The sequence below is a fragment of the Veillonella sp. 3_1_44 genome (genome assembly GCF_000163715.1).
Classification (GTDB): domain Bacteria; phylum Bacillota; class Negativicutes; order Veillonellales; family Veillonellaceae; genus Veillonella; species Veillonella parvula_A.
The window spans coordinates 595,545-653,215 of record NZ_GG770199.1 but is presented as its reverse complement, the minus strand read 5'-3'; the positions used below and the strand labels follow the sequence as shown (position 1 = coordinate 653,215).

Here is a 57,671-nt window from a genome sequence, read left to right as displayed (position 1 = left end):
AAACTTCCGCCATCTAGCTTGCGATAAACAAGCTGTCTATGGTGCGTGTAAAGGTCGTACTTGTGCGGCTCCAGAGCCTTGTGAAAACTTGAATACAAATCATGATGACTATATTGCTTTACTACGTAAATTACGTAAACTAAAAGGTGTAAAAAAGGTATTTGTTCGTTCTGGTTTGCGTTATGACTATGTACTGGCCGATAACAATAAAGACTTTGTGCGGGAACTTTGTGAGTTTCACGTAAGTGGGCAGCTAAAGGTAGCTCCAGAACATGTATCTAAACGGGTTACCAATATGATGGGGAAAGCTGGTAAAGAAGAATTCCTAACCTTTAAGTCTTGGTTTGAAGAGGCAAATAAAAAGCTTGGTAAGAAACAATACTTAGTACCGTACTTTATGAGCTCTCATCCCGGTTGTGCCCTAGAGGATGCTATTGAATTAGCGGAATTTTTACGAGATCACCATATGTACCCAGAGCAAGTACAGGATTTTATTCCTACGCCGGGTAGCCTTTCTACTTGTATGTATTATACGGGCATTAATCCACTAGATGGAAAACCTGTATATGTTGCTAAAAAGGGTAGAGATAAAGCAAAACAGCGCGCATTGATGCAGTTTAAAAATATTGAAAACTATGACCTTGTTAAAGAGGCTCTCATAGAAGCCAATCGACGTGATTTAATTGGCTTTGGCCCAGAATGTTTAATTCCACCCCGACCAATTGGTGGAAATTCTAAGCGTATTAGCCAATCTAGTAAATCTCGTAATGGCAAACGAGGTTGCGAATCTAGGAATCGATGCCAGACTGGAAAAAGGCGTAGTAGAGATGTGACTAAAGTTCGTACATCTAATAAAAGTTTTGGTGGTCGTTACATGTAGGGAGTAGCTCTAGCTACTCTCATTTTAAGATACTTTATGTCTTATGGGAGGCATATATGAAACGATGGATTGCTCCGAGCATCTTAGCATTATTTGTGGTAGGAATGTTGATCTATGGCATAAACTTTTACCAACAAGAACAAATAGAACAGGCCAAAGAGCCTATTCGTGGTGAAATTATAGTCTATACGGACTTACCTAATACTTTGACAGCTATGCTTGCTGAGCGTTATGAAGAGGAACAAAAGGTAAAAGTCACTGTAATGCCTCTTACAGAGGAACAAATGTCACAACGGTCGGCTTCTACAGTGGCTGATACTTCTGGTGATTTGGTGCTAACTTCTGAAGATAATCTCGTAATTGGTGCCAATGCAGGTAAATATATGCCCATCGTCAATGAACGTATTGACGAGGTACGTGATAATCTAAAGGATCCAAATGGCTATTGGGTTGGTATTTGGTATGATCCCATCGTATTTGTTCAGAATGATACCTTCCATAATGGCATTGGTAAATATATTACTACATGGGATACATTGGGAAAACAAGGTGATTGGTCTATCGTTATGACCGATTTTGTAGCATCTCAGAATGCGGCCAATTTGCTATATAATATGGTAGAGTATAAAGGGGAACCAGAGGCTCTTGAATACTTATATAGTTTGAAGCCCCATGTGGTTCAACATGCTAAATTTTTGTCTACTCCAATACGCCTAACTGCGCTAGGGGAGACAAATATTGGTATTGGTAACTTGTCTGATGCGGCGCAATATAGTCATCATGGGTATCCAATTAAGATCATTTATCCTAAAGATGGTACGTCTTATTATGTGACTGGTGCTGCCGTTTTAAAAAATTCAAAACATAAAGCAGATAGTGTAGAGTTTATTAATTGGTTACTATCTTCTAAAACGGCGAAATATATGGTAGAAAAGAATTTTACTTATATATTTACTAATCCTGAGATGGATGAGCCAAAAGATTCTATGGGGCATGATTTAGTATTATGGCCTGTGAATGGTGGCTATACTCTAGAAGGTAAAAAGTTACTATTAAATCATTGGGTTAGTCAAGTACGATTCCGTAAGGACTAAGTCAGTTGTATAAATGAAATAAATAAAAAAGAATCTAGTGACGAAAGGATATAGAATGGGGAAAAAATTAGGATATGTTAGCCTAGGTTGTGCTAAAAATTTAGTAGATACAGAGGTAATGTTAGGCTTATTGAGAGATAATGGCTATTCGATTACAGAAGACTTAAGCGAAGCAGATCTTATCGTTGTAAATACCTGTACTTTTATTGAAAAAGCTAAGGCTGAGTCTATAAATACCATCCTTGAGGTTGCCCAATATAAGGAGGATGGTACTTGTAAGGGCCTTATCGTAGCAGGTTGTCTTAGCCAACAATATCAGGATGAATTATTCCAAGAAATTCCTGAAATTGATGCATTAATCGGTACCGGTGCATGGGATCAAGTTATGGTAGCCGTTGATGCTATTGAGCACGGCAATCGCAGTTGTATCATGGAAAATATTACGAATATCTATGATGAGCGCATGCCTCGTATTCAAACAACACCTCGTTATAGTGCATATGTAAAAATTGCAGAAGGCTGTAATAACGGGTGTACATTCTGTATTATTCCTAAGGTACGCGGTGCATTCCGTAGTCGTACTATTGAGTCTATTAAGGCTGAAGTGGAACGATTGGCTGCGACCGGGGTTAAGGAAGTTGTCCTTATCGCTCAAGATACAACGAGCTATGGTATCGACCTTAATGCTGGCAAACCATTATTGACGACATTGTTAAAAGAATTAACAACTGTAGAAGGCATAGAATGGATTCGCATGCTATACCTATATCCGACATTTTTCTCTGATGAATTGTTAGATATTATTGTTAATGAGCCAAAGCTTTGTAAATATGTAGATATTCCATTGCAACATGTTAATAACGATATTTTGAAACAAATGAATCGCCGAGACGATCGCAATGATATTGAGCGCTTGCTTAAGAAGATTAGAAATGCACCGACTCATATTACATTGCGCACCTCTATCATCGTTGGATTTCCTGGTGAAACAGATGAACAATTTGAGGAACTTTGTGACTTTGTAAAAGAAATCAAATTCGATAATATGGGCGTATTTACGTATTCTCAAGAAGATGGTACACCAGCTGGTGCTCGTGAAGACCAAATACCAGAAGAGGTCAAAGAAGAGCGTTATCACGTTCTTATGTCCATCCAAGCTGCTATCTCTGAAGAGAACAATCGCAATTTAGAAGGTACCATTGATTATGCTATGGTAGAGGAAATCGAAGAAGGCGAGAATAACACATTGCTTGCAAAAGGTCGATTGAAATCTCAAGCACCTGATGTAGATGGTAATATGTACATTGAAGACTGCGGTGAAGACATTCAACCTGGTGATATTCTTAAGGTACAAGTAGAGCAAGGCTTTGCTTATGATGTAGTAGCTACGGTTGTAGAATAATACACAGTTCGATACATTCGATTGTGGAGGTGATCTGATGATTGTAGAACTTATTTCTACAGGTTCAGAATTATTGCTAGGTGATACAGTAAATACGAATGTATCTTGGCTAGCACAAGAGTTAAATAAATTAGGATATACCATTGCCCATCAATCGGTGGTAGGTGATAATCCGAAACGAATGGCTGAAGTTTTTCAGCTCGCTAGTACAAGGGCTGATATCGTTATTAGTACTGGTGGGCTAGGACCAACGCAGGGCGACATTACACGTAATGTACTTGCCGATTCAATTGGCAGACCTATTGTGTTTAATCAAGAGGCCATGAACGAGCTTGAAAGATTCTTTAAAAGTGTAAACCGTACTATACCCGATGCGAGTCGGCGAGAAGCACAATTACCAAAAGGGGCAAAGGTATTATATAACCCTGTTGGAGTTGCTCCAGGTGTAGTCGTTGAAGATGGCGACACTACGTACATACTTTTACCTGGACCTCCTGGAGAAATGAAGGGCGTGTTCCAAGAGAGCGTAGTTCCTTATTTAAATGGCCGATTTGGTTCTCAAGGTGTTGTTACATCCTATCGTTATGGCGTATATGATATTCGTGAAATTGATTTAGAAAGCACCTTGATGGATCTAATTAAGAAGCAATCTAATCCGACCATTGCTTTACTCATTAAAAAAGGCTACATTGAGGTTCGTATCACTGCTAAGGCTGAAACATTAGAAGCGGCACAAGACCTACTTAATCCTTGGGATGCAATCATACGAGAACGCTTAGGCTCTCGCATAGGGCGCAACTTAACAATTTCTATGGAGGAAACATTAGGTCGAACCTTGTTAGAGGAACATAGTACTATTAGTACTGCTGAATCATGTACATCAGGATTGGTTGGTAAGCTTCTTACTAATGTCAGTGGTAGTAGTGAGTACTATATGGGTGGTGTCATTTCGTATAGTAATGATGTGAAACATCGTGTTTTAGGTGTACCACAAGATATGTTAGATACATATGGCGCTGTTAGTGAACAAGTGGCTAAGGCTATGGCAGAGGGGGCACGAACTGTTGGCCAAACAACATATGCTGTTTCTACGACAGGCATAGCTGGTCCTGGAGGTGGTACTCGAGAAAAGCCTGTTGGTCTTGTATGGTTTGGTGTTACTGGTCCATATGGCACAGTGGCCCATAAAGCTAATTTAATTGGCAATCGAGAAGATATTAGACAAAGTGCGGCAGAACTAGCACTATACTATGTTTATACTTATATAACAGAAAAGGGGAAATAAAATAATGGCTGTAGATGGCAGACAAGCAGCGTTGGATAACGCGTTAAAACAAATTGAAAAAGATTTTGGTAAAGGTGCTATTATGCGTCTTGGTGAAGCGGCAGATCGCATGAATGTAGAGGTGATTTCCTCTGGTTCTCTTGCTATCGATATTGCTGTTGGTGTAGGTGGATTCCCTCGTGGTCGTGTAATTGAAATCTACGGTCCAGAATCTTCTGGTAAAACAACAGTCGCTCTTCACGCTGTAGCAGAAGCTCAAAAACAAGGTGGTATTGCAGCATTTATTGATGCGGAACATGCGATGGATCCTGTATATGCTCGCAACTTGGGGGTAGACATCAATAATTTGTTGATTTCTCAACCAGATAATGGAGAACAAGCTCTAGAAATTACAGAAGCTCTTGTTCGCAGTGGTGCAGTAGATATTGTTGTAGTTGACTCCGTAGCGGCTTTGGTTCCTAAAGCGGAAATCGATGGCGAAATGGGCGATGCTCACGTAGGCTTACAAGCTCGTTTGATGAGTAAAGCTTTGCGCAAATTGACTGGTATCATCAGTAAATCCAAAACAGTTGTTATCTTCATCAACCAATTGCGTGAAAAAGTAGGTGTTATGTTCGGTAATCCTGAAACAACGACTGGTGGTCGTGCGTTGAAATTCTATTCTTCCGTACGACTTGATGTTCGTAAAGGGGAATTAATTAAAGCAAACAACGAAAATGTTGGCGCTCGAACAAAAGTCAAAGTTGTCAAAAATAAGGTGGCACCTCCATTTAAGACAGCTGAATTTGATTTGATGTATGGCGAAGGTATCTCTAAAACTGGCACACTTATTGATATTGGTACAAATATGGAAATTATTAATAAATCTGGTGCTTGGTACTCCTATAATGGGGAACGTATGGGGCAAGGTAAGGAAGCGGCTAAACAATACTTGTTAGAGAATCCACAAATAGCTGATGAAATCGATCGCATTATTCGTGATACATTGGCTGTTGGCACTGAAGAAATCGATGTAATTGGTGAAGAAGTAACTGAAGAAGTATAATCATGAGTGACGAAACGATGCAAGCTGCTATGGATCAAGCGTATCGCTTCCTAGCTCAGCGCTTCCTTAGTTCTTATGAGCTGACGCAAAAAATGAGACGTAAACAATTCGAGGACCCTATCATTGAGAGGGTCCTTGAGCGCCTTAAAGATTATGATTACATTAATGATGAACGTTTATCTGAGCAGGTATTAGCGTATTTGATGAAAGAACAGAAATACGGTGCTTATATGATTAAGCAAAAAATGAAACTTCGAGGACTTGCGATTCCTCAAGAAATTTCTGCTTATGATGAGGTAAAAGCTGCTTATCGGGTGGTAGAAAAAAAATTTGGATCTATTCTCAATGAAGAGAAGACTCCTCGGGTAAAAGTTTTTAGTTTTCTCAAATACAGGGGGTTCTCAACAAGCACAATTCAAGTTGTATGCAATGATTTTTATGAATAAATTCTGCTTTTTGAGAGGCCTTGGTAGGCTTGTAAAATCTTGACAGAAAGGGCTTTGAAGTCTAAAATTAATAATAGCCTTATTTATTTATATGATGATATGGCTAATTGATAATTTAATGCATAAAGGGCATAAAAAGGAGCATGAAAGCTCAATTTTGAGAAATAAAAAGGAGGTGAAAGAAATTTTAGAGTATAGTCTAATTGCAGTGGTAATGGTACTGATTGGACTAGGGGTAGGCTATTTTTTAAGAAAAAATATTGCTGAAGGAAAACTGAATCAAGCTGAACAAGAGGCTGCTCGCATCATTGCAAATGGTGAACGCACAGCTGAGTCTAAAAAGAAAGAAGCTTTATTAGAAGCGAAAGAAGAAATTCATAAGCTCCGTTCTGATGTAGAACGAGAAAATAAAGATCGTCGTTCTGAACTTCAACGTATGGAACGTCGTATTCTTCAGAAAGAAGAATCTTTGGATAAAAAATTAGACAATATTGAGCACAAAGAGGAAGCTTTACATCGCAAAGAAGCTGACTTAGCCCAAAGCCGTGAAAAGGTAGAAGCTTTGTATGAAAAACAAATGGCAGAATTGGAACGTATTTCTGGCATGACGTTCGAAGAAGCAAAAAATATCTTGTTAACGAATGTGGAACAAGAAATCCGTCATGAAACGGCGATTATGGTTAAGGAAATGGAGCAGCAAGCTAAGGATGAAGCGGAGAAAAAAGCGAAAGAAATTATCTCCTCTGCTATCCAACGTTGTGCAGCTGACCATGTAGCGGAAACTACCGTATCCGTAGTGGCATTGCCTAATGATGAAATGAAGGGGCGCATTATCGGTCGTGAGGGCCGTAACATTCGTGCACTCGAAACATTAACAGGTATTGATTTGATTATCGATGACACACCAGAAGCAGTTATTCTTTCCGGCTTCGATCCAATTCGTCGTGAAGTGGCTCGTATTGCGCTGGAAAAATTGATTGTAGATGGTCGTATCCATCCAGCTCGTATTGAAGAAATGGTTGGTAAAGCTCGTAAAGAGGTGGACCAAACTATTAAAGAGGCTGGTGAACAAGCGACATTTGAAGCTGATGTTCATGGCTTACATCCTGAAATTGTTAAGATTTTAGGCCGTTTGAAATATCGTACTAGTTATGGTCAAAACGTATTGAAACATTCCATTGAAGTATCTCATTTAGCAGGTTTAATGGCAGCTGAACTAGGCTGTGATGTAACTTTGGCTAAACGAGGTGGTTTGATTCATGATATTGGTAAAGCATTAGACCGTGAACTTGAAGGTTCTCATGTTCAAATCGGTGTTGATGTGGCTCGTAAATATCGTGAAAGTGCAGCAGTAATTAACTGTATTGGTGCTCATCATGGTGATGAAGAGTTCCAAACTGTAGAAGCTGTATTAGTAGCTGCCGCTGATGCTATCTCCGCTGCCCGTCCAGGAGCACGTCGAGAAACATTAGAAAACTACTTAAAACGTTTATCTAAATTGGAAGAAATCGCTGAATCCTTCGAAGGCGTTGAAAAATGTTTTGCTATTCAAGCCGGTCGTGAGATTCGCGTTGTAGTAAAACCGGATAAGATTGATGAAGCTGAGTCTACATTACTTGTTCGGAATATCGTAAAACGCATCGAGTCAGAACTTGAATATCCAGGCCAAATTAAGGTCGTAATTATTCGTGAAACTCGCGTTGTGGATTACGCAAAATAATATGCTATAAGCGATAAGTATAGGCTGCAATGTTTTCATTGCAGCCTATTGTTATCAAAGTTTCGGTAATTATATATTGCTATATACGGCGTATAGGAATCATCATTTACATTGTGTTGTAGATGATGATTCCTATGATTCGTATCAAGTTATTTATACTTTTTTAATAATTTAATTGATTAAAATGCTTTACAAATAGAGGATTTTTTATTTGTATATAGAATTAATATATATATGGGGAAGGAGGCGTTGGCTATGAGCCGATATTTTGAAAATGAGTTGATTGAACAAATCAAAGATGCTAATGATATCGTGTCAGTTGTATCCGAGCATGTAGCCTTAAAGAAACGCGGCAAGAACTATTGGGGTTGTTGTCCATTTCATAATGAAAAAACGCCATCCTTTAGTGTAGCCCCTGAAAAGGGTTTTTATTATTGCTTTGGGTGCCATGCATCAGGAAATGCTATTAAATTTCTTATGGAATTAGAGCATTTAACTTTTGTAGAAGCCCTAGAGCGGCTAGCTAATCGAGCTAATATTCCATTGCCAGAGGCGAAACTTTCACCTGAGCAAAGAGCTAGAGATGAAAGACGCAAAAAACTGTATGAAGCTTCTGATTTAGCGGCTACTTTTTTCCATAACTGTCTTACTCAAACTTCTATTGGTAAAGTGGGATTAGATTATTTGAAAAAGCGAGGACTCACACAAGCGACCATAGAAACATTTAAGCTTGGTTTTGCTCCTGATGGTTGGGATAAGTTGTATCGTGCCTTTCATGACCGTGGCATTGATGATTCCATTCTCTTGGAGTTGAATCTTGTCCGAAAGAATCAAAAGGGTCAATTTTATGACTTCTTCAGAAATAGAATTATGTTCCCCATTATGGATGGTAAAGGGCGAGTAGTTGCTTTTGGTGGACGTGTTATGGATGACAGTACACCAAAATATTTAAACTCTCCAGAGTCATCAATCTTTGAAAAAGGTAAACTTCTATTTGCTTTTGATAAGGCTTATAAATCTATTCGTGAGGAAAAACAAGCTATTCTTGTAGAAGGCTATATGGATGTTATATCTGCTCATAATCATGGTGTTACTAATGTAGTCGCATCATTGGGGACTGCTTATACAAGAGATCATGGACATATCTTGATGAGGCAGGCTGAAGAAATCGTGTTAGCTTATGATATGGATGGTGCTGGTCGTCAGGCGGCTGCTAGAGCTATTGAATTATTGCAAAATACGGATTTTAAGGTGCGTGTCCTTGCCATGCCAGACGGCAAAGATCCAGATGATTATGTGCGTAATCATGGGGGACAGGCATTTAAGGAGTTAGTTGCTAAAGCTGTTAAGCCTCTTGATTATCTATTAAGTGAGTCTTTAATTAAACACGATACAAATGATACAGAAGGAAAGCAGGCTGTTATGGCAGATGTTTTCCCATATATTGCAAATATAGATAGTCAAACGCAGAGAGATGATGCTTTAAAAACATTGGCATTGCCATTATGGCTTGATAATAGTACTATTTTTAGATACTTTAGAGATTATGTGAAAAAAGGACAAATTGAATTAGTGGATACTGCATCAACACCCTTGCCAACACAGGATTTACCAAGGGGTGATGCGGAAAAATTATTGTCCTTAGCTTTCACAAATGGCGAAGTATTACAACATATGATGAGCTATTTGCCATTAGAGGACTTTGAAAAAATTGAATATCGGGGTATAATAGAAAAGCTATTCACCTTGTATAAGTCCGAAGGTCGTCTAGATGAAACTGCAATTCAGTCTGTTTTATCTTCTCAAGAATACGATATTTACTCTAGGTTGGTCGTCATGAGTGACGATGAATATAAGGTACAAGTGCCTGCATTAATTCGCAAGATAAGGCTCCATTCATTGCGTGAACAGTATAAAGCGCATTCGATTATGGCGGATCAATTAAAAAGAGCAGGAGATTCGACGTTTATTAGCGAATTACATAAGTGTCAAGAAATACAGAATTTAATTAGAGAATGGTCTAAGTAAATCATTAATGGTTAAAAAGGAGAGCGCTGTGGCTAAGAAAGTACAAAAAAGTCAAATAGAGGAGATTGTTGAGCAACTTCTTGAAAAAGGCCGTAAGAGCGGTGTGTTGACACAATCCGAGATTTCAGATGCTCTTCATGAGCAGACGGAAATTACTGCGGAACAATTAGATGATATTTATACGACTTTGGGTAAACTGAATGTTGAGATTGTGGCAGATATTGATGCAGATGATACAGATAGTCATACAATTGAAACAGATGAAGATGAAGACGAAGTTTCTAGTGAGAAGAAAATTTCTATCGATTTAAGTGTTGATTCTGGTGTTAATATCGATGACCCTGTACGAATGTACCTAAAAGAAATTGGTCGCGTACCATTGCTTTCAGCTGATGAAGAAATCGTATTAGCTAAGCAAATCGAAGCTGGTGCACAAGAGGATGCTACATATAAAGATATTCAACTTAGTAAAAAGGCTAAGAAAAAATTGGTAGATGCTAACTTGCGATTAGTTGTAAGTATCGCGAAACGTTATGTAGGTCGTGGTATGTTGTTCTTGGATCTAATCCAAGAAGGTAACCTAGGTCTGATTAAAGCGGTAGATAAATTCGATTATACTAAAGGTTATAAATTTTCTACGTATGCTACATGGTGGATTCGTCAAGCAATTACGCGTGCTATTGCAGACCAAGCTCGTACGATTCGTATTCCTGTACATATGGTAGAAACAATTAATAAATTGATTCGTATTTCTAGACAATTGTTGCAAGACAAGGGTCGTGAGCCTTTGCCAGAAGAAATTGCTGAAGGTATGGGAATTACTGTAGAGCGGGTGCGTGAAATTCAGAAAATCGCCCAAGAGCCAGTATCCTTGGAAACTCCGATTGGTGAAGAGGAAGATTCCCATTTAGGGGACTTCATCGAGGACCAAGATGCAATTGCTCCAGACGATGCAGCTAGCTACATTTTATTGCAAGAGCAGATTGAAGATGTATTTACATGCTTGACTGATCGTGAGCAACAAGTATTGATTTTACGTTTTGGTTTGAAGGATGGTAAGCCTCGCACATTGGAAGAAGTTGGTCAACATTTCAATGTTACAAGAGAACGTATTCGTCAGATTGAAGGTAAAGCGCTTACTAAATTGCGCAACCGCGGTAAACGTGATAAAATCAAAGACTTCTTATAAGAGTTTGAATCTCTTAAGGGTTGTAATGCAGTGTCGTATAGCACTGTATTACAACCCTTTTGTGTTATAATGAAAAATGGTAATATCTTACAATAAAAAGCATTTTATGATAAGACTTACGTGTTAGACAAGGTTTTCATGTAATAGCGATAAGTTTTATGTAATAGATAGGAGATATAATGTTTACAGTTACTAAACGGTTAGAGGTGAGTGCATCTCATCAATTAAAACTAGATTATCCGAGTAAATGTCAAAATCTTCATGGGCATAATTGGATTATTACAGTTCATGCACGTTCTAAAGAGTTAGATCATAATGGGATGGTCATCGACTTTACGATTGTTAAAGAAAAAATTCATGGTCGATTGGACCATCGCCATATCAACGATGTACTAGGCGATATAAATCCTACTGCGGAGAATATGGCAAAATGGATCGCTGATGAATTGGGCTCAAAATGCTTTAAAGTAGAGGTTCAAGAATCTGAAGGGAACACAGCTATTTATGAACGTGATTGAGATTTTTGCCTCTATTGATGGGGAAGGTAGTCGGCAAGGTTTGCTGACTACATTTTTACGCCTTCATGATTGCAATATTCGCTGTTCCTATTGCGACACGACTTATAGTTACGGCATTGATAGTGTTTTCACAGAGATGACTGTAGCTGAGGTGGCTGATGTTATTGAAAGCTTAGGTAATCATCGCATTACTATTACTGGTGGGGAGCCTCTATTACAAGAAGGCGCTGTTGTAAAGTTAATTGATGAATTAAATTGTCGGAAGGCTTTAAAGATACAAAATAGTCCATCAAATCAAAGTGAGTTAACTTGTATTAATGATGTAGATAAAGATTTAGATACATTTGATAAACGAGAGAGGCCTAATAATAGTCCTTATGATTTCAATATTGAAACAAATGGAACGATTGTACCGAGCTTTCAGAGAGAAAATGTGTGGTTTACCTACGATTATAAAACACCGTCCTCTTTAGCCGAAGAGTCTATGAATATAGATATATTCAAGGTGGCTACAGAACGTGATTTGATTAAGTTTGTCGTTGGTTCTCCAGAAGATTTGGATTGTATGCGTCGCATAATTAGTAAATATCCTACAGTGGCTCAAATATATGTATCGCCTGTATGGGGACAGATTGAGGCGGCATCGATTATCAATTATATGAAAACATATAATTTGCAGAATGTACGATTTCAACTACAAATCCATAAATTTGTCTGGGATCCAGATGCAAAGGGTGTATAGTATTATTAGGCTGTGTAGTATCAGTATCTTTTCTATGGTATGATATGAGGTCTGATGAAATCTTGATATAAAGGGGTAAATATGGATACAAAAAAAATAGAATCGCTTATATATCAGTTGTTAGAAGCATTAGGTGAGGATCCTAATCGGGACGGTTTGTTAGAAACACCGAAACGGGTGGCTCAAATGATGGAAGAGGTATATGAAGGTATTCAGTATACAAATGCTGAGATTGCAGACATGTATGGTAAGACCTTCGCTGTAGATACAAATCAAATGGTAGTAGTAAAGGATATTACTTGCTTCTCTCATTGTGAACATCATATGGCATTGATGTATGATATGAGTATCAGTATTGGGTACATTCCAAAAGGTCGTGTCATAGGTTTATCTAAGATTCCCCGCATAGCTGAAATGTGCTGCAAGCGTTTACAACTACAAGAAAAAATTGGTGAAGATATTGCGGAAGTAATTTCCTTAGCGACAGGGTCTGATGATGTTATTGTGCACATTACATCGTCTCACAGCTGCATGAGTGCACGAGGTATTAAATCTACAGATAGCCAAACGACTACACTAACTACTAAAGGCGTATTTAACGAAGATCATATGATTCACCGTTTTATGCTAATGAAACAGTCTTAAGATTTGAGTTGCCTTGACTAAATGATAGTCTATTCGGTATAATTAATAAGCTAGAAACTAACTGAGGGCCTATAGCTCAGGGGTAGAGCAACCGGCTCATAACCGGTCGGTCCCTGGTTCGAACCCAGGTGGGCCCACCATTATGTTGATATCTACCGTCCTTGAGATTTCAAGGACGGTTATTTTTATATGTAGCTCATTTTGAGGTAACATAATAGAGATTATTTCAGAATAGTATTGTGTTTAGAGCTATATAAACGAGAACAAATAAGTAAGAAAATAATCAAGAATTAGTAATTAAGAATAAATGATTAGTAATAGTAGAGGAAGTTATGGAACCTAGACCTATGATGGACCGCCTAGAAGCGGTATTCTCAATCGTACCTAAGGCTCATGCCATTGCCGATATCGGTACCGATCACGGCTATTTAGCGGTAGAGCTCATCAATCGTCAACGCGCTGAATATGTCATTGCCGGTGATGTGCATAAAGGCCCATTAGAATCTGCAAGAGCATATGTTGAGTCTTGTGGATTAGCCGCTAAAGTAGATTGTCGTTTAGGCGATGGTCTTAAGGTGACAGAAAAGGGCGAGTTGAACGGTGCTATTTGTTGTGGTATGGGTGGCTTCTTAATGCGAGATATTGTAGATGCAGGCCCAGAACCATTAGAGTTCTATGTACTACAACCACAGAATGGACAAAAAGAATTGCGTCAATACATGGTTCAGAAGAGATATGTTATCGTTTTAGAAATCATTGTAGAAGATGCTGGTAAGCTCTATACAGCGTTTTTAGCAGTACGCAATGATTGTGTAGAAGCTTATACAGGTATGACTGAATATATAGATGTTTATCAAGCGTTACCGGAAGATTCCTTGTTGTGGTCTGTAGGGGCTTTATTGGAACAAGATAGACCACCACTTTGGATGAAATATATAGAGTATTTAATATATCAACGACAATGTGCATTAGATGATATGACAGAGAAATTAAGTTATACTGATAAATATCAGGATTTAGAGCAGGAAGTTAATTTTCTTCGTAATCTTTTAGAGAATAAATAGAAAGAAGTGAGTTGTATGATAACAGTTCAACAAGTTATTACCTTGATGGAACAATTAGCACCGCGTTCTTATGCAGAGTCTTGGGATAATGTAGGACTCATGGTGGGCGATCGGAATGCAGTTGTTACAGGTGTTGTGACTACGTTAGACGTAACAGAAGAGACACTAGAATATGCTATTGAACAGAATTGTAATCTAATTATTAGTCATCACCCATTGATCTTTAAAGGATTAAAACAGATATCATGTGATACTGCTCAAGGGCGTACGATCAATAAGCTGATTCAACATAAAATTGCCGTATACAGTGCACATACAAATCTTGATATTGCACCAGGCGGTCTCAATGATATGTTGGCGAAACAATTGGGCCTCACAGATATTAAGGGCTTTATTAAAACTGGTGAAGAGGTGCTCTATAAGGTGACCACCTTTGTACCTGAAAGCTCGGCTGATGCGGTTCGTATGGCGATGGGTGATGCAGGGGCAGGCCGAATTGGTAATTATGAGTATTGTAGTTTCAGTATCCATGGTGAAGGGCGCTTTGTTGGTAATGAAGATTCTCATCCTGTCATTGGGTCAGCTGGTGCTTTGACAGTGGCTCCTGAGGTACAAGTAAATGCTATAGTCGATGGTACGCATTTAAGCGAAGTCGTAGCGGCTATGAAATCAGCTCATCCGTATGAAGAGGTGGCTTATGAGGTTTTAAATATAGTTGAGCCTACTAGTTCAACTCAATATCTAGGCCGGGTAGGTCGCTTGCCTAATGCATTAAACTTAGATTCTTTCCGTGAATGGGTACAAGAGGCGTTGCCTGATGCTAACATTCGTTTTGCTGGTATTGTGCCGAAAGCGATTCAATCCATTGCTCTATGCTCCGGAGCAGGTGCAGAATTTATTAAGGATGCTGCCCGATTACATATAGATGCCTATATTACAGGCGATGTGAAGTATCATGAGGCGCAAATGGCTAAGGAGTTGGGCTTACTCGTAGTTGATGCGGGGCATTTTGGAACTGAGTCTATAGTGGCACATGGTTTACGTGACTATTTAATCTCTGCAGGGCTTGCTGTTCCTGTGAAAGCTTTCACAGAACAAAATGATTTCTTCTTTGTGTAATGATGCATTTTCTTGCAACAAATTGTTAGCTATGATAAACTGAATTGAAGCAAGTATGAAAGACGGTTGCGAGTCTATAAGACTCGAGGAAAGTCCGAGCTCCATAGGGCAGGATGCCAGATAACGTCTGGCGAGGGTAACCTTAGGGAAAGTGCCATAGAAAAGGAAACCGCCACGTAAGTGGTAAGGGTGGAAAGGTGAGGTAAGAGCTCACCAGCAGTCTGGTAACAGGCTGGCTCGGTAAACCCCATCCGGAGCAAGACCGAATAGGGAAGGGTTAAGGGTGGTCCCGCCTACCTTCCGGGTTGTGTCGCTCGAGCGTGCAGGCGACTGTACGCCTAGAAAGATAATCGTCACCGCGCAAGCGGAACAGAACTCGGCTTATTGATTGCTTGCTTCTATATTTAACATATAATTGATAGTATATAAGATTGTAGATCTTTGTTAGGAGAACTTCATGGCAATTACAGCAATTACTAGTGTACAAGAATTTGATGAGAAAGTGCTTGGCGCTAAAGGTTTAGCTATTGTTGATTTTTGGGCTGGTTGGTGCGAACCATGCACTGTTATGCGCCCAGAGATTGAAGACGTAGCAGAGCGTTTAAAAGGTCAAGTAGAATTCTTTAGTGTTAATGCAGAAGATAAAAATCTTCGCGGTATTTTGTTAAAAGAAGATGTTGATGGTATTCCATCCTTAGTATTCTTCCGCGATGGCAAAATGCTCGATTCCCTTGTGGGCTATAAAAAAGCAGATATGCTTGAGTCTCTAATAAAGGAAGTTATCTGATTAATTAATAACTAGGAATTCTTAGGAAATGAATAACATGAGGCTGTATATAAGGAAAGTTAATTTCTTATATACAGCTTTTTTGTTAAATTTCATAGTTTTCAAAAATGTTAAGTGATATAATAAAATAGTAAAAATATGATTGTCATCATGTTGGTTGAACTTCTTCAAAGTGATAGAGGACGCTAATAAAATGATTTCCGTCATAAACGTTGTAGTTTATTAAGTAATATAATTATATTGCGCAAAGTTGTTGTAAGGAGGCTATATTCCATGAAGAATCGTATAAATAGTTTGTGGACACTCTTCCAAGAACGCCGTTTGAGTCGACGAACATTTATGAAATCCTGTGTAGCACTCACTGCTATTTTAGGACTACCTCCAACGATGTTAGACACCGTTGTTAAGGCTGCCGAAACAACTGAATTACCTACAGTGATTTGGTTGCATGGTCATGAATGTACTGGTTGTAGTGAATCTTTTATCCGTTCATCTTCTCCCTTTACTTCTGATGTTATTTTAAATATGATCTCTTTAGAATATGATGATACTTTGGCGGCAGCGTCTGGTGCACCATTAGAGGAACATTTAGAAAAAATCATCAAAGAAAAAGCCGGTAAATATATCTTGGCTGTTGAAGGTGGCGTACCACTTGATGAAGATGGTGTTTATTGCACAGTAGGTGGACGTACATTTAAAGAATCCCTATTAGAAGCTGCTAAAGGAGCTGCAGCAATCATAGAATATGGTTCTTGTGCTTCTTGGGGCGGTATACAGGCGGCAAAACCAAATCCAACAAATACAGTTTCTGTATCTTCCGTTGTATCTGGCAAGCCAATTATTAAGGTCCCTGGTTGTCCTCCAATTCCAGAGGTTATGACTGGCGTAATCATGCACTATGCATTATTCGGTCAAATTCCACCTCTTGATTCTCAAGGCCGTCCTAAACAATTTTATGGCAATCGCATTCACGACACATGCTACCGTCGTGCCTTCTTTGACTCTGGACTCTTTGTTGAAAAATTCGACGATGATGCATCCAAATCTGGTTGGTGCTTGTATAAGGTAGGTTGTCGTGGGCCTCAAACATATAATTCTTGCGGTAATCTGCGTTGGTGGAATGGTTTATCCTATCCAATTCAATCCGGTCACGGCTGTATTGGTTGCTCTGAAAAGGGCTTTTGGGATAATGATGTGTTCTACAAACGATTACCAGATATTCCATTGGCTAATACCATCACAACTGCTGATACAATCGGTACAGTAGTTGCCGTTGGTGCCACTGCAGCGGTTATCGTTCATGGTGCAGCAACTCTTACGCGTAATAAAATTCTTGATATGAAAGAAGAAAAACGCTTAAAAGAACAAGGCTTATGGGATGAAAAGAAACATAATAATGGAGGAGGTCACTAATGAAACGCGTAGTAGTAGATCCGATTTCCCGTATTGAAGGTCATTTACGGGTTGAAATAAAAGTTGATGAAGCGAGTGGTAAAGTAGAGGACGCATTGTCTTCTGGTACTGCTTGGCGCGGTATCGAACTTGTTGCTAAAGATCGCGATCCTCGTGACCTTTGGGCGTTCGTACAACGGATTTGTGGTGTATGTACTACAACACATGCGTTGGCAGCATTACGTGCGGTAGAGGATGCAATTGGAATTACAATTCCTAAAAATGCAAACTATATACGTAATATCATGCATAGTAGTCTAGATGTGCATGATCATATCGTGCATTTCTATCACTTACATGCGCTTGATTGGGTTAGTCCGGTAGCAGCTCTTAGTGCAGATCCTGCTAAAACCGCTCAATTACAAAATGATGTATTAGCTACATATAATGTGAGCGGTTTAGCACCTGCGGAAACGGCATCAAAAGACTCTGCCTATCCTAAAGAGTTTCCTAAGGCTACTACAGCATACTTTACGGCTGTACAACAAAAGGTTAAGAAAATAGTTGAATCAGGCCAATTGGGGATTTTCTCCGCTCAATGGTGGGATCATCCTGATTATAACTTGTTACCTCCAGAAGTTCATTTGATGGCCGTATCTCATTATTTGAACATTCTTGATCGTCAACGGGATATTGTAATTCCTCATGTTGTATTTGGTGGCAAAAACCCTCATCCTCATTACATCGTAGGTGGCATGCCATGCTCTATTTCTATGAATGATATGAATGCCCCTATTAATACGCAACGCCTTGCTGCTGTAGAGCAATCTATTGCATTGACTAAAGACTTAGTTGATAATTTCTACGTGCCAGATCTATTAGCTATCGGTAAAATATATGTAGAAAAAGGTATGATCGATGGTGGTGGCCTTGCGAAGAAACGCGTTATGTCCTATGGCGATTATCCTGATGATACGTACACCGGTATTTCTAATGGTGACTATCATAAGAAATGTATTGTTCGTTCCAATGGTGTTGTTGAGAACTTTGCATTAGGTGTAGATAAAGCAACATTCATCCCATTAGAAGGTAAAGATTTCATGGATCCTCAATACCTTAGTGAAGAGGTTGATCATTCCTGGTTTACATATCCAGATGGAACAAAAACACTTCATCCTATTGAAGGTGTTACTGATCCTAAATTTACAGGTCCTAAATCTGGTACAAAAGAAAAATGGGAATTCCTTGATGAAGATAAAAAATATTCTTGGATTAAATCTCCAACTTTCAAAGGGAAAACTGCAGAGGTTGGTCCATTAGCAAAATATATTGTTGTGTATACAAAGGTAAAACAAGGCATAATCAAAGACCCAACTTGGGCTGAATCTATGATTGTTCGTCAAATTGATACAGTATCACAAGTATTGGGTGTACCAGCTCATGTATGGATGACTACTATGGTAGGACGTACGGCATGTCGTGGCCTTGATGCACAAGTAGCGGCAAATATTAGCCAATACTTCTTTAACAAACTTGTATCTAATATTAAAAATGGTGATACTACAGTAGCGGATATGACTAAGTTTGAACCAAATACATGGGATAAAGATGCTAAAGGTGTTGGTCTTGTAGATGCGCCTCGTGGTGGTTTGGGGCACTGGATACATATTAAAGATGGACGCTCTGCAAACTATCAATGTATCGTACCATCTACATGGAATGCATGCCCTAAAACTGCAGCTAATGAACATGGTGCCTATGAAGATTCCATGATTGATACACATGTAAAAATTGCGGATAAACCACTTGAAATTTTGAAGGTAATTCACTCCTTTGATCCATGCCTGGCATGTGCAACCCATTTATACAATAAAAAAGGCGAAAAAATTGTTTCCGTCAATACAGATGCATTGTGTAAATAAAGGGTGGTGGACTTATGTTAATACATACTGACAAAAAGGCGTATGTCGTATTTAGTCTATGGCTGCGCATATTCCACTGGACTATGGTGCTAAGCGTAACTGCATTATTTTGGACAGGTCTATATATCGGTGATCCCGGATTTGCAGCTATCACAGGTAATCCAGAGCCAACTTTTGCTATTGATGGCTGGTTCTCTATGGAAACTATGCGTCGTATCCATTTCACTGCAGGGGTTATCTTAACATTCTCCTTTATTTTCCGATTTGCAGGAGCTCTTTGGAATCGAGGAGATAGATTATTACCTAAATTCCGCCAAAAACGGTATTGGTACGGTCTTAAAGAAACAACATTGCACTATTTAATGATTCCTCAAAAACATGAACATCATTGGCTTCGTAATTCTTTAGCTAGAACTGCGTATATGATGGTATACATTATGTTTTTCTTTGAAATCTTAACGGGTTTTGCAATGTATTCTATGATTGACCCTAATGGTGTTTTAGGAACTTTATTTGCACCAGTAGTCACATTATTTGGTGGTGAATATAAAGTTCATGTTATCCATCACTACATTGCGTGGGGATTCTTGTTCTTTACTATTGTTCACGTGTATATGGCATTCCGAGAAGATGTTATGGAGGAATCCGGCGAAGTATCGGCTATGGTTTCCGGTATGAAATATTACGCTCATGATCCAATTGATATTGAAGACCTCAATGGTAAACGTCGTCGTGGGGAACGTATTGATAAACCATCTGGTACTACATATCGTCCAAGTGATCCTAATGATCCTAGAGAAAGAGAATTACAAGAAAATGACTAAAACAAGTACTGATATTATTAGTGGCTTGGAACAATACGCGGACTCAAAGGGTCCGCGTATTGATTTAAACAGCCTTTATGATGATGGAGACAATGAAATTATCCTACTTGGAGTCGGCAATATTTTGCTTACCGATGAGGGATTAGGTGTTCATGTAGTAAAAGAATTGAAAGAATCTTTCACATTTACGCCTGCGATTTCCATTATTGACGGTGGCACTATGGGAATGGAATTACTTACGTATATGCGTGGTATGAAGAAAATCCTTCTTGTAGACGCTATTAATGGCGGAGATGCTCCAGGAACTATATATGAATTTCCTCATAAGGAATTAGAACAATATTTTACGGAACATATTTCTGTACATGAAGTAGGAATGCAAGATATTTTACGTATCCGTGCTATTCAAGAGGATCCATTAGAAGATGCAGTGGTTATCGGTGTAGAGCCGGAATCATTGGAAATTGGTTTTGAACCTAGCGAGCCGGTACAATGCGCCTTGCCTGAGGTTAAGAAGCGTGTTTTGAATGTACTACGAGAATGGGGCGTAGTAGCTGAGCCTAAAGCACAAAGTGAAAATTTCATATAGTATATAGATAGCTTATAGAATGTAAAGATAGTCTCTGTATAGGAGTATTTATGATTGAAAATTATGGTAATGTTCGCGCCGTTTTAAATGAGTTGCGTTTGGCTCTAAAGAATTTGCGTGAAACTGGTGAGACATATTCGATTTATATTGAAAAAACGGGTTTAACAGAGGAAGAACAAGTTGAAGTATTAGAAACACTTGGACGCGGTCATATTACGATTAACTTTAATGAAACTGATCAACCTGTAGAATGGTATGAATCACAATTTTCTGGAATCTGGATTGGGACTTATAAAAATGGTCGTGATGACTCAATTTTACATACCGTAGAGGTCGCTAAGTATCCAGTTGTAGCTGGTGCTTATATAGAGGATATGGAACTGGCGGAGGAAGATTTACAATCTTGGATTGATGCTGCTGGATTATAGTAAAGGAGACCCTTAACGGGTCTCCTTTTTTATGAAAAATAGATGAAAATAGATATTTCCGGTAAATTTGTGATAAAAATACATACAAATTTTTGATTAATAGTTAATAAAGTAAGAAATAATCATATTTATTTCCATATTATTAAAATAAATATTTTTTATAAATCGTTTTATTAATTAGTTTTACAAATGAATTGATATTATATTAATTTGCTATAGTTATATAAAAGATAAATGAAGTGTTTTGTTGGTGTTTTATAGAGAAATGGCTTATTTACTGGCTTTATAAACATTATTAGGCTTATTGTTAACCTTTAGCATTTGCCTTAATTTACTAATTAACATAAAATATGTGAGTAAAATACTTTGGAGGATTTATGTTACTTTCTATTGTAGTGCCTGTATATAACGAAGAGGAAAATATAGCGAACTTTTATAAAGCTGTAACTGATGTTATGTCAGGTCTCACATATGATTATGAACTAATCTTCGTGGATGATGGATCTAGTGATTCGTCAGCTATGATACTGCGTGAAATTGCATTCAATGACAAACATGTTAAAGTGTTATTGCTGGCTCGTAACTTTGGGCATCAAACGGCACTTACATGTGGGCTTGATTATGCTCATGGCGATGCAGTCATTACAATGGACGGTGATATGCAGCATCCACCAGCATTGATTCCTGAACTAGTTCGATTATGGGAATCAGGGTATGATGTGGTGCGTACCATACGCGATTCAACTGATGACGCTAGTTGGGCTAAATCTTTCACGTCTAAGTATTATTACAAACTAATGAACAAAATGGCCGATGTTCCTATTGTTGAAGGCGGGTCCGATTTCCGCCTCATGAATAGTAAAGCATTGGGCACGTTGAAACGATTCAGAGAACATGGTCGATTTTTACGTGGTATTGTCGGCGCCTTAGGGTACAGACAAGCAGAGTTGCACTTTGTGGCACCACCTCGATTTGCAGGTGTCTCAAAGTTTAGTGTGCGTAAAATGATTCGATTTGCTCTGGATGGTGTAACCGCTTTTTCAAGGGTGCCTTTACGGGCCGCCTTGTATGTAGGTGTACTTTGTGGTGGAATGAGCTTTTTGCTCATTTTACATCTTTTGTATGTATATCTTACAGGACAAGCTTTGAATGGGTGGACAACCTTGGGCGTATCAATCTTGTTTATTGGTGGAATTCAACTCGTCGGACTGGGAATTATTGGCGAGTATGTAGGTCGTATTTTTGAAGAGGTGAAGCAACGGCCTTTGTATTGGGTTAAGTCAGCTATAAATTTTGAAGAGCATGAAGAGGCTCCGTTACTCGGACCAAGTAGTGCAGATGTTTTTATGGCACCAGAGGCTTATACCAACAAGAGCAAAGAAGACTAGCTGTATTTGTGAATGCAAATAAATAGACGGTTAGTATATTTTGAATAAATAACTTACTTTAAAAGTTTTTTGGAAAGGAAGCATATGAAGTCAAAATATAGTAAGGTTAAAATAACGGCATTAACATTAACTTTTGTGTGTGCCACAACAGCCATGGTTGGCGCAACAACATTACAATATGGTGATAAGGGCAAAAGTGTTACAGCGGTTCAACAACAACTAATTAAACACGGCTATAATGCTACAGATAAAAATGGTGTATATGGTAAGGAAACGAAGTGGGCAGTTCGTTTGTTCCAACAAGATCGTGGCCTTCCAGTGGATGGTATCGTAGGCCCTGCTACGTATAACGCATTGATGGGTGCTCCTCGTTCTACGAAGGCAGTATTGACTCAAAATGCAGCGACTAAAGCAGTAGCAACGAAATCCGCTTTTACAAACAGCAACGCGACATCCCGTCGTATCGCTGGTCAATCCATTAATGGCAAGAACGTTAAATTAAACAATATTACGAAAAATGAAACACCTAGCAGTATTCACGCAATCTTGGCAGAAGCTGACAAATACCGCGGTGTACCATATGTATTTGGCGGTACTACTCCAAGTGGCTTTGACTGCTCTGGTTATGTTAAATATGTATTTGAAAAACAAGGTATTTCCTTACCACGTTTGGCAGATGAACAGTATAACGTAGGTGTTGAAGTTTCTCGTGCGAACTTGAAAGCAGGGGATTTGGTATTCTTCGAAACATATGAACCAGGTCCATCTCACTCCGGTATTTATATTGGCGATGGCAAGTTCATTAGCGCCACTTCCAGTCGTGGTGTTGCAGTAGCAGATCTTGATACTGGCTATTGGGGTGAACGTTACATCGGCGCAAAACGCGTTGTACGCTAATTTAATAACTAGCTATAAAAGAGGCTATACGAATCAATTTTGTTTTGTTGATTTGTATAACCTCTTTTTATGTTTATTATTTACGATTTAACTAGCATTGACTAAATTTGACCTTTACTTTTATTGTAAAAAATATGGATTAAAATTTATATCTTTCACGGTCTGATTGGATTGGTGTGAAAGTGCGTGAATTCCGCATAATCTCAATGTTTTTGATAGATTTTATATCGTTTTTGAGTTATAATGAAGAGTAAATAATTTTAGGAGGAATATACACATGAAGGGTAATGAACTGCGTCAAGCATACTTGCAGTTTTTTGAAAGTAAAGGACATTTAAAATTAGATAGTTTTTCTCTTATACCAGAAAATGATCCGTCTTTGTTATTGATCGGGGCAGGTATGGCGCCATTGAAGCCTTTCTTTACAGGTAAATTGGTACCTCCTTGTCGTCGTATTACAACATGCCAAAAAAGTATGCGTACCGGTGACCTTGAAAACGTAGGGCGCACAGCACGGCATCATACATTCTTTGAAATGTTGGGGAATTTCTCTTTCGGGGACTACTTTAAAAAAGAAGCTATTCATTGGGCGTGGGAGTTTTTAACTGAGGTTATTAAACTCGATAAAAATAGATTATATGTTACTGTATATCCAGATGACCAAGAGGCATATGATACATGGCATAATGATTGTGGTGTAGAAGAGAGCCATATCACGCGTCTCGAAGATAACTTCTGGGAAATTGGCGAAGGCCCATGTGGTCCAGATAGCGAAATCTTTTTTGATCAAGGTCCTGAACATGGTTGTGATGACCCTAATTGTGCGCCAGGCTGTGATTGCGATCGCTATCTTGAAATTTGGAACTTAGTGTTTACTCAATTCAATAAAATGCCAGATGGATCTTATGAACCATTACAACATAAAAACATCGATACAGGCGCCGGTCTTGAACGATTGGCTTCCGTATTACAAGGCTGTAAAACAAACTTTGAAACCGATTTGATTTTCCCAATCATCGAAGCCACTGCAAAACGCGCTGGTGTTACATATAACGAAGATCCAAATACAGATGTTTCTTTAAAAGTTATCGCTGACCACGCTCGTGCTGTCACTGCATTGATCTCCGATGGCGTATTGCCATCCAACGAAGGTCGCGGCTACGTATTGCGTCGTATTTTACGCCGTGCTGTACGTCATGGCCGTTTACTTGGTATTGAAGGTATCTTCTTAACACCACTTATTGATGTAGTCGTAGACATTCTTGGCCCTGGTATTACATCTATTGCTGAGAAACAAGACTTCGTTAAACGCGTGGTTCAAAACGAAGAAGAACGCTTTAACCAAACCTTGGAACAAGGTCTTGAGTTATTAAACTCCTTAATCGATACATTAGCCGCTGAAAAGGCAACTGTAGTTCCTGGTTCTGAAGTATTCAAACTATATGATACCTATGGATTCCCTTGGGAATTAACAGAGGAAATCGCTTCTGAACGTGGTTTTACAATCGACCATGAAGGCTTTGAAGCTGCTATGAAAGAACAACGCGAACGCGCTCGTGAAGCTCGTGTAAAAGAAGATGCAAAGGTAGCAACACCAGACATTACATTCTTGAAAGATGAAGAACTTGTTGAAGATGAAGCAGAAACTGCATCCTCCGTATTAATGCTTGGTAAAGGTTCTGAACGCTTGCAAACAGCAGCTGATGGCGATGAAATTACTGTTATCGTACGCACTACTCCATTCCATGCTGAAGGGGGCGGTCAATTAGGTGATACAGGTTTTATCGTGGGCCCAATGGGTAAGGTAGAGGTTCATAATACAAAACGTTTACCTGAAGGCACTGTATATCATATCGGTACTGTTATAGAAGGTTCTATCTCTGAAGGTGATGATGTCACTCTTGAAGTGGATACAAATCGTCGCGCAGCAATGGCCCGCAACCATACAGCAACCCACTTGTTACATGCAGCATTGAAAAAGGTTCTTGGCGAGCATGTTAATCAAGCTGGTTCTCTAGTAACTCCTGATTACTTGCGTTTCGACTTCACCCATTTCTCTCCTGTAACGCAAGAGGAACTTGATCAAATCGAAGCTCTTGTAAACGAAGAAATTTTAAAAGCTACGGACCTAGCTATTGCTGAAATGTCCATGGATGAAGCAAAAGCAAAAGGTGCTATGGCACTCTTTGGAGATAAATATGGCGATGTGGTTCGCGTTGTTGAGGTCCCAGGATTCTCCGTTGAATTGTGTGGTGGGTCCCACGTAGGAAATACCGCATTCATTGGCTCTTTCCGCTTAACTTCAGAAGCCGGTATCGGTTCTGGTGTACGTCGTATCGAAGCGATTACTGGTCGTGCAGCTCTTGAGGCAGCAAAACAAGATCGTTTGACTATTGAACGCATGGCAAGCGAGCTTAAAACTAAATCCCCTCAAATAGAAGAACGCTTACACCAAGTATTGACGGAAGCTAAAGAAACAGTGAAAGAATTAGAACAAATTCGTAAAGAAGTTTCTGCTGCTGGTGCAGCTGATATCATTGCTGGTAAAGTCATGGTAGGTGATGTAGAGTTTGTTGGCGCAGCTGTAAAAGCATCCTCCATTGATGAATTACGCGACTTAGCTGATATGGGCCTTGATAAATTAAATGGCTCTGGTGTGGTTCTTGTAGGCGCTGCTATGGGCGATGATAAGGTAAACTTTGTATGTAAAGTATCTAAAGATGTCGTTGCTAAAGGTGCAAAAGCAGGTAATATTGTTAAAGCAGCAGCTCAAGTAGCTGGAGGTAATGGCGGTGGCCGTCCAGATATGGCACAAGCAGGTGGTAAAGAGCCAGCTAAATTAATGGAAGCATTAAAAGCTGGTGGTGAAGCCTTAAAATCTATGTTACAATAGGCATATAATTTTATAATTATACTTGTATCTGTTATAGAAATTTTTCATAATGCATAAAAAGTTACTGACTTTGTAGCTTTAATTCAAGTATAATAGTAGGTGAGATTCCACTTTTATGGTGAAATCTGCCGATGTAATAAAAAGGAGGGATACGATGAACGTTTCAGATGAAACCATGTTATTCCGTAAAGTAGACGATGAACCGATGACTGCTGAAGAGGTGCTTACGCGTGTTTATCAATCTATTCAAGAAAAAGGTTACAATCCAATTAATCAAATCTTAGGGTATCTAATCTCTGGAGACCCTGCGTACATAACAAGTTATAATAATGCGCGTTCCGATATCCGTCGTTTAGAGCGTGATGACTTGATTGAAGAATTGTTGAAAGAATACGCAAAGGCTAAACAACTATAATGAGAATTATGTCATTAGATGTAGGCAGCCGTACTATTGGTATTGCCTGTAGCGATGCACTGCTCATGACAGCACAAGGTATTGAAACCATTCGTAGAACATCTCTAGAAAAAGACTTTAATCGCTTACAAGAACTCATTTCTGAATATGAAGTACATGAACTTGTGGTAGGTATGCCGAAAAATATGAATGGTACAAAAGGTGAACGGGCTGAAAAGACTGAAGAATTCGTTGCAAAGATGAAGGAAGTCATCGATTTACCTGTTACATATTGGGATGAGCGGTTATCTACTGTTATGGCTGAACGTCAACTCATTGCGGCTGACGTGAGCCGTAAAAAGCGTAAATCCGTTATCGATAAAATGGCAGCGGTTGTAATTTTGCAAGGATATTTAGATCGCTTGCAGTTTAATAAATAAGTATTTTCTTTAAGGAGGGTTTCCAATGGTTGACCAAAATTTTGAAGGTGAAGTGTATTATTTGGAATTCGAAGACGAACATGGTAATAAACAATACTTCACAGAAGATGTTATCTTGAGTCATGAAGGTCAAGAGTATGCCGTTCTTGTGCATGTACAAGATGAAGATGCTGATCATGAAGGTCAAGATGACACATACATGATCTTGGCTCGCATCGAAACAAACGAAGAAGGCGTAGAAGAATACGTACCTTTGGATGAAGAAGATGAAAACTTTGAAACTCTAGTAAAACTGTATGAAGACATGGATGAAGACGAATAATCGTCTTTAGCATAAATTTAGCGTGTTGTCAGTGGACAATGCGCTATTTTTATTTTGTTATATATTATCATTATTGTAAAAAGCAGAGACTTCATTCATGCTAAGAGCATAATAAATAAAATTAATATATTGCATAAAATGGAATAAGCGGAATCATTGCCCTTTTATATAGGGGAAATATAGAGTTTATGGTATAATGAATTGATATACTGTTATGTTACAGAAAGGAACTCAACAACGTGAGAAAAGCCTTAAGATATATTTTGATCCTAGTTATTGTAGGTATATTAATTATTGGTGGAGGCCTTGGTGCATTGTACTTTGTACCGAATACCTTTGCTCAAGATGATGGAACACAAGTAGTCGTTATTGAAAAAGGTCAAACGGGTACTGAAATTGCAGATATGCTTTTTGAAAGAGGACTTATTCGCTCAACTCAAGGCTTTAAGCTCTGGTTATACTTGAGCGGTACCAATGATAAGCTTCAAACTGGACATTATCAAATACCTAATAAAGTAACTGTGCGCGAACTCATTTCTTTGTTACAAGAAGGTCATGTAGAATCTATTCGTGTTACAATTCCAGAAGGATATACAGTTGGTGATATTGCTATCGTTCTTGAAAAGAATCAAATTATGAAGGCGAAGGACTTCTTAGCTGAAGCTAAGACCTATGTACCATACCCATACATGAAAGGCACAAAACCTGCTACATATCCTGTAGAAGGCTTCTTGTTCCCAAGTACGTATGAAATCCCCGTAGGTGCTACGCCTCGTGATGTTATTCAAATGATGGCTGACGAAATGAATCGTTACCTTACCCCAGCTGTGAAGAAACAAATTCAAGCTCAACATATGAGTATCCATGATTTTGTAACCTTGGCGTCTATCGTTGAACGAGAGTCTTTATTTGATGCAGACCGCCCAACTATTGCAGGGGTATTCAAAAAGCGTCTAGCTCATGGTATTCCATTGCAATCTGATGCGACTATTTCCTATGTACTTGGTTATGCAAAGGAAAATGTAACGATTGGGGATACACAATTGCAAAGCCCATATAATACATATGTATCTAAAGGTTTACCACCAGGTCCAATTTCAAATCCTGGTAAAAAAGCTCTAGATGCAGTTTTACATTCTGAAAATACAGATTATTTATACTTCGTAGCAGATAAAGAGGGGCATAATCACTTCTCTAAATCATACGAAGAACATTTAGCAGCGGTTAATAAAATTTATGGTGCTGACACAGTAAAAAATTCTTCTGCTAATACTGAAGTAGCTGCACAAGCTGGTCCTAACTATGACGTAGCAGTAGCGACTACAGAGCCTAATTATAATTATAGTTCTGCAGAAGCGGTGGAAGCAGATTCTCAATATGTTGACGTAGAACCTAGTTATAAATACACACCAACTACAGTTCCAGCAGCTGAGATTCCAGATCCTGTACCAGGTTCAACACAAAATCAATCATCGACGCAAGTCACGCCGTCTGCTCCATCCTATGGAAATAATGCAAATAACAATACGTATGTACCAACGACGACACCTGTACCTGAATCGATGCAGAATGTTATTCCTAATGCACAACAAGTACCACAAATTCAGGTAGAACCTGCAAATCCTGCTGAACGCTCTACGTTGGTAGTTCCTAGTGGTACTAACAATAGATAATGTAGGAGATTTAATCTACTTTCATGATATTAAATGATATTTTAAATGAACAGCGTATTTACGCGATAATTAATGATGTGCCGATTTTACGAGAATCTGAGGTTCATCTATTTGAAGAATTAATAGGTTTATACCGGCCCACCTCTGTGTTAGAGGTGGGCACAGCCATTGGTTACTCCGCTTTGTTGATGGCACCATTACTCGACGAAGAGGAAGGGCATATTACCTCCATTGAATTGGATGATGTGCGCTATGAAATGGCGAAATACTATATTAACCAATCCGATTATGCCGATAATATTACATTGCTAAAAGGCGATGCGTCTCAAGTCTTAACGGAACTCACAGGCGAATACGATCTAGTGTTTTTAGATGGACCAAAGGGGCAATATTTAAAACAACTTGAACTTATTCTGCCACATGTGAAAGAAGGGGGCGTCATTCTTGCAGATAATGTACTCTTTAGAGGCTATGTAAGGGGCGATAAGGAACCGCCAAAACGGTTCAAAACTATCGTAAAACGGTTACAAGAATACTTAACATATGTTGAAAATAAAGAATTGTTTAACACCACCATTTATCCCATGGGTGATGGTATGAGTGTGAGTGTGTGGAAAGGGCACAACAAATAATGGCAGAACATTTTATGGAATTGCTTTGTCCTGCAGGTAATATGGACAAGCTTAAAATGGCTATCCGCTATGGTGCGGATGCTGTATATTGCGCAGGTAAACGCTTTGGCTTGCGCGCAGGTAACTCTAATTTCTCCGATGAGGAATTAAAGGAAGCTGTAGAATTTGTACATGCGCATGGCAAAAAGATTCATGTTACATGTAATATCATTCCTCACAACGAGGACTTCGAAGGTTTAGAGGATTATTTGAAATTCCTTGAAAGCATCGGTGTTGATGCAATCATCGTTGCAGACATGGGGATTTTTAGCCTTGCTAAGCGCGTAGCTCCAGGTTTAGAGCTTCACGTAAGTACACAAGCTTCTACTACAAACTGGCATACAGTTCAAATGTGGAAAGAACTTGGTGCTACACGTGTTGTAGCGGCTCGCGAAGTGTCCTTAGCAGACCTTAAAGAAATGAAGGATCATGTAGATATTGAAATTGAGTCCTTCGTACATGGTTCTATGTGTATTTCTTACTCTGGTCGCTGCTTATTGTCTAACTATATGACAGGTAATCGCGATGCTAACCGTGGTCAATGTTCTCAATCTTGTCGATGGAAATATTCTCTTGTGGAATCTAATCGACCTGGTGAATATTACCCAATCGAAGAAGATGAACATGGCACGTATATCTTTAACTCTAAAGACTTGTGTTTAATTCACCGCATTCCAGATCTATATGAAGCTGGTATTGATAGCCTTAAAATCGAAGGTCGCATGAAATCCGTTCACTACTGTGCCACAGTGGCAAAAGTATATCGCACAGCGATTGATACATACCTTAAAGAAGGTAAAGATTGGTACGTTCGTCCAGAATGGATTGCAGAATTAGAAAAGATTTCCCATCGCCCTTATACAGACGGCTTTGCTGAAGGTCGTCCTGATGAAACAGCTCAAAACTATGGTAAATCTACGAATACTCAAAGTCATGACTTCATCGGTTTAGTTATGGGCTACAACGAAGAAGAAAAATACGTTGATCTTGAACAACGTAATAACTTCAAGGTAGGCGATAAGGTAGAATTCTGCCAGCCAAAAGGGGAACTCGTTGAAACGGTAATCGAAAAAATGACAGATGAAGATGGCAATCCTATCGATGTAGCACCGCATGCACAAATGAAAGTTCGCATTTACATGGATACACCACTTGAACCGTATTCCATGATGCGCCGTGAGTGCAAATCTAAAGAGGATGAATAGTTTATGAGTGGTGCAGCTTTAGAGCCGAGTAAATCAATCGGTGCATTTCCAGATGTACCCGATTTAGCAACCTCTGGAGAAGAAGCGTATGTGTACTTTCACATTGATCCTAAGCATACGAATTTCATCAATCGCATCATTGAAGGCTATGAATATTTAGGTGTTATGACCTCTGTAGATGCGAGTGGGCGCTGCATGTTGCGTTGCACACCATCTACAAGGCCCTTGGCGCTTGAAGTATTAAGTAGCTTATCCGACTATGTCACTATAGAAGTTTAAGTATAATTTTGATTGTAAATCGTATGAGGGAATTTTATGACTATACTAGATTTACAATTACATCAAATGTATACAAATTATAGAGAAATGAGAGTATATCTATGAAACAATCTATTTTGAAACGCGCATTATTAACAGCTTGCCTTGGAGTATCGATGGCAGGTGTAGCTATGGCGGGTCCTGTTGGTCCTGTAATCATTCCTCAAGCAGGAGATGTGGTTGTTATCAACCACGGTCCTGATATGACTTTCACAGGGAATATCAATTTTGATGTGGAAAGCCAAACTAACAACAATTTACAAATTGGCTCTACTGTGATTCCTAATGTGGTATACGGTGCGGCTTTCAATAAGTCTGGCGCACCAGATACTATCATCCCAGCTCAAACGTATGTATATGTAGGCACAAAAGACGGGGCGAATGCTTTCACAGAAGCTAGCGATGCAGACAAAAAAGGCGCAAGTTGGAATGTGGAAACATTGAAAAAAACTAAATCTGGCGATGTACAATTGGCGAGCCGTGGCGTGCCTGAAAAACCATTGGCTAACCAAGTGGCGACCATTAAAGATTCCATTATGCTTAGCGCTGTAGACCTCAGTACTACTGAGGTGGGCCGCAATAGCAAGGGCGTTTTATATATGACCGTGCCTAAGGAATTGAAATTGTCTGCTGACACAGGTATTCCTGATGATGTACGTGAAACGATGCCAGCCATGTTCCGGGGCAAAATGGGGGACTCCCTCATGGTAAACCTTATGCCTCTAAATGAGGAAGAGAAGCAACAATTAGCGGCAAATTCACATAATGCGAATACTATCGTTTTCAACCGTGGTATGAACATGGCAAAAATGATTGGTTCCTCTGCGCGTACAAGTAAGGTGTATACATACATGAAGGACCATTATTTGAACCTTGTTATTGTAGCGAAAGATTATGATGATAACGGTGCTCGTGGTAGTGGTGTTATGATGGTATCTAAACAAGATAGCTCTAATGACGTGCTCTTAACACTCTACAAAGGTCCAGACCTTTCTACTAGCAAATTGGAAAAAGTAATTGGTGCTATGCTGTCTACAAACTTCAAACGTTAATTTATAAATAATGCATATAAAATGGCTCGAGATTCTGATATGTTCTGCCTTTACTGGTTGTCTAGTAAAGGGGAGCATATCATTCGCGGGCCGTTTTCTTTAAAATATAAATGTATCAATATAAATGAAGAGAAGATTTACAATTTATGGATTTAAAAAATTACAATTTATAGTTTTCAAGAAATTTACAGTTAAACTGTATTGAATTTTTTAACTCTCTATGATACTATAATCTAGTAAAAGTGATGCAAAGGACATGATTCTTTTATCCCTGTGTACCAGAGAGAGGCAGATGCTGGAAATGCCTTACACATATATTAGAGTTACCCCCTTTAAACTGATTTGTCGAACCTAAGTAGGCAAGTACGGCCGCCACCGTTATCGGGCTTAATGAAGTGAATTAACTATACACATATATTGGTATAGGTAGTTAACTAGGGTGGAACCGCGAATGATCTTCGTCCCTTGTTTGTAGGGATAGAAGGTCTTTTTTTATTACCCAATTTCTACAAGCTAATTACTCAATGTTTATGTATTGTGTGGTAAGTAGGTATATTGGTGAAAGTAGAAAATCAAAGCTATCCTAGTTTATAAATTGGAGGAAAGAAAAATGGCAGATGTAAAAATCATTTTACCTGATGGTAGTGCAAAGGAATACGCTGCTGGCACTACTCTTGGGGAAGCAGTAAAACAACTATCTAACAGCTTGGCTAAAAAAGTACTAGCTGCAAACGTAAATGGCGAATTAACAGACCTTCGCGAAGAACTTGTAGATGGTTCTGAAGTTGCGTTCTTAACATTCGAAGATGAAGGGGGCAAACATACTTTGCGCCACTCAGCTTCTCATATCTTGGCACAAGCTGTTAAACGTTTATGGCCTGAAGCTAAATTGGCAATCGGTCCTGCTATCGATAAGGGTTTCTACTATGATATCGATATGGAACATATTTTGACTCCTGAAGATTTGGGTAAAATCGAAAAGGAAATGAGCCGTATTGTAAAAGAAAATTTACCGATTACTAAATCCGTTATGCCTCGTCAAGAAGCTATCGAATTCTTTAAAGCTAAAAATGAAGATTACAAGGTAGAATTGATTCAAGATCTTCCTGAAGATGCTGTAATCTCTTGCTACTCACAAGGCGATTTCATCGATCTTTGTGCAGGACCTCACGTGGCATCTACTGGTAAGGTGAAAGCTTTCAAATTACAAAGCATTGCAGGTGCATACTGGCGTGGCGATGAAAAAAATAAAATGTTACAACGTATTTACGGTACAGCATTCGAGAAAAAAGAAGAACTGGATGCATACCTTCACATGCTTGAAGAAGCGGCTAAACGGGATCACCGTAAGCTTGGTAAAGAACTTGGCTTGTTTGTTATCAAAGAAGAAGGTCCTGGTTTCCCATTTTTCTTGCCAAAAGGCATGGCTCTTCGCAACGAATTAGAAAATTTCTGGCGCGAAGTTCACCATGAATTTGAATACGAAGAAATTCGTACACCAATCATCTTGAATAAACAATTGTGGGAAACATCTGGTCACTGGTTCCATTACCGCGAAAATATGTACACTACAATTATCGACGAAGAAGAATATGCAATTAAACCTATGAACTGCCCAGGCGGTATCTTGGTTTATCAAAACGAAATGCATTCTTACCGTGACTTCCCATTGCGTTACGCTGAACTTGGTCTAGTTCACCGTCATGAATTATCTGGTGCATTACACGGCTTGTTCCGGGTACGTGCTTTCACACAAGACGATGCTCACGTATTTATGTTGCCATCCCAAATGCAATCTGAGTTGATGAAAGTTATCGAATTATTCGACCGCATTTATAGCCAATTTGGCTTGAAATACCATGTGGAATTATCCACTAAACCAGACAATGCAATGGGTGATGATGCGATTTGGGAAGCAGCGACAGAAGCATTGCGTAATGCTATCGAAGCAAAAGGCATTCCATACGTAATTAACCCTGGTGATGGTGCATTCTACGGTCCTAAACTTGACTACCATATTGAAGACTCCTTGGGCCGTACATGGCAATGTGGTACTATCCAATTGGATATGAACTTGCCAGAACGTTTCCAAATTGAATATGTTGGCGAAGATGGTCAAAAACATCGCCCTATTATGATTCACCGTGCATGCTTCGGCTCCATGGAACGTTTTATCGGTATCTTAACTGAACACTATGCAGGTGCATTCCCAACATGGATGGCTCCTGTACAAGTTAAAATCTTGCCTATCTCTGAAAAACACGTTGAATATGCTAAGGACTTGGCAAAACAAATGCATCGCGATTATGTACGCGTGGAAGTAGACGATCGCAGCGAAAAAATCGGTTATAAAATCCGCCAAGCACAAATGGCAAAGGTTCCATACATGCTTGTTGTGGGTGATAAAGAGGTCGAAGAAGGCACAGTTAACGTTCGTAAACACGGTGGCGATGAATTGGGTTCCGTACCATTCGAAGAATTCTTCAATTCTATTAAAACTGAAATTAAAGAACGCAACTAATTATTTACTATCCTAGTAATTATAATGTTATAAATCCCCCTCACATCTTGCACAATTTAAATTAGTCTGTATAATTTAATAGTGATGAGATTATAAGAGGGGGATTTTGTATTATATTCGCTTTAATTGTTACCTGTGAGTAGCGAAAGGAAATGACTATGAAAGAAGTAAATTCATACGGCTGGAAAGCTGTTATTGGTTCCTCTATTGGCTATGCCATGGATGGTTTTGATCTCTTGATTCTCGGCTTTATGCTGACCTTAATTTCAGGGGACTTAGGTTTGACCACAGGTCAAGCAGGTTCCCTTGTGACGTGGACCTTGGTAGGGGCTGTTATTGGTGGTTTTATCTTTGGTACCTTGTCAGATAAGTTTGGTCGTGTTCGTGTGTTGACATGGACTATTGTGTTATTTGCTGTATTCACTGGTCTATGTGCTTTTGCACAAGGTTATTGGGATCTTCTCATATATCGTACAATTGCCGGTATCGGCTTAGGCGGTGAATTCGGTATTGGTATGGCCTTAGCAGCCGAAGCATGGCCTGCACAACACCGTGCAAAAGCGACGAGCTATGTTGCCATCGGTTGGCAGTTAGGCGTATTGGCCGCAGCACTGTTAACACCCGTATTACTCCCTTATATTGGCTGGCGTGGTATGTTCATGGTTGGTATTATTCCTGCCTTTGTAGCCTGGTTCTTCCGTGCGAAATTACATGAACCAGAAATCTTTGTTCAAAGTAAAGAAATTAAAGAACACTCCCATACGAACTCATTCAAGTTATTAGTAAAAGATGTAAGAACTACAAAGACCTCTATAGGTGTTGCTATTTTAACATCTGTTCAAAACTTTGGTTACTACGGTATTATGATTTGGTTGCCTAACTTCTTGAGTAAGCAATTAGGATTTTCTCTTACAAAATCGGGGTTGTGGACTGCTGTAACTGTATGTGGTATGATGGTCGGCATTTGGTTATTCGGACGATTGGCTGATAAAATTGGTCGTAAACCAACATTTATCTTGTTCCAAGTATGTGCTGTAGCATCTATTTTGATTTACTCTCAACTATCTGATCCAACCGCTATGCTATTTGCCGGCGCTATTCTAGGGGCCTCTGTAAATGGTATGATGGGTGGGTATGGTGCCTTAATGGCAGAAGCCTATCCAACAAGTGCTCGCGCAACGGCTCAAAACGTGTTATTTAACATCGGTCGCGCCGTAGGTGGCTTTAGCCCAATGGTAGTAGGTATGATTATCTCAATGTACTCGTACCAAGTGGCAATTGCATTCTTGGCGATTATCTATGTAATCGATATATTAGCAACCGTATTCTTGATTCCGGAACTTAAAGGTAAGGAACTAGACTAGGCAAATTAACTTAATAAAATAGAATAGGTAAATGAGTTTAATAAAATAGAGATATCTATTGAATTAAGCTTTAATAATTAATTAAGCGCTGTCTTTGATATGTATCCCCTTTACTGATTGTCCCGTAAAGGGGGTACATATCACTTTAGACGGTGCTTTTTATATTCATGGAATTATTATTTTATAAATCATGAAGTTACTTGCAGGAATTTAACAAAAAGTGTCGAATAATATTCTGGGATATTTAGTTTTTGATGTAAAGTATAACGCAAGATTTACTTTTTATATAATTATTGAATATACCACCAGTTAAAACTAATTTACCAAGGAATGATATATGTCTTTTTAGAGGTACTACCAGTTAAAACTAATTTCGTCAAGTGGAGATATATGTCATTTTTGAAATACTACCAATTAAAACTAATTTTGCTAAGGGAAGAAAGCTATTGTTTTAGAGAAACTATTAGTTAAAACTAATTTTACTAAGGAATGATATATGTCTTTTTAAAGATACTACCAGTTAAAAATATTTATTTTTAACTGGTAGTATCTGGAAAATAGGCTATGTCGGTAGAAATAGTAAATAAGTTTAACCGCTAATTTTTAAATAGCAATATATATAAGAATATCTCTACTTATATACTTACTTATATATCTGTTTATGCCTCTGTTTATATTTATATCTATTAGAATATGAATCTATAAGAATATGAATATCTCAATTTACATCTCTAATTATTTTTATAAGAATATTTTTGTTTGTATGTATATATATGGAGAAGGGGTGAGCGAAGTGGCGCGATTACGTTTGCGTGAGGTTAGTGAGAGTGAGGAACGTTTTAATCGATTAGAGCGGGCTGTGCGATACGGAAAACGGTTAAAGTTGGCAAAAAGAGTGCCTAGAGATGTATTTTTACCAGAGGATAAGCAGTTATGGTTTTTATTTGAGCGTATATATACGGTAATTCATGATAGGGAGGTAGCCGTACTAAAACGGTTTGGCTTAACACCCATGCAGTACAATGTTTTGGAGTTTGTCTATGTATCATCTTGCAATCCAACATTAGGCTTTATTGTAGACGAATTACGCATATCATATGGTAATCTATTTGAAGTCGTAAAGAATCTAGTGAAAAAAGGCTTAGTTAATTCTGATGTTTGCCCAAATGATAAACGATCTAAATGTTTAGCTTTGACCTATGAAGGTAAGATTTTATTTGAAGAGGTACAAGTCATACATGATAAAGTTTTAGGAAATACATTTTCTGTTATGTGTATGAATAAAAAGGGAGAAATGAAATCAAACTTATCATATGTACTTAGACATTTCAGTCAGGAAGAAATATACTAATCGTTCAGATTAAATATGGTAGCTTAATGTTTAAAGAGGTTAGATAATAAGCATTGTATTAAAATATTAATATATAAGTATAAGAATTAAACTGCTAAAATTAAGAATCCTACAATTTCCAGTAGTAAGAAATTGTAGGATTCTGATAGTTAATTAATTTTACGCAATTCCCATCCAGTGCCAGTATGTAAGTGCAAATACGAGCATCATTACATAGCCGATGATGGTTAATGGAATGCCTGTAGTCATAAATGTTTTTACGTCGAATGTATCTGTACCGTACGCTACCATGCCTTGTGGTGAGTTTACTGGCAATACCAGACCAAAGCAGATTGCATATTGCATGAGCATTGTTACGCCAAGTGGATTAAGCCCTTCTGCGGAATGTCCCATAACGATGGATATTACGATAGGAATCATGGCAGACGATAGAGCTGTAGCTGATGCAAATCCTAGATGGATTAAAATCAGGAAGGCGGCCATAATAGCAATTAAAAGGAACACGCTTGCCGTTTCAAGGGAGAAAGCATTTACGAATACTTGTGCGAGCCAAGTAGCAGCTTTTGTTTTAAGTAATACGGAACCAAGTCCTATACCAGCTCCAAACATAACAATCGATCCCCAGTCGATATTTGGCTGCGCAAACTTCCAGTCCATAATGCCAATTTTAGGGAAGAAGAATAAGGCAATTGCTATGATTGTAGTTGTCGTAGTATCGATGGAGTGTAGTTTACCCCCTGTTGCCCACAATGCTAATAAACCAATGGAGATACATAATAGTTTCTTTTCATCAAATGACATGGGACCGATTTCTTTACGCATTTTAGCAAGTTGTACATCACCGCCAACGAGCTCTTTAATCTCTGGTTTAATAAAAGCTTGCGTTACAAAGTAGGTAATGATAGCCATAATTATGGAGAACGGTGCAGCTGCTGTGAGCCAATCAATCCAACTTACCGATGTGTTCATCTGTGTTTGCATAAACCCAACAGCTACGAGGTTTTGAGCGGCTGCTGTTTGAATCATAATATTCCAAAACGTATCTGCTTGTACGGCACCTACCATGAGTAGCGCGGCTACACGGCTTTTACGTTCAATACCTAAGTTTTCAACGATACCGATAATAATTGGAGCAAGACAAGCGATACGAGCCGTTGCACTTGGTACAAAGAAGGCTAGAATAAGACCTGTAATAATAACACCTAAATAGATACGGCTTACCTTTGTACCTACGCTAGATAATACGAGCATGGCAATGCGACGATCTAGTCCCGTTTTACGCATGGCTACGGAAATAAACATAGCGGCACCGACGAGAATCATGGCTGGCGAAGAATAACCTGAAATAATTAGTTTTAAGGCATTAGCTGTGCCCATAGCTTTCGCTGGCGCCTCTGGGTTCGGAGAGAAACCTAGTAACAAGGCTGTGAGCGCCGTAATCATGGTCGCACTTACCGGATAGGATACAGCCGATGTCATCCATAAGATGATAGCAAAGGCGAGGACACCAATCATACGATGACCACCTGTAGATAATGTTTCTGGTGTTGGTAATAATAAAATGCCACCGAGAACAATAAAGGCAAGAATAAGACCTATATTTTGAATTGTTGTACGCGCCTTTTGAGGAGGCGAACTAGTTGTTACACTCATAATAAAACCCCTTTCAATTTGTGTAATACCTATTACTATATAATATCTAGTTAGACAATACCCAGTTAGATAATACTCAGTTAGATAATACCTAGTCAGGTAGAATATGTTATATATATTATTGTATCGTATTTTTCTATAGAATTAATAATTATATTATAGAAATATTGTATACATAAAGGGGGATAGGTGTCAGTAAGTATACCTATATACAGAACTTATAATCTCTGTTATACTGTAAGAGTTGTAATAATAAATTGCTGAGAGCAACCTAAGATTGTTGTTGACTTTCACTATCTAATTTGTTATTATAATTAAGTAATTTATGAAGCAGAGGCCATCCGCCACTCACCTAATACCAAGAAGTATGAGGTTAATATAGAGAATTCTATTCGGATGGTGTTTGCCGTCCGTTTTTTTTATTCTCTTGGAGGTGAACGCTATTAGCAAGGATACACCACGCATTAATGAAGAAATTCGTGCTCGTGAACTTCGTGTCGTAGGTCCTGAAAACGAACAAATCGGTATTATGTCTGGCCGTGAGGCTTTGGCATTGGCTGAAGAACAGCATCTTGATCTTGTGGAAATTGCACCTAACGCTAAACCACCAGTAGCTCGCATTATGAACTACGGTAAATATCGTTATGAACAACAAAAACGCGAGAAAGAAGCGAAAAAGAAACAAAAAATCGTAACTTTGAAAGAAGTCAAATTACGTCCACATATTGAAAACCATGACTTTTACGTAAAAATGAAAAACGCATCCAAATTCTTGGCTGAAGGTAACAAAGTAAAAGTAACCATCATGTTCCGCGGTCGTGAACTTTCACATCCAGAACTAGGCATGGCGGTATTGACACGTTTTGCTGAAGAACTCAAAGAAACGGCGTCTATTGAAAAAGCAGCTAAGTTAGAAGGTCGTAACATGACCATGATTTTAGTAAGTAAGTAATGTATTGGGAGGATTATTATGCCAAAGATTAAAACTCGTCGCGCAGCGGCTAAACGTTTCGCAGTAACAGGTACTGGTGAATTCAAGCGTGCAAAAGCTTTCAAAAGCCACATTCTTGAAAAGAAATCTCCAGCTCGTAAACGCAATTTACGCAAAGCTACATTGGTCGCAAAGGCTGACCACAAACGCGTAGTTAAATGTTTACCATACGCTTAATCGTTAACAGTTAATCGATCATATCGTAATTTAGGAGGAATATACAATGGCAAGAGTGAAAAAGGGCGTTACAGCTCATGCACGTCATAAGAAGATTTTAAAATTAGCGAAAGGTTACCGCGGTACACGTTCCCGTTTGTTCAAAAAAGCAAACGAAACAGTAATGAAAGCGTTGTACTACGCTCGTCGTGACCGTCGTGCGAAAAAACGCGAATTCCGTCAATTGTGGATCGCTCGTATCAACGCAGCGGCTCGCATTAACGGCACAACTTACAGCCGTTTCATCGCCGGTTTGACTAAAGCAGGCGTTGAAGTGAACCGTAAAATGTTGGCTGACCTTGCAGTTAACGATGCAGCAGCATTCGCTAAACTTGTTGAAGTAGCTAAAAACGCTTAATAACATAACAATATACATTGAGGACTCTCTTTGGAGGGTCCTTTTTTATGTGGTGAAAGTAATAGATTATCAATACTTTTATAATATGATATCCTATACATATAATGTGTGTGATAATATTAAAAGAGAGGATTTAAATTAATGAAAAAGTTATTTTCTATGTTATTGTTAGCATGTATAGTAATACCATTACAAATCCAAGCTATATCGATGGAAGCTATTAAAAATGATAAGAATAATGTTCCTATTATTACAGGAAAAAATGCTATTACGTATTTTGTAGATAAGAGTTCCATTAAAAGAATAGAAGAGAACCAGTTTATTTATAAAGCACAGGCAGTTGTATATGAGGTTGAAAATAATAATAGTCGTAGAACTAACTCATATATTCACAAGGTTTTAGTTACTTATCGTTATGATATAAACCATTCTGTAGCCAGCGTATTACGTACTCCACAGTATGCACAAGATTATTCACTCCTCATATATGCTAAACAAGCTAGCTCTGGTATGAAATTAACGATAAATAGTGTGGAAGATTTTAATTATGAAGGTGTAGCCTTGGGTAACTTTAGCAATATTCCAGAACAATACGTTGATGTAGCATTGCGTGATCCTAAATATGTTGTAGGTAATTATATCTTTAAAGAAGCTTATGGTACAGCTTTTGAAAATATGACTCTTCATAAGAAATAAGATAAATGAGTTTATGGAAGTAGCTAAAAACGCTTAATAGCATAATAATACAGATTAAGGACTCTCTTTGGAGGGCCCTTTTTGTATGGTGAAAGTATGATATAGCTACATTTATATTTTAGTGTAAAATACTAAATCGTTTTGGCTGTTTTATAAAGTGAAATAAACTATCAAAAAAGTAAAATATAAAAGAGGAGTTTTATTATAGCTTGTAGAACTAACATAGTAATAAACCTATTTAAGGTGCTTGTAAAAGGAGGCATTATTATGGGAATCTTTAAAAAGCTATGTATGACCTCTATGTTAGGTGTTATGTTAACTGTACCAACGTATGCAACTGTTGTTACAGGCAGTCAATCAGATGTAAATTTAGATTTAAAGTATCCTTTAGTTTATACAGAACATGCTTATGCTCAAAGAGTTATTAATACAGATATTGCAAATTATGTACTCGAAGCAAAGGATATGTATTACAACCAACATATTTATCAAGTTTCTCAAAACTATAAGGTTACCTATGAGGATAGTCAAGTTGTTTCAATCCTACTAACTACCTATTATTACTACGCCGGAGCTGCTCATGGTATGTATAATACAAGAGGTCTTGTATATAATAAAGTAACAGGTCAACGCATTCCATTATATAACTATATAAAAATTGCGAATGCAGCACAATTGGATAACGGTTTACGATCCCATGTATTAAGTTATTATACAGGTAATCATATAAAGAGCTATATTCCAAGTGGATGGAGTGTAAAATATGTAACCGATAACTATTGCTTACGTGGTAAGGGGAACATTGATCTAGTTTACCAACCATATGAACTAGGACCGTACGCAGCTGGTAATACCTATATTGGTTTTACACCAAAAGCCATTGAATACTTTAACAGAATGAACTCCTGATAAAAGTATGTTGCTATATTGATCCTAACTGTATTTTGATGAATTAAATAGTATTCTTGTAATATACGACAAAAGCCTATAGTACATTTTTAGTACTATAGGCCTTTATCGTATTTACCATATTATCTTCTAAATCCGCCGCATCCTCTAGTATTAGAGTTTGGACCGCAATAATTTTGGTTGTTATTGGTGCCTGGTGCATAGTTAGTATTGTTCGTATTGTTATCGGAGTTGTATTGTGTGTTAGTGTTGCAATTGTACTGAGAGTTATTGCATACATAATCGTAAGCAAATCCAGTAGATACAACAGCGGTTACGGCTAAAGCAGTCATGATGAGTATACGTTTTGTAAATTTCATAGTAATTACCTCCTTGTTCATATATTTATATTATACTACTATGAGTCAAATAAAATATGATATTCTATACATATATACTATTTGAGAGGCATTATGTGAAAGGATGAGAGTCTATTATGAAACGTGTATTGATGGCTGCACTATGTTTAAGCTGTGTTACGTTGGGAAGTCATGCGATTGATATTAATATACCAGGTGCAGATCCTACAGTAGCAAAAGATGCCTATCAGAACTATCGTAAGACTGGTAATGAAGTCCAAAAGACTGAAAATATTATAGCTAATCAGATACGAGATGAATATAACAATAATGGCTCTAAAAAATGGACACTAGATGAGTTACTATACTTTACAAAAGAATTGTATCATTCTACAAAACAGTCTTCTTCTGTTTTTATTCTTAAGGATAATGGGGCAAATATTAAATTTACTGTACCAGAGAGTAGTCAATTTGGTAAAACTATAAAAGGGGACCCATTAACTACAGAGGTTCAAAAAGGAAATTTCCGCTTAATTGAAGGCAATATACATTATACTATTCGTAAGAGTGGTGAAAGTCAAGTTAAAGAAAATTCGTTCTCGTATCCTACTGTTAGAAATGCTACATGGGAGATTGGGCAGACTAAAAGTGGAGCTTTAGAAGGGGCTATTAACTTTGGCGTAAAGTCCGATCCTTCGCTGTCTTATCATATTAGTTATGATTTAATTAAGAAAAAGGAATTAGAGCTATTAAAGACACATGATCAGCAATACGTGTATAAAGAGCTAATGTCACCATTAGTTAATTATGTACTACCTTCGATTGAGCCTGCAAAACAAATACTTTCAAAAACAAAACCAATAACTATTAATGGATTCACGTTCCAAACTTTAAAATCAAGTGATTTAGTGTATCATGGCCCTGATAATGATTCAATTTATATCTATGATGGTAAAAAATATCGTGAAGGTATCATGGTGAGAGAATTAAAACCGGAAGAGTTGGCTAATCGTCATCAAATTAATTATAAATTGATACGATTCTTCATTATGTATAAGCCATATTCTGATTTCAAGCCAATTCAATACGCAACGGTTTGGAATGATGCCACTCCTGCTATCTATATGGAAGTAGAACGATCTAAATCTAGAATGTACATTCAATCACTATATGATGATAAATATTTATATACTCACTTTATAATGGCCGATTTAGATTATAAAACACCATCAAAAGACTTACGCGATATAGTTCAATATGTAGACAATGCAAATGACAAAGATAAATATGCTAAAAGCCAAGCTGGGATGGGAGCTATACCTAAAGGTATATATGAAAACTCATCTGTAAAATAAGGGGAAAATAGTCAATCTATGATATAATCTTGACTTGATTTCCAATTTAGTTCATAAAAATATATATGTAAGTTTTACCACATGTATTCACTATTACTATAGTAAAGTGTTTATATGTGGTATTTTTTATAGTAAAATTAAGATAATTACTATGAATAAATTATGAAAATACAGGAGATATTATGGGGGCGGAATTAAATCAAAAATTATTTAGTGCTGCAGATAGTTTGCGTGGCAAAATGAGTGCTGATCAATATAAAGATTATCTTTTAGGGCTAATCTTTTATAAATATTTATCTGATAAATTATTAGAGTCTACAGTTGTAAAAGCTTATAAATCCCTTGATGAATATGATACAGTAGCAAAGCAAACAGAATTGTATAAATCTTATATTTTAAATGATAAAAGCAAGGCGTTTTTTATTGCGACTATGTCAGATACGTTAGGGTATCATATAGAACCGCAATATCTTTTTAGTGAACTTGCTAATTCTGTTAAGGATAACTCTTTTGAATTGGTTCATTTGAGAAATGCTTTTGTACGATTGGAAACGGCATACAAACAGTTTGAGGGGCTATTTGATGATATTGATTTAGATTCAAAACAACTTGGTGTAGATGCGAATCAACGAAATATTACCATTAGTGAAGTTATTAAAAAACTAGATGAAGTTGATGTGTTAGGTCATGATGGTGATGTGATTGGCGATGCATATGAATATCTGATTGGTGAATTTGCTGCTGGCTCAGGTAAAAAAGCAGGTGAGTTTTACACCCCCCAACAAGTATCTAATATGATGGCTCAAATTGTAACAATTGGACAAGAGGATACACCATCGTTTACTGTATACGACCCTACAATGGGTTCTGGTTCATTGATGCTAAATGTACGTAAGTATTTAAATAATCCAGATCGTGTACAATACCATGGACAAGAACTTAACGTAACTACATATAATCTTGCACGTATGAATCTTATTCTTCATGAAGTAAATGCTGAAGATCAACGTCTACATAATGGGGATACACTAAATAAAGACTGGCCGACAGATGAGCCGTATATGTTTGATTCTGTAGTTATGAATCCTCCATACTCTGCAAAGTGGTCTGCAGATCCTACATTTATGGATGATGCACGTTTTAACCGTTATGGAAAGTTAGCACCTAAATCTAAAGCTGATTTTGCTTTTCTCTTACATGGGTTTTATCATTTAAAAACATCTGGTACTATGGCAATTGTTTTGCCACATGGGGTTTTGTTTAGAGGGGCAGCAGAAGGTATAATTCGAAAAAAATTATTAGAAGATGGAAGTATTTATGCGGTGATTGGGATGCCTGCAAATCTATTTTTTGGAACATCTATACCGACTACTGTAATTATTCTTAAAAAGAATCGCCCAGGACGTGATGTGTTATTCATTGATGCAAGCAATAATTTCACAAAATTCAAAAATCAGAATAAATTAGAACCAGAGCACATAAAACGCATTGTTGATACTTATAAAAATCGTGAAAGTATTGAAAAGTACTCTTATTTAGCACCATTTAAAGAAATTAAAGAAAATGATTTTAACCTAAATATTCCACGCTATGTTGATACCTTTGAAGAAGAAGCTCCTATTGACATGGTTGTACTTGGCAAAGAGATGAAAGCTATTAAGGAAGAAGAAGCAAAATTAGAAAAAGAGATTTATGATATGCTTCTTCAGTTAGATTGTACTGATGAAGATAAAGATTGGTTAAATGGTGTACTTGAGGTATTTAATTATGGCAAATAAACCAAGAATACGATTTAGGGGATTTACTGAAGATTGGGAACAGCGTAAGTTAGAGTCTTTATTTACAAAATATGAGGACAAAGTAAATACACCTGACTCTGGATATTGGCGATTAGGATTAAGAAGTCATTGTAAAGGAACATTTCACACTTATGTAGATGCTGGTCATGAGCTTGAAACTACAGAAATGTATAGGGTAAAAGCAGGTAACTTTATACTAAATATTACATTTGCTTGGGAACGTGCACTCGCAGTAACAGATGATGAAGATCAAGATAAACTAGTTTCTCATAGATTCCCTCAGTTCAAACCTAATAGTGATTTGGTAATCGACTTCTTTAAACATACTTTAATGGATAAAAGACTTAAACATCATCTAGAATTATCATCGCCAGGTGGCGCGGGTCGAAATAAAGTATTAAAAGTTTCCGATATGTTAAAATATGAACTTTTAGTTCCAAGTATTCAAGAGCAAAATATAATTAGTAGTTTTTTAAATAACATTGATCATATTATTACCCTTCATCAGTGTAAGCTTAAAAAGCTCAATTTAGCTAAAAAATCATTGTTACAAAAATTATTTCCAAGAAATGGAAGTCAAATTCCAGGGGTTAGATTTAAAGGATTTACTGATGCTTGGGAACAGCGTAAGTTTCTTGATTTATTAGATACACAAAATGGAATCAGAAGAGGTCCATTTGGTAGTTCATTAAAAAAAGATTCTTTTGTAAAGAAGTCTGACTATGTAGTATATGAACAACAAAATGCCATATATGATAATTATGTAACTCGTTATTTTATTTCAAAAGAGAAATATAATGAGTTAATTCGGTTTAATATACAACCAGGCGATTTTATTATGAGTGGTGCAGGTACTATAGGTAGAATCTCAATGGTGCCAGATGGCATAAAGAAGGGTGTCTTTAATCAAGCGCTAATTAGATTTAAAGTGGATAAGAACTCTGTTAATCCACTATACTTTCTCAAATTTATGCAGTCAGATATGATGCAAAAACAGCTGACACAAGCAAATCCTGGATCTGCCATGACAAATCTGGTTCCAATGGATGAGTTAAAAAAGTGGGATGTTACCATTCCATCACTTGAAGAACAAAATAAGATAAGCAATTTTATAAATCAAATAGATGAGTCTATTACCCTTCATCAGCGTAAGTTAGAAAGGTTACAAGAAGTAAAAAAAGGCTTGCTTCAAAAAATGTTTGTATAGAATTACAGGGATAACTATATGGGGAAATTAAATAATACAAAAGAAGCTCAGCTCGAACAAAATCTAATTGATTTACTTTGTGCACAACATGGACAATGGACTTTTCGTTCGGATTTAAAAACAGAAGAAGATTTATGGAACAATTTACGTAATATTATTGAGATTCGAAATAAAAGTGAACTTAATGATAATATGTTAACTGATAGTGAGTTTAAGCGAATTCGATCAGAAATATTGGCAAATACTAAAACGCCTTTTGAAGCCGCAAAATGGCTGCGTGGTGAAAAGGGAAAGTGTTCAGTTGTTCTGGAAAGAGATAATGGTTTAGGGCGTATAGAGTTAATTATTTATTCTAGTATTGAAAAAAATGGTGGCTTTTCTTCTTATGAAATAGTACATCAAATTGCAAAAAATAAATCTAACTTAGAAGAACGAAGTCGTCGATTTGATATTACTTTATTGATAGGTGGTCTGCCGATTATTCAAATAGAATTAAAAACAGCCATAGCAAAGGATGGGGTTAAGCAAGCCTATTATCAAATAGAAAAATATATTGATGAAGGGACATTTTCAAATACTATATTCCAAACGCTACAGCTATATGTTATGTCTAATGAACAAACGACTCGATATATGGCTGCTGCTCCAAAAGGTGAGTTACAAGAAAAATTTATGTTTGGTTGGCGAACTCGAGATAATACAAGGGTTGAGAATATTAATGAGTTTGCAAAGCAGGTATTAAATATTCCAAGAGCTCATGAATTAGTATCTGAATATATGATTCTTAGTGAAGAAGTAAGCAGTAAGATATTAATGGTCTTACACCCATACCAAATTCATGCTATAGAAGCAATTTTTGAGGCTGCAAGTAAACATCAATCTGGTTATATTTGGCATGCAACTGGTTCAGGTAAGACTATAACTAGTTTTGTATCTACAAAACTACTTGCCCAAAAGAGTGGGATAGATAGAACTATTATGCTGTTAGATAGAAAAGATTTAGATAATCAAACGACATCAGAGTTTACTAAATTTGCCTCTGCTTACTCAACAGGTGTAAATACTAACAAAAATACACTTATAGTCGGTACGGGGAATACCAAGGAGCTTTCAAATGCTCTTAAACAGGATTCAAGTTCTAATGTAGTAATTGTGACTACACGCCAAAAACTAAATAAGGCTGTTGAATACTTGCAAGAAAAAGAACCAGGAAGACTTGCTAACCTTCGAGGAAAACATATTGTATTTATTGTTGATGAATGTCATAGAGCTATTAGTGCTCAAAATATGGATGATATTAAAAAAGTATTTCCAAAATCGACATGGTTTGGATTTACAGGTACACCTATTTTTGAGGAGAATAAAAAGAGTTCTGATGGTCAATATGCCCGCACTACACATGATCAATATGGAGAAGTTTTACATCGATATACTATAAAAAATGCGCTTGAAGATGGATCTGTATTGGGATTTCAGGTAGAACATGAATCTACTATACATCAGGATGAACTGGCGAATGTAGTGTACCGAGCAATGCGTTCGGAAGAAAAAAATATCAATTATACCGATGAGGAGCTAGTGTCCACTATTGAATCTATGAAGGATATTGATAAAGAGCAATATTTACAGAGTACACATTATGAGTCAGATGACCATATTCAATCTGTAATTCGCAAAATTTTAAGCCCTAACAATGCATATAGTAAATTTGTATTCAAAGATGGTAAGCCAACAATGTCTGCTATTTTGACAACTAGTTCTATTGATATGGCGAAGCGTTATTATAAGGCAATTAAGAAATTTACAGCCCATAAGAACTGGTTAGAAACACAGTTTCCCAATAATCCTTTGCGCCAGGGTGCGGTTATGAATGATCCAGATTTTCCACGTGTGGCAATTACATACTCTTTAGAGGAAAATACAAAGGATTCAGCATTAAAAGAAACTGAAATGGCTGAGATTATTGATGAGTATAATCAGATGTTTGGGACCTCTTGGTCTATTGAAAGTATTAATCGTTATAATGGTGACATTAACAATAGGCTAGCGCGTAAAAAGGGTGAGTTTAAAGAATTTGGTAAACATTTAGATTTAGTTATTGTTGTAGATCGATTATTAACAGGATTTGATGCTCCTAGATGTCAAACCTTGTTTGTAGATCGGAACTTACAATATGCTGGACTCATACAAGCGTTTTCTAGAACTAATCGAACATATAAAGGAAAAGATAAAGGTTTGATTACAACCTTTAGAAAACCTGCGACGATGAAGGAACATGTATATGCAGCAACTCGGTTGTATTCTCAAACGAATAATAATAGTAGTTTGATCTACCCAACATATGAAGAATCTAAAAAGAAGTTTAATGCTGCATATACAGCTTTAGTAAAATTAGAGGCTATAAATTCAAATAATCCTATTACTGAATATGCTCCCGTTTCAGATCGAATTAACTTTGTGAAGTGCTTCCAGGATTTAAATAAAGCTTATCGTGCTATTGCCTCATATGATGACTTTAACATAGAACTTGATAATGACAAACATGGTACCTTTTCTAAAAAGATTGCAATTATAGAAGACAATATTGGCTTATATAATACGATAAAAGCATCCTTAAAACCTGATGATAAGAATGAACCTGGTATTGAATTAATTGATTTCTTTGATTCTAGTACAGTACAGACATATACTGTTGATAAAAGCTATATAGATGCTTTATTAAGTGAATATGAGGCGAACAGTCAAGATACTCGTGCAAAAATTGAAGATGCTTTAACAAAGTTGAATAAGAGTGAATCAGTCCGTACTATTTATAAACATATTCTTGATGATATTGATACACAGGTGATAGATAAAGATAGTAATCTATTGAAAATAAAAAGAGAATATTTTACTAAAGCTTATGACTCTATTGTTGAATCCTTTGCATCAACATGGTGTGTTAATCAGGATGAACTTATGGTTTCTGTAAATCAATCTACACTAGGTGAAGATATATACAATAAAAATAGAATAGTAGGCAGTGCTAACTATCCTGTATATGTACAACAACACCCCGATTCTGATCCATTTTCATACCCTCAACACATGATAGAAGCATGGGAAGTATGTTTGTCTGATGAAGTTATACCGTTAAGAGATGAATTGAAGTAGCAACATAAAATCCTAAAGTATATTTGTTAATAATAGAATATCCGAAGTTTTGTCCGTATATGGTCAGAAACGTTTAGATTTGGTCGTATTAGACATTATATGGTGTTTAATACGGCTTTTTATTTTCTTGGGAACAGCGTAAGTTAGGGGATTTATATAAACGTGTAAATGAACGTAATGATGGAACTTTAGGGCGGGATAAATGGATTTCTGTTGCAAAGATGTATTTTCAGGATCCTGATAAAGTACAATCAAATAATTTAGATACACGTACCTATGTGATGAAAAAAGGAGATATAGCTTTTGAGGGACATCCAAATAATGAATTTAAATTTGGTCGATTTGTATTAAATGATATAGGTACTGGTATCATTTCAGAGCTATTTCCCATTTATAGACCTATTACCGAATATGATTTAGATTTTTGGAAATATGCGATTCAACTTGAACGAGTGATGGCTCCTATATTGGCAAAATCTATTACATCATCAGGAAATTCATCAAATAAATTAGATCATAATCATTTCTTAAATAAGGAACTTTTAGTTCCTAATATTGAGGAACAGAAGAAAATAGGAACCCTATTAAGCCTATTGAGTAAAAATATTACCCTTCATCAGCAAGAGCCATTTCTATGTGGGAACAGCGTAAATGGTGGGGTAGAATTATGTTGACAATAGAGGAAAAATCCGAACTATTTTATATTTATTACGAAAAGTGGATACGAATTTATAAAGAAGGGGCTATTCGTAATGTAACAATGCGAAAATATGAGATAACTCTATTATGGTTAAAAAAATTAGTTCCTGAACTTAAGCTTTCACAATTAAACAGAATATCGTATCAACAATTATTAAATGATTATGCAGAGTTTCATGAACGACAAACAACAATGGACTTTCATCATCAAATTAAAGCAGCTATATTGGATGCAGTAGATGAAGGATTTATTGATAGGGATCCGACGCGGAAGGCTATTATAAAAGGTCGGTCACCGAGAATAAAGAAAATCAAATATCTAAATCAGTTTGAATTACATACCTTGTTAGTTAACTTGAAGTTGACATCCGAGATTAACTGGGATTGGTTGATATTGATAATAGCAAAAACTGGGATGCGATTTTCAGAAGCTTTAGCATTAACGCCAAAGGATTTTGATTTTTCACATCAATCATTGATTGTGGATAAAACGTGGGATTATAAAGGAAATGGTGGATTCCTGCCAACGAAGAATCGCTCATCAGTGAGAAAAATACAGCTTGATTGGCAAACAATCATAAAGTTCTCAGAACTAATTAAAGGCTTACCTGAAGATAAGCCTATATTTGTGAAAGGTCGTGTATTCAATTCGACAATAAATGGTGTATTAGAACGGTATTGTAAAAAGTTGGGAATACCAGTCATATCAATTCATGGTTTACGACATACTCATGCCTCGTTGTTACTTTTCGCAGGGGTATCGATTGCAAGTGTTGCAAGAAGACTAGGGCATGCAAGTATGACGACGACACAAAAAACATATATCCATATTATTCAAGAAATGGAAAATAGAGATATTGATCTAGTGATGCGGTCTATGGCTGGATTAGCATGAGAATTATTATATAGAAATGGCTTTTACTGATGAAGGGTAATAATACTATCCATCTTCTCAAAAAGAGTCGAAATCTCTTTTTGTTCATTAAGCAGAGGAAATGTTAAATTAACTTCTTGTAAATCGGAATTATGTAAATGAACTACTGACTTTCCTTGAGCTCGTTTACTCAACTCTTTTTGTTGTTCTCCATTTGAGATAGTCAGAGCTAAAAATGTTGGATCCAATAAATGATTTACTTTAATTACATTCAAATCACCACCAATAATAACTCCTTGATCTTTAACAACTGAAGCACGAGAAATATCTTCTACAGTTTCACCTGATGCTGGAACTATTACTTCATCGCCTTGACTAATAACTGATTTATCTTTTAATTCAACAAATGTATCTACATTCCTAATAGTGGTTTCATAATTTGTATAAAGACGACCATATAGGATAATTGGATCTCCAGACGGTGCTAAATCTGATTTAGAATAGCCATTACCTTTTGAGAATGTAGCTATATCTCCTAACTTACGCTGTTCCCAAGTAATTTTAAGGAGATAAATATGCAGAATTTTGATAATTATAATTATGAAAAATATGAAAAATGAGTGGAACTGAGTTTCGATTAAAGGTAAGTGAATTAGAGGTGAAATTGTCTGAAATTGGATTATCTTTAATTAAAGAATATGCTAGTGGCGGCTTAAAGGCACTACTTTTATTAAATGGTGCAGCTGGTATAGCTATCTTAGCTTTTCTAGGAAATATTTTGGGAACTGAATTTGAACGTTGGATTAGAGGAATTGCATGGGGATTAGTTTTCTTTTCGATAGGTGCCTTTTTTTCAACTATTTCTTGGTTATTTGCCTATATATCACAAACATATTATAACGAAGCTAATGGTAATGATAAAATGATTAAGAATGGTACTATCTGGCGTAATACTACAATTATAACTGTTGTTGTTAGTGGAATCGCTTTTCTTGTTGGTGGATTTTTGATATTTTATGTTATAACTAGTTATTAAATTACTATGAAATAAATGAGAAACATAAGATGTTCTTATTTGAGTAATATCTTTAAGAAACAGTCTGACTATACGGTTAAACTGTTTTTATTTGATTTTCATGAAATCTCTTTCTTCTACCTGTATAATATTTTCATTAGTCTAATGAGAGGGTAGGTATAGATGAAAGATACTGCAAAGCAAATTATAAAGTATTGGTATTCACTTGAATGTTTGCAACCGAAAGAGGTTCCTAAGTATAAAGCAATTCCTAAGAAGTATGTTAATGAGCTTGTATTTACTACTGAGAATGATACAACTACTATTTATCAACAGTCTGTAATAAAACCTTATTGGAAAAGAACAAATTCGCGTGTTTCTACGTATGTAGTCCCGTTACCAAATGATTCTTATAATTACTCTATTACTGATGAGATTAAATATTTTAAGGATGAAAAGGACTATGTTTTAGATGATGAACATGCTGTTCTATTATGTGTAGTTAAAGGGACTGAAGTATTAGAGGCCTTCATTGATAAACTAGAAATTGAATATCCTGAAAAACCATATTTAGGGAATGTGTATAGTGCATCGTTTGTTGTTGATGCAGAGGGATACTATAAAGAGGGGAGTCTTCAAATTGCTCCTTTTATTTGGGTGATTTATCAAATGATGTCTCAGCCTGATGTGGAGTTTAAAGATATTAAGCTAGATGGTTGGCATGAGATTGTTAAATCAATTGAAGATAGTTTTAATCTTCCTGAGGAAAAAGTATCTCTTGATAATGCTGCACGTGTAATTAATACATATTTACGAGAGCATATCTTAGAACCTATGGGTATTACCATGTTCCGTGCTGGTGATATTTATGGCTACTGTGGTTTTCAGGCAGAGGAGATTCAGCTAGTTAAAGCTGAGACAATGCCTATTAATGATTTAAAATCTAGCTTTTTCCTCGATGATTTACAGTTGGTGTTACAACACATTGATACATTAAAGGATAAAGATAAGTTATTGTCTTATATCAATAGTCTTAATCAGGATATTGAGCATTATGATTTGTTAAAGGATACTGATCAGATGCGCAAATGGTATAATCCTAAGGTTTTACCATATGGTAGATGGCCTTCAAAGTTTAATTTATCCTTTATGCAGCAAATTGCTGTTAATATTGCTAAGGGGAACCCTAAAGATATTTTTTCGGTTAATGGACCTCCCGGTACAGGCAAAACCACATTATTGAAGGATATTATTGCTAGTAATATTGTTGAACGTGCTGCTAAGTTTTGTGAAAGTAATAATGTAAACGATATCTTTAAGAAAGTTATGGGCCGGGATGGGACATCTTTTTACTATGATATACCTAGTGATATTGCATTATATGGCATGCTAGTGCTTTCATCAAATAATAAGGCCGTTGAAAATATTACATTAGAATTGCCAAATATTTCCTCTGTGGAAGAGGGGACTAATGGGTCTACATTATTTCATCCAGATTCCTCTAATCAACAGGTTGATTTATCTTATTTTGTTAAGGATAAGAAGTATCAATTTGTTAAATCTAATGAGGTATATTTTACCTTTTTAGCAGATCGTTTAGCGGAAAGTAATGAACAATGGGGCCTAATTTCTGCGAGACTTGGTAAGAAGTCTAATATAAACACATTTATGCCAGTATTAGATGCATTATCCTCAGATATGTCCTCTATTATGCGTATGCCTAGTGCTCAAGATGCTTTTGAAAGTGCCAAGAAACAGTTTCAGGCTCAACATAATCTTGTAAAAGCATTATTTACTTATGTAACAGCCTATGAAGAGAATATTCATTTGATTCAAGAATTAAAGGGTAAAATCGATAAATTAAAAGAGGAAGTTCTTGTAATCAATGAACAATTAAGTAAGTATGATGATTTAGATGATAACTTGTTGAAGTTGATAGAGCGTAAAAATAGTATTGAGTCTAAATTAATAGGGTTGAACAGCAAACGTTCTATTATTGATAAGATTTGGAGTGCTACCAACTGGTCTATTTTAGAAGCCATGAGTAATGCTGCATTGTTATCAGTTATTGAAGACGAGACTACAAAGCTTCAAAATGTTAAAGGTGAATTAGATGCATTACACCAGTTGGTTAATGAGCGTGAATCTATAATCAATACGAAAGATGGTTTATTAGCTGATATTAAAGGGCTTGATAATACTCTTCAAAAAATAGAAGAAACACAGCAAGATATTTTAGGTATATTAAAAACTGATAATAAAGACACTATACATTGTTTTGATGATATAGTATCAAATTTAATGTCACTTCATGAGGACCGAGCAGAGTCCCATACAGCGTTCTTATATATGTGCAACTACTTAAATGAATGTAGAGAACGTTTATTATATGATGCTTTACAATTGCAAAAGGCTGTTGTTGTGAGTGATGCTTTCAGAAAAAATATGCAATTACTTAGTCAGTATTGGGGCTCATTAAATGATAGGAAAAATTTACAGAAAAATTTTGACCTTGATGCTATATTCCCTGCATTACTTAATTCCTTGATGATTGCAGTACCAGTTATTTCCTCCACCTTTGCTGCTGTGGAGAGATTTTTGATTAATTGTAAATCTGAAAGTTCGTTAGGTACAATTATTATCGATGAAGCAGGACAAGCGTCACCTCATATGCTTGTAGGGGCATTATTCCGTGCGCAAAAGGCAATAGTAGTTGGTGATCCTAAACAGATTGAACCAGTACAAACTGTACAGGATTTGTTTGTCGAAAAATTGGTGGCGAAGGTATTGGAAAATATCGGAGTAAAGAGCTATCTGTACAAAGTTTAGCTGATGCACAAAATCCGTTTGGAGGTATTATCAAAAATCTTGATAGTTCTGAATCTTGGGTCGGTTGCCCGCTCGTTATTCATAGACGCTGTAAAGATCCAATGTTTACAGTTGCTAATGAGTTATCTTATGGTGGTTTTATGATTAATAAGACCATGAGTCCTAAAGAACCTATTGATCCATGTAAAGAAAGCTGTTGGATAACTTATGATGCAAGTAATATTGAATCTACTACGGGTAAAGATCGATATATACAAGTACAAGGTCAAATCGCTTTTGAATTAATCCAAAAGTTACGAGCAGGAAATGTGAAATTTAAAGATATCTTTATTATTACACCATTTACTACTGTTGCGTATGGTTTTAAAAAGTATATGGAATTCATTAGTGATGATATCGTCAACTGGACAGATAAAGATAATAAGAGCGGTTGGTTAAAGGATAATATCGGAACTGTTCATACTTTCCAAGGAAAAGAAGCTAAAATAGTTATTTATATGCTGGGCTGCCAAAGTGATGGTTCTGCTAATGGCGCAATTAAATGGGTTAATGCAAATAATGTAAATGTAGCTTTTACAAGAGCAAAAGAATATGTATATGTTATTGGTGATGCTACTAAATGGGCAGAACTCAATAAAAATCTAGCATTTGCTCAAAGATATTTACCTGTTTATACTTTAGAGGATATCTAAAAAATATTAGCTGAAGACGATACTTATAAATGACGAATATATTAAAGGTTATAACAATAAAACAGGGAAAGAAATCCTTTGATTTCTTTCCCTGTTTAGATATGATATAATTTATATCAAAGTGAGGCATAAATGGTTTCGACGCCAGACTTCGCTTCTAGTGTTTAAAATTGAAGAAACGGTCTGACTTCTATGTCGGGCCTTTTTTCATGCTACGATTAGAAAGCTAGCTTTCAGCTAGAGGTCAATCACTTTGCTGCCATGATAATGGTCGCTACAAGTATGCCAAAGGAAATAATTAACGATAACACTTTGAATGTACTCATATTGATCACCGCCAATCTCTAGAAGATTAGCAAAGGCTGGACCCATTTAGAGGCCTCAAGTTCAATATAGTGCCGTCAATTATAAAAGTAAATAGATTAGGGGTTCCTAATAGTCACCTAGGTGACCAATAGGAACCTCTTTCATTTTGTAATGAGTTCGGGGGGATTTAACATTATCTTTTATAAAGAAAACAAGGAAAGAAATCTTTAGATTTTTTCCTGATTTATATATGAGATACTTTATATCGAAGTGAAGCCTAAATGGTTTGGTCGTGATAATGCAGTTACAATTTTTATATTACTAGAATCAAGTATCAGTTATGCAGCCCTCGTTTGCCGTATATTTTTAAGATTATAGCAATAATTGTATTTAATACGAATAGAAGAGCAAAGCATACTAAGGCTGTAGTATATCCATATCCTGCTTCGTGAAAGTATGATACGAGCATAGGGCCAACGATGCCAGCCAATCCCCAAGCAGTTAGAATACGGCCATGAATGGTAGAAAGTTGTCGTATACCGTAGAGATCCGCAAGATATGCTGGCATACAGGAAAATCCACCGCCATAGCATGTGATAATGAGAAGGATTAAAATTTGAAATGTTAGTGCGCTATTTGTTTGGGCGAGTAAATGGAATGCGACGATTTCTATAATAAAGAATAGTATGTAAGTTTGTGCTCGTCCAAGGTAATCGGAAATAGTAGACCATGCGATACGCCCCCCGCCATTAAAGATACCGATGATACCAACTAGCGATGCAGCTGCTGCAGGTGTCATACCAATGGTTTCTTGTGCCATAGGGGACGCTAAGGATAATAGGCCTATACCACAGGTAATATTAACAAAGAAGATCCACCAAAGGGCACTGAATTGCCAAGTTTTCATGGCATCATTGGCTAGCATGCCATGGTTATGAACGTACATGGTGGATTTATCTTTAGTAGTTCGAGT

General features: G+C 37.0%; 52 protein-coding genes, 1 tRNA gene, 1 other RNA gene and 1 other annotated feature (2 of these 55 cut by a window edge). Of the genes, 50 read left to right on the top strand and 4 right to left on the bottom strand.

Annotation, left to right across the window (positions count from 1 at the left end; translation table 11 throughout):
* From HMPREF0873_RS03050 to HMPREF0873_RS02880, 36 genes are all read left to right on the top strand, one after another.
* Positions 1-880, top strand: partial view of a YgiQ family radical SAM protein gene (locus HMPREF0873_RS03050; RefSeq protein ID WP_004698698.1) — the end only. Its footprint begins 1,067 nt before the window's first position; only the last 880 of its 1,947 coding nucleotides appear in the window; its start codon lies off the left edge, out of view; its stop codon occupies positions 878-880.
* A gap of 56 nt (positions 881-936) precedes the next feature.
* Positions 937-1,974, top strand: coding sequence for an ABC transporter substrate-binding protein (locus tag HMPREF0873_RS03045; protein ID WP_008601367.1), 1,038 nt, complete (start codon positions 937-939; stop codon positions 1,972-1,974).
* Between the two features lie 55 nt (positions 1,975-2,029).
* On the top strand, positions 2,030-3,376 hold the full coding sequence (gene rimO / locus HMPREF0873_RS03040) for a 30S ribosomal protein S12 methylthiotransferase RimO (protein ID WP_004696407.1): 1,347 nt from the start codon (positions 2,030-2,032) through the stop codon (positions 3,374-3,376).
* Between the two features lie 37 nt (positions 3,377-3,413).
* On the top strand, positions 3,414-4,661 hold the full coding sequence (locus tag HMPREF0873_RS03035; protein ID WP_008714256.1) for a competence/damage-inducible protein A: 1,248 nt from the start codon (positions 3,414-3,416) through the stop codon (positions 4,659-4,661).
* Between the two features lie 4 nt (positions 4,662-4,665).
* Positions 4,666-5,706 carry a recombinase RecA gene (gene recA, locus HMPREF0873_RS03030; RefSeq protein WP_004696404.1) on the top strand — a complete coding sequence of 347 codons (1,041 nt, stop codon included), beginning with the start codon at positions 4,666-4,668 and terminating at the stop codon, positions 5,704-5,706.
* 2 nt (positions 5,707-5,708) lie between these two features.
* Positions 5,709-6,152 carry a regulatory protein RecX gene (locus tag HMPREF0873_RS03025; protein ID WP_004696402.1) on the top strand — a complete coding sequence of 148 codons (444 nt, stop codon included), beginning with the start codon at positions 5,709-5,711 and terminating at the stop codon, positions 6,150-6,152.
* A gap of 118 nt (positions 6,153-6,270) precedes the next feature.
* A complete protein-coding gene (gene rny, locus HMPREF0873_RS03020) occupies positions 6,271-7,872 on the top strand; it encodes a ribonuclease Y (RefSeq protein WP_004696400.1) in 1,602 nt (533 codons plus the stop codon).
* A 255-nt stretch (positions 7,873-8,127) separates the two neighbouring features.
* On the top strand, positions 8,128-9,900 hold the full coding sequence (gene dnaG / locus HMPREF0873_RS03015; protein ID WP_038125471.1) for a DNA primase: 1,773 nt from the start codon (positions 8,128-8,130) through the stop codon (positions 9,898-9,900).
* A 28-nt stretch (positions 9,901-9,928) separates the two neighbouring features.
* On the top strand, positions 9,929-11,089 hold the full coding sequence (gene rpoD, locus HMPREF0873_RS03010; protein WP_004696398.1) for an RNA polymerase sigma factor RpoD: 1,161 nt from the start codon (positions 9,929-9,931) through the stop codon (positions 11,087-11,089).
* A 179-nt stretch (positions 11,090-11,268) separates the two neighbouring features.
* Positions 11,269-11,607, top strand: coding sequence for a 6-carboxytetrahydropterin synthase QueD (queD, locus tag HMPREF0873_RS03005; RefSeq protein WP_008714254.1), 339 nt, complete (start codon positions 11,269-11,271; stop codon positions 11,605-11,607).
* Entirely contained in the window at positions 11,594-12,349 is a 756-nt protein-coding gene (locus tag HMPREF0873_RS03000; RefSeq protein ID WP_038125468.1) for a radical SAM protein, read from the top strand. Before queD ends, HMPREF0873_RS03000 begins: the two co-directional genes overlap by 14 nt.
* Positions 12,350-12,430: 81 nt before the next feature.
* Positions 12,431-12,994: a GTP cyclohydrolase I FolE gene (gene folE / locus HMPREF0873_RS02995; RefSeq protein WP_004696390.1), complete on the top strand. Its 564-nt coding sequence runs from the start codon at positions 12,431-12,433 to the stop codon at positions 12,992-12,994.
* 65 nt (positions 12,995-13,059) lie between these two features.
* Positions 13,060-13,134, top strand: a tRNA-Ile gene (locus tag HMPREF0873_RS02990).
* A 192-nt stretch (positions 13,135-13,326) separates the two neighbouring features.
* On the top strand, positions 13,327-14,058 hold the full coding sequence (locus HMPREF0873_RS02985; RefSeq protein ID WP_008714252.1) for a class I SAM-dependent methyltransferase: 732 nt from the start codon (positions 13,327-13,329) through the stop codon (positions 14,056-14,058).
* Between the two features lie 15 nt (positions 14,059-14,073).
* Positions 14,074-15,177, top strand: coding sequence for a Nif3-like dinuclear metal center hexameric protein (locus HMPREF0873_RS02980; RefSeq protein ID WP_021148326.1), 1,104 nt, complete (start codon positions 14,074-14,076; stop codon positions 15,175-15,177).
* Positions 15,178-15,226: 49 nt separating this feature from the next.
* Positions 15,227-15,577: RNase P RNA component class A (gene rnpB, locus HMPREF0873_RS09805), an RNA gene on the top strand.
* Between the two features lie 57 nt (positions 15,578-15,634).
* Complete coding sequence (locus HMPREF0873_RS02975; protein ID WP_004698670.1) at positions 15,635-15,964, top strand: co-chaperone YbbN; 330 nt, start codon at positions 15,635-15,637, stop codon at positions 15,962-15,964.
* 273 nt (positions 15,965-16,237) lie between these two features.
* Complete coding sequence (locus HMPREF0873_RS02970) at positions 16,238-17,377, top strand: hydrogenase small subunit (RefSeq protein WP_038125465.1); 1,140 nt, start codon at positions 16,238-16,240, stop codon at positions 17,375-17,377.
* Positions 17,377-19,278, top strand: a complete 1,902-nt coding sequence (locus HMPREF0873_RS02965; RefSeq protein ID WP_004698603.1) for a nickel-dependent hydrogenase large subunit — start codon at positions 17,377-17,379, stop codon at positions 19,276-19,278. Before HMPREF0873_RS02970 ends, HMPREF0873_RS02965 begins: the two co-directional genes overlap by 1 nt.
* A 14-nt stretch (positions 19,279-19,292) precedes the next feature.
* Positions 19,293-20,102 carry a Ni/Fe-hydrogenase, b-type cytochrome subunit gene (gene cybH / locus HMPREF0873_RS02960; RefSeq protein WP_038125462.1) on the top strand — a complete coding sequence of 270 codons (810 nt, stop codon included), beginning with the start codon at positions 19,293-19,295 and terminating at the stop codon, positions 20,100-20,102.
* Entirely contained in the window at positions 20,095-20,691 is a 597-nt protein-coding gene (locus tag HMPREF0873_RS02955; protein WP_038125459.1) for a HyaD/HybD family hydrogenase maturation endopeptidase, read from the top strand. Before cybH ends, HMPREF0873_RS02955 begins: the two co-directional genes overlap by 8 nt.
* A 50-nt stretch (positions 20,692-20,741) precedes the next feature.
* Positions 20,742-21,119, top strand: coding sequence for a hydrogenase expression/formation C-terminal domain-containing protein (locus tag HMPREF0873_RS02950; protein ID WP_008714244.1), 378 nt, complete (start codon positions 20,742-20,744; stop codon positions 21,117-21,119).
* Between the two features lie 377 nt (positions 21,120-21,496).
* Positions 21,497-22,507 (top strand): glycosyltransferase family 2 protein, encoded by a 1,011-nt coding sequence (locus HMPREF0873_RS02945; protein ID WP_004696372.1) that lies wholly within the window; start codon positions 21,497-21,499, stop codon positions 22,505-22,507.
* 84 nt (positions 22,508-22,591) lie between these two features.
* The gene (locus tag HMPREF0873_RS02940) at positions 22,592-23,404 is read left to right on the top strand and encodes a C40 family peptidase (RefSeq protein ID WP_008714242.1); all 813 of its coding nucleotides are present in this window, start codon (positions 22,592-22,594) and stop codon (positions 23,402-23,404) included.
* Positions 23,405-23,681: 277 nt separating this feature from the next.
* Positions 23,682-26,297, top strand: a complete 2,616-nt coding sequence (alaS, locus tag HMPREF0873_RS02935; RefSeq protein WP_008714240.1) for an alanine--tRNA ligase — start codon at positions 23,682-23,684, stop codon at positions 26,295-26,297.
* A 154-nt stretch (positions 26,298-26,451) separates the two neighbouring features.
* Positions 26,452-26,712 carry an IreB family regulatory phosphoprotein gene (locus HMPREF0873_RS02930; RefSeq protein WP_004696366.1) on the top strand — a complete coding sequence of 87 codons (261 nt, stop codon included), beginning with the start codon at positions 26,452-26,454 and terminating at the stop codon, positions 26,710-26,712.
* Positions 26,712-27,131 (top strand): Holliday junction resolvase RuvX, encoded by a 420-nt coding sequence (gene ruvX, locus HMPREF0873_RS02925; protein ID WP_004696363.1) that lies wholly within the window; start codon positions 26,712-26,714, stop codon positions 27,129-27,131. Before HMPREF0873_RS02930 ends, ruvX begins: the two co-directional genes overlap by 1 nt.
* A gap of 25 nt (positions 27,132-27,156) precedes the next feature.
* Complete coding sequence (locus HMPREF0873_RS02920) at positions 27,157-27,453, top strand: DUF1292 domain-containing protein (protein ID WP_008601328.1); 297 nt, start codon at positions 27,157-27,159, stop codon at positions 27,451-27,453.
* Between the two features lie 239 nt (positions 27,454-27,692).
* Positions 27,693-29,126: an endolytic transglycosylase MltG gene (gene mltG, locus HMPREF0873_RS02915; RefSeq protein WP_038125456.1), complete on the top strand. Its 1,434-nt coding sequence runs from the start codon at positions 27,693-27,695 to the stop codon at positions 29,124-29,126.
* 23 nt (positions 29,127-29,149) lie between these two features.
* On the top strand, positions 29,150-29,758 hold the full coding sequence (locus tag HMPREF0873_RS02910; RefSeq protein WP_008714236.1) for an O-methyltransferase: 609 nt from the start codon (positions 29,150-29,152) through the stop codon (positions 29,756-29,758).
* Positions 29,758-31,002 carry a U32 family peptidase gene (locus HMPREF0873_RS02905; protein ID WP_038125453.1) on the top strand — a complete coding sequence of 415 codons (1,245 nt, stop codon included), beginning with the start codon at positions 29,758-29,760 and terminating at the stop codon, positions 31,000-31,002. Before HMPREF0873_RS02910 ends, HMPREF0873_RS02905 begins: the two co-directional genes overlap by 1 nt.
* Before the next feature lie 3 nt (positions 31,003-31,005).
* On the top strand, positions 31,006-31,281 hold the full coding sequence (locus HMPREF0873_RS02900; RefSeq protein ID WP_008714232.1) for a DUF4911 domain-containing protein: 276 nt from the start codon (positions 31,006-31,008) through the stop codon (positions 31,279-31,281).
* Between the two features lie 101 nt (positions 31,282-31,382).
* Entirely contained in the window at positions 31,383-32,372 is a 990-nt protein-coding gene (locus tag HMPREF0873_RS02895; protein ID WP_008714230.1) for a hypothetical protein, read from the top strand.
* A 236-nt stretch (positions 32,373-32,608) separates the two neighbouring features.
* Positions 32,609-32,841: a binding site (T-box leader), on the top strand.
* A 141-nt stretch (positions 32,842-32,982) separates the two neighbouring features.
* Positions 32,983-34,893 (top strand): threonine--tRNA ligase, encoded by a 1,911-nt coding sequence (gene thrS / locus HMPREF0873_RS02890; protein ID WP_008714228.1) that lies wholly within the window; start codon positions 32,983-32,985, stop codon positions 34,891-34,893.
* Between the two features lie 158 nt (positions 34,894-35,051).
* The gene (locus tag HMPREF0873_RS02885; RefSeq protein ID WP_156778333.1) at positions 35,052-36,257 is read left to right on the top strand and encodes an MFS transporter; all 1,206 of its coding nucleotides are present in this window, start codon (positions 35,052-35,054) and stop codon (positions 36,255-36,257) included.
* Positions 36,258-37,050: 793 nt separating this feature from the next.
* Positions 37,051-37,608, top strand: a complete 558-nt coding sequence (locus tag HMPREF0873_RS02880) for a MarR family winged helix-turn-helix transcriptional regulator (RefSeq protein WP_232191993.1) — start codon at positions 37,051-37,053, stop codon at positions 37,606-37,608.
* A 159-nt stretch (positions 37,609-37,767) separates the two neighbouring features.
* Here HMPREF0873_RS02880 and HMPREF0873_RS02875 read toward each other — a convergent pair whose 3' ends face one another.
* Complete coding sequence (locus tag HMPREF0873_RS02875) at positions 37,768-39,261, bottom strand: DASS family sodium-coupled anion symporter (RefSeq protein WP_008714222.1); 1,494 nt, start codon at positions 39,259-39,261, stop codon at positions 37,768-37,770.
* 433 nt (positions 39,262-39,694) lie between these two features.
* Between HMPREF0873_RS02875 and infC the strand changes: the two genes are divergently transcribed.
* The 5 genes from infC (at position 39,695) to HMPREF0873_RS02850 (ending at position 42,431) form a co-directional block, all read left to right on the top strand.
* Complete coding sequence (gene infC / locus HMPREF0873_RS02870; RefSeq protein WP_008714220.1) at positions 39,695-40,213, top strand: translation initiation factor IF-3; 519 nt, start codon at positions 39,695-39,697, stop codon at positions 40,211-40,213.
* An 18-nt stretch (positions 40,214-40,231) separates the two neighbouring features.
* The gene (gene rpmI / locus HMPREF0873_RS02865) at positions 40,232-40,429 is read left to right on the top strand and encodes a 50S ribosomal protein L35 (RefSeq protein WP_008714218.1); all 198 of its coding nucleotides are present in this window, start codon (positions 40,232-40,234) and stop codon (positions 40,427-40,429) included.
* Positions 40,430-40,475: 46 nt separating this feature from the next.
* A complete protein-coding gene (gene rplT / locus HMPREF0873_RS02860) occupies positions 40,476-40,826 on the top strand; it encodes a 50S ribosomal protein L20 (RefSeq protein WP_005376311.1) in 351 nt (116 codons plus the stop codon).
* A 141-nt stretch (positions 40,827-40,967) separates the two neighbouring features.
* Positions 40,968-41,522 carry a hypothetical protein gene (locus HMPREF0873_RS02855; protein WP_008714212.1) on the top strand — a complete coding sequence of 185 codons (555 nt, stop codon included), beginning with the start codon at positions 40,968-40,970 and terminating at the stop codon, positions 41,520-41,522.
* A gap of 267 nt (positions 41,523-41,789) precedes the next feature.
* Positions 41,790-42,431 carry a PdaC/SigV domain-containing protein gene (locus HMPREF0873_RS02850; RefSeq protein WP_038125449.1) on the top strand — a complete coding sequence of 214 codons (642 nt, stop codon included), beginning with the start codon at positions 41,790-41,792 and terminating at the stop codon, positions 42,429-42,431.
* A 122-nt stretch (positions 42,432-42,553) separates the two neighbouring features.
* Here the strand turns inward: HMPREF0873_RS02850 and HMPREF0873_RS02845 are convergent, their stop codons facing one another.
* The gene (locus HMPREF0873_RS02845; RefSeq protein WP_038125447.1) at positions 42,554-42,790 is read right to left on the bottom strand and encodes a hypothetical protein; all 237 of its coding nucleotides are present in this window, start codon (positions 42,788-42,790) and stop codon (positions 42,554-42,556) included.
* Positions 42,791-42,906: 116 nt separating this feature from the next.
* Between HMPREF0873_RS02845 and HMPREF0873_RS02840 the strand changes: the two genes are divergently transcribed.
* The 6 genes from HMPREF0873_RS02840 to HMPREF0873_RS02815 all read left to right on the top strand — a co-directional run bounded on the left by HMPREF0873_RS02840 (position 42,907) and on the right by HMPREF0873_RS02815 (position 51,877).
* The gene (locus HMPREF0873_RS02840) at positions 42,907-44,124 is read left to right on the top strand and encodes a hypothetical protein (RefSeq protein ID WP_008714210.1); all 1,218 of its coding nucleotides are present in this window, start codon (positions 42,907-42,909) and stop codon (positions 44,122-44,124) included.
* A gap of 182 nt (positions 44,125-44,306) precedes the next feature.
* Positions 44,307-45,902: a type I restriction-modification system subunit M gene (locus HMPREF0873_RS02835; RefSeq protein WP_008714208.1), complete on the top strand. Its 1,596-nt coding sequence runs from the start codon at positions 44,307-44,309 to the stop codon at positions 45,900-45,902.
* Positions 45,892-47,130, top strand: a complete 1,239-nt coding sequence (locus HMPREF0873_RS09995) for a restriction endonuclease subunit S (RefSeq protein ID WP_008714206.1) — start codon at positions 45,892-45,894, stop codon at positions 47,128-47,130. The genes HMPREF0873_RS02835 and HMPREF0873_RS09995 overlap by 11 nt, the downstream gene beginning before the upstream one ends.
* An 18-nt stretch (positions 47,131-47,148) precedes the next feature.
* Positions 47,149-50,283 (top strand): type I restriction endonuclease subunit R, encoded by a 3,135-nt coding sequence (locus HMPREF0873_RS02825; protein WP_008714204.1) that lies wholly within the window; start codon positions 47,149-47,151, stop codon positions 50,281-50,283.
* Between the two features lie 221 nt (positions 50,284-50,504).
* Entirely contained in the window at positions 50,505-50,957 is a 453-nt protein-coding gene (locus HMPREF0873_RS02820) for a hypothetical protein (protein WP_008714202.1), read from the top strand.
* On the top strand, positions 50,951-51,877 hold the full coding sequence (locus tag HMPREF0873_RS02815) for a site-specific integrase (protein WP_008714200.1): 927 nt from the start codon (positions 50,951-50,953) through the stop codon (positions 51,875-51,877). Before HMPREF0873_RS02820 ends, HMPREF0873_RS02815 begins: the two co-directional genes overlap by 7 nt.
* Positions 51,878-51,900: 23 nt before the next feature.
* Here the strand turns inward: HMPREF0873_RS02815 and HMPREF0873_RS02810 are convergent, their stop codons facing one another.
* On the bottom strand, positions 51,901-52,416 hold the full coding sequence (locus tag HMPREF0873_RS02810; protein WP_255324367.1) for a restriction endonuclease subunit S: 516 nt from the start codon (positions 52,414-52,416) through the stop codon (positions 51,901-51,903).
* A 104-nt stretch (positions 52,417-52,520) separates the two neighbouring features.
* Between HMPREF0873_RS02810 and HMPREF0873_RS02805 the strand changes: the two genes are divergently transcribed.
* The 3 genes from HMPREF0873_RS02805 (at position 52,521) to HMPREF0873_RS10050 (ending at position 56,392) form a co-directional block, all read left to right on the top strand.
* Positions 52,521-52,892, top strand: coding sequence for a hypothetical protein (locus HMPREF0873_RS02805; protein WP_038125442.1), 372 nt, complete (start codon positions 52,521-52,523; stop codon positions 52,890-52,892).
* Between the two features lie 162 nt (positions 52,893-53,054).
* Positions 53,055-55,700 (top strand): AAA domain-containing protein, encoded by a 2,646-nt coding sequence (locus HMPREF0873_RS09795; protein ID WP_232191992.1) that lies wholly within the window; start codon positions 53,055-53,057, stop codon positions 55,698-55,700.
* A 140-nt stretch (positions 55,701-55,840) separates the two neighbouring features.
* Complete coding sequence (locus HMPREF0873_RS10050) at positions 55,841-56,392, top strand: AAA domain-containing protein (protein WP_369759119.1); 552 nt, start codon at positions 55,841-55,843, stop codon at positions 56,390-56,392.
* A gap of 640 nt (positions 56,393-57,032) precedes the next feature.
* Here HMPREF0873_RS10050 and HMPREF0873_RS02795 read toward each other — a convergent pair.
* Positions 57,033-57,671, bottom strand: the 3' portion of a protein-coding gene (locus HMPREF0873_RS02795) for an OFA family MFS transporter (protein WP_008714197.1). 573 nt of this gene lie beyond the right edge of the window; 639 of the gene's 1,212 nt are visible here — the last part of the coding sequence; the start codon falls outside the window, past its right edge; it ends in the stop codon at positions 57,033-57,035.

Coding starts and splice junctions, on each gene's coding strand:
- HMPREF0873_RS02985 (WP_008714252.1), top strand. CDS start 13,327: ATGGAACCTAGACCTATGATGGACCGCCTAGAAGCGGTATTCTCAATC.
- HMPREF0873_RS02885 (WP_156778333.1), top strand. CDS start 35,052: ATGAAAGAAGTAAATTCATACGGCTGGAAAGCTGTTATTGGTTCCTCT.
- thrS (WP_008714228.1), top strand. CDS start 32,983: ATGGCAGATGTAAAAATCATTTTACCTGATGGTAGTGCAAAGGAATAC.
- HMPREF0873_RS02965 (WP_004698603.1), top strand. CDS start 17,377: ATGAAACGCGTAGTAGTAGATCCGATTTCCCGTATTGAAGGTCATTTA.
- HMPREF0873_RS10050 (WP_369759119.1), top strand. CDS start 55,841: ATGATTAATAAGACCATGAGTCCTAAAGAACCTATTGATCCATGTAAA.
- alaS (WP_008714240.1), top strand. CDS start 23,682: ATGAAGGGTAATGAACTGCGTCAAGCATACTTGCAGTTTTTTGAAAGT.
- rpmI (WP_008714218.1), top strand. CDS start 40,232: ATGCCAAAGATTAAAACTCGTCGCGCAGCGGCTAAACGTTTCGCAGTA.
- HMPREF0873_RS03025 (WP_004696402.1), top strand. CDS start 5,709: ATGAGTGACGAAACGATGCAAGCTGCTATGGATCAAGCGTATCGCTTC.
- HMPREF0873_RS03000 (WP_038125468.1), top strand. CDS start 11,594: ATGAACGTGATTGAGATTTTTGCCTCTATTGATGGGGAAGGTAGTCGG.
- HMPREF0873_RS02840 (WP_008714210.1), top strand. CDS start 42,907: ATGAAACGTGTATTGATGGCTGCACTATGTTTAAGCTGTGTTACGTTG.
- recA (WP_004696404.1), top strand. CDS start 4,666: ATGGCTGTAGATGGCAGACAAGCAGCGTTGGATAACGCGTTAAAACAA.
- HMPREF0873_RS02895 (WP_008714230.1), top strand. CDS start 31,383: ATGAAACAATCTATTTTGAAACGCGCATTATTAACAGCTTGCCTTGGA.
- HMPREF0873_RS02930 (WP_004696366.1), top strand. CDS start 26,452: ATGAACGTTTCAGATGAAACCATGTTATTCCGTAAAGTAGACGATGAA.
- HMPREF0873_RS02855 (WP_008714212.1), top strand. CDS start 40,968: ATGAAAAAGTTATTTTCTATGTTATTGTTAGCATGTATAGTAATACCA.
- queD (WP_008714254.1), top strand. CDS start 11,269: ATGTTTACAGTTACTAAACGGTTAGAGGTGAGTGCATCTCATCAATTA.
- HMPREF0873_RS03035 (WP_008714256.1), top strand. CDS start 3,414: ATGATTGTAGAACTTATTTCTACAGGTTCAGAATTATTGCTAGGTGAT.
- HMPREF0873_RS02970 (WP_038125465.1), top strand. CDS start 16,238: ATGAAGAATCGTATAAATAGTTTGTGGACACTCTTCCAAGAACGCCGT.
- HMPREF0873_RS09795 (WP_232191992.1), top strand. CDS start 53,055: ATGAAAGATACTGCAAAGCAAATTATAAAGTATTGGTATTCACTTGAA.
- ruvX (WP_004696363.1), top strand. CDS start 26,712: ATGAGAATTATGTCATTAGATGTAGGCAGCCGTACTATTGGTATTGCC.
- dnaG (WP_038125471.1), top strand. CDS start 8,128: ATGAGCCGATATTTTGAAAATGAGTTGATTGAACAAATCAAAGATGCT.
- HMPREF0873_RS02845 (WP_038125447.1), bottom strand. CDS start 42,790: ATGAAATTTACAAAACGTATACTCATCATGACTGCTTTAGCCGTAACC.
- HMPREF0873_RS02980 (WP_021148326.1), top strand. CDS start 14,074: ATGATAACAGTTCAACAAGTTATTACCTTGATGGAACAATTAGCACCG.
- HMPREF0873_RS02905 (WP_038125453.1), top strand. CDS start 29,758: ATGGCAGAACATTTTATGGAATTGCTTTGTCCTGCAGGTAATATGGAC.
- HMPREF0873_RS02945 (WP_004696372.1), top strand. CDS start 21,497: ATGTTACTTTCTATTGTAGTGCCTGTATATAACGAAGAGGAAAATATA.
- cybH (WP_038125462.1), top strand. CDS start 19,293: ATGTTAATACATACTGACAAAAAGGCGTATGTCGTATTTAGTCTATGG.
- folE (WP_004696390.1), top strand. CDS start 12,431: ATGGATACAAAAAAAATAGAATCGCTTATATATCAGTTGTTAGAAGCA.
- HMPREF0873_RS02815 (WP_008714200.1), top strand. CDS start 50,951: ATGTTGACAATAGAGGAAAAATCCGAACTATTTTATATTTATTACGAA.
- HMPREF0873_RS02900 (WP_008714232.1), top strand. CDS start 31,006: ATGAGTGGTGCAGCTTTAGAGCCGAGTAAATCAATCGGTGCATTTCCA.
- HMPREF0873_RS02850 (WP_038125449.1), top strand. CDS start 41,790: ATGGGAATCTTTAAAAAGCTATGTATGACCTCTATGTTAGGTGTTATG.
- HMPREF0873_RS02910 (WP_008714236.1), top strand. CDS start 29,150: ATGATATTAAATGATATTTTAAATGAACAGCGTATTTACGCGATAATT.
- HMPREF0873_RS02875 (WP_008714222.1), bottom strand. CDS start 39,261: ATGAGTGTAACAACTAGTTCGCCTCCTCAAAAGGCGCGTACAACAATT.
- HMPREF0873_RS02835 (WP_008714208.1), top strand. CDS start 44,307: ATGGGGGCGGAATTAAATCAAAAATTATTTAGTGCTGCAGATAGTTTG.
- rplT (WP_005376311.1), top strand. CDS start 40,476: ATGGCAAGAGTGAAAAAGGGCGTTACAGCTCATGCACGTCATAAGAAG.
- HMPREF0873_RS02950 (WP_008714244.1), top strand. CDS start 20,742: ATGATTGAAAATTATGGTAATGTTCGCGCCGTTTTAAATGAGTTGCGT.
- HMPREF0873_RS02940 (WP_008714242.1), top strand. CDS start 22,592: ATGAAGTCAAAATATAGTAAGGTTAAAATAACGGCATTAACATTAACT.
- rny (WP_004696400.1), top strand. CDS start 6,271: ATGCATAAAGGGCATAAAAAGGAGCATGAAAGCTCAATTTTGAGAAAT.
- HMPREF0873_RS02825 (WP_008714204.1), top strand. CDS start 47,149: ATGGGGAAATTAAATAATACAAAAGAAGCTCAGCTCGAACAAAATCTA.
- HMPREF0873_RS02955 (WP_038125459.1), top strand. CDS start 20,095: ATGACTAAAACAAGTACTGATATTATTAGTGGCTTGGAACAATACGCG.
- HMPREF0873_RS09995 (WP_008714206.1), top strand. CDS start 45,892: ATGGCAAATAAACCAAGAATACGATTTAGGGGATTTACTGAAGATTGG.
- rimO (WP_004696407.1), top strand. CDS start 2,030: ATGGGGAAAAAATTAGGATATGTTAGCCTAGGTTGTGCTAAAAATTTA.
- HMPREF0873_RS02820 (WP_008714202.1), top strand. CDS start 50,505: ATGTATTTTCAGGATCCTGATAAAGTACAATCAAATAATTTAGATACA.
- HMPREF0873_RS03045 (WP_008601367.1), top strand. CDS start 937: ATGAAACGATGGATTGCTCCGAGCATCTTAGCATTATTTGTGGTAGGA.
- HMPREF0873_RS02975 (WP_004698670.1), top strand. CDS start 15,635: ATGGCAATTACAGCAATTACTAGTGTACAAGAATTTGATGAGAAAGTG.
- HMPREF0873_RS02920 (WP_008601328.1), top strand. CDS start 27,157: ATGGTTGACCAAAATTTTGAAGGTGAAGTGTATTATTTGGAATTCGAA.